53 protein-coding genes, 1 tRNA gene and 2 pseudogenes are annotated in these 56,358 nt (G+C 61.2%); 24 read left to right on the top strand and 32 right to left on the bottom strand.

Annotated elements, in window-relative coordinates:
* The first annotated feature begins 69 nt into the window (after positions 1 to 69).
* The 6 genes from M2281_RS26955 to M2281_RS26930 all read left to right on the top strand — a co-directional run bounded on the left by M2281_RS26955 (position 70) and on the right by M2281_RS26930 (position 7,875).
* Complete coding sequence (locus tag M2281_RS26955) at positions 70 to 771, top strand: hypothetical protein (protein WP_280824288.1); 702 nt, start codon at positions 70 to 72, stop codon at positions 769 to 771.
* A 561-nt stretch (positions 772 to 1,332) separates the two neighbouring features.
* Positions 1,333 to 2,667, top strand: a complete 1,335-nt coding sequence (locus M2281_RS26950) for an epoxide hydrolase family protein (RefSeq protein WP_280824287.1) — start codon at positions 1,333 to 1,335, stop codon at positions 2,665 to 2,667.
* A 71-nt stretch (positions 2,668 to 2,738) separates the two neighbouring features.
* A complete protein-coding gene (locus M2281_RS26945) occupies positions 2,739 to 3,857 on the top strand; it encodes a redoxin domain-containing protein (protein ID WP_280824286.1) in 1,119 nt (372 codons plus the stop codon).
* A gap of 727 nt (positions 3,858 to 4,584) precedes the next feature.
* Positions 4,585 to 5,925, top strand: coding sequence for an efflux RND transporter periplasmic adaptor subunit (locus M2281_RS26940; protein WP_280824285.1), 1,341 nt, complete (start codon positions 4,585 to 4,587; stop codon positions 5,923 to 5,925).
* A 1-nt stretch (position 5,926) separates the two neighbouring features.
* Entirely contained in the window at positions 5,927 to 6,643 is a 717-nt protein-coding gene (locus M2281_RS26935; RefSeq protein ID WP_280824284.1) for an ABC transporter ATP-binding protein, read from the top strand.
* Positions 6,640 to 7,875 carry an ABC transporter permease gene (locus M2281_RS26930; RefSeq protein ID WP_280824283.1) on the top strand — a complete coding sequence of 412 codons (1,236 nt, stop codon included), beginning with the start codon at positions 6,640 to 6,642 and terminating at the stop codon, positions 7,873 to 7,875. The genes M2281_RS26935 and M2281_RS26930 overlap by 4 nt, the downstream gene beginning before the upstream one ends.
* 741 nt (positions 7,876 to 8,616) lie before the next feature.
* Here M2281_RS26930 and M2281_RS26925 read toward each other — a convergent pair.
* The 9 genes from M2281_RS26925 to M2281_RS26885 form a co-directional block, all read right to left on the bottom strand.
* A complete protein-coding gene (locus tag M2281_RS26925) occupies positions 8,617 to 10,152 on the bottom strand; it encodes a DHA2 family efflux MFS transporter permease subunit (protein WP_280824359.1) in 1,536 nt (511 codons plus the stop codon).
* 57 nt (positions 10,153 to 10,209) lie between these two features.
* Positions 10,210 to 11,319, bottom strand: coding sequence for an NAD(P)/FAD-dependent oxidoreductase (locus tag M2281_RS26920; RefSeq protein WP_280824282.1), 1,110 nt, complete (start codon positions 11,317 to 11,319; stop codon positions 10,210 to 10,212).
* Entirely contained in the window at positions 11,316 to 12,053 is a 738-nt protein-coding gene (locus M2281_RS26915) for a methyltransferase domain-containing protein (RefSeq protein WP_280824281.1), read from the bottom strand. The genes M2281_RS26920 and M2281_RS26915 overlap by 4 nt, the downstream gene beginning before the upstream one ends.
* Positions 12,054 to 12,057: 4 nt before the next feature.
* Positions 12,058 to 13,131, bottom strand: a complete 1,074-nt coding sequence (locus tag M2281_RS26910; protein ID WP_280824280.1) for a type III polyketide synthase — start codon at positions 13,129 to 13,131, stop codon at positions 12,058 to 12,060.
* A 192-nt stretch (positions 13,132 to 13,323) separates the two neighbouring features.
* Positions 13,324 to 14,340, bottom strand: a complete 1,017-nt coding sequence (locus M2281_RS26905) for a hypothetical protein (protein WP_280824279.1) — start codon at positions 14,338 to 14,340, stop codon at positions 13,324 to 13,326.
* Positions 14,306 to 15,082, bottom strand: coding sequence for a hypothetical protein (locus tag M2281_RS26900; RefSeq protein WP_280824278.1), 777 nt, complete (start codon positions 15,080 to 15,082; stop codon positions 14,306 to 14,308). The genes M2281_RS26905 and M2281_RS26900 overlap by 35 nt, the downstream gene beginning before the upstream one ends.
* Positions 15,083 to 15,299: 217 nt before the next feature.
* Positions 15,300 to 15,506, bottom strand: a complete 207-nt coding sequence (locus tag M2281_RS26895) for a hypothetical protein (protein ID WP_280824277.1) — start codon at positions 15,504 to 15,506, stop codon at positions 15,300 to 15,302.
* Between the two features lie 242 nt (positions 15,507 to 15,748).
* Positions 15,749 to 15,889, bottom strand: a complete 141-nt coding sequence (locus M2281_RS26890) for a hypothetical protein (protein WP_280824276.1) — start codon at positions 15,887 to 15,889, stop codon at positions 15,749 to 15,751.
* 181 nt (positions 15,890 to 16,070) lie between these two features.
* Entirely contained in the window at positions 16,071 to 16,328 is a 258-nt protein-coding gene (locus M2281_RS26885; protein ID WP_280824362.1) for a hypothetical protein, read from the bottom strand.
* A 96-nt stretch (positions 16,329 to 16,424) separates the two neighbouring features.
* On the opposite strand from M2281_RS26885, the pseudogene M2281_RS26880 reads away from it, so the two are divergent.
* Positions 16,425 to 16,628, top strand: a pseudogene (locus M2281_RS26880) (response regulator transcription factor); the annotation flags it as partial.
* A 131-nt stretch (positions 16,629 to 16,759) separates the two neighbouring features.
* On the opposite strand, the gene M2281_RS26875 reads toward M2281_RS26880, so the two are convergent.
* Both M2281_RS26875 and M2281_RS26870 read right to left on the bottom strand, forming a co-directional pair.
* On the bottom strand, positions 16,760 to 20,221 hold the full coding sequence (locus M2281_RS26875) for an indolepyruvate ferredoxin oxidoreductase family protein (RefSeq protein ID WP_280824275.1): 3,462 nt from the start codon (positions 20,219 to 20,221) through the stop codon (positions 16,760 to 16,762).
* A gap of 48 nt (positions 20,222 to 20,269) precedes the next feature.
* Complete coding sequence (locus M2281_RS26870; protein WP_280824274.1) at positions 20,270 to 20,797, bottom strand: flavin reductase family protein; 528 nt, start codon at positions 20,795 to 20,797, stop codon at positions 20,270 to 20,272.
* Between the two features lie 97 nt (positions 20,798 to 20,894).
* Between M2281_RS26870 and M2281_RS26865 the strand changes: the two genes are divergently transcribed.
* From M2281_RS26865 to M2281_RS26855, 3 genes are read left to right on the top strand one after another with little or no spacing between them, the layout of a single operon-like run.
* Positions 20,895 to 21,941 carry a peptidase M29 gene (locus M2281_RS26865; RefSeq protein ID WP_342394308.1) on the top strand — a complete coding sequence of 349 codons (1,047 nt, stop codon included), beginning with the start codon at positions 20,895 to 20,897 and terminating at the stop codon, positions 21,939 to 21,941.
* Complete coding sequence (locus tag M2281_RS26860; protein WP_280824272.1) at positions 21,938 to 22,774, top strand: alpha/beta fold hydrolase; 837 nt, start codon at positions 21,938 to 21,940, stop codon at positions 22,772 to 22,774. Before M2281_RS26865 ends, M2281_RS26860 begins: the two co-directional genes overlap by 4 nt.
* Entirely contained in the window at positions 22,771 to 24,006 is a 1,236-nt protein-coding gene (locus tag M2281_RS26855) for an acyl-CoA dehydrogenase family protein (RefSeq protein WP_280824271.1), read from the top strand. The genes M2281_RS26860 and M2281_RS26855 overlap by 4 nt, the downstream gene beginning before the upstream one ends.
* A gap of 27 nt (positions 24,007 to 24,033) precedes the next feature.
* On the opposite strand, the gene M2281_RS26850 is transcribed toward M2281_RS26855, so the two are convergent.
* From M2281_RS26850 to M2281_RS26835, 4 genes are all read right to left on the bottom strand, one after another.
* Positions 24,034 to 24,696 carry a TetR/AcrR family transcriptional regulator gene (locus tag M2281_RS26850; protein ID WP_280824270.1) on the bottom strand — a complete coding sequence of 221 codons (663 nt, stop codon included), beginning with the start codon at positions 24,694 to 24,696 and terminating at the stop codon, positions 24,034 to 24,036.
* A gap of 173 nt (positions 24,697 to 24,869) precedes the next feature.
* Entirely contained in the window at positions 24,870 to 25,664 is a 795-nt protein-coding gene (locus M2281_RS26845; RefSeq protein ID WP_280824269.1) for an ABC transporter ATP-binding protein, read from the bottom strand.
* Positions 25,661 to 26,593, bottom strand: a complete 933-nt coding sequence (locus M2281_RS26840) for an ABC transporter permease (protein WP_280824268.1) — start codon at positions 26,591 to 26,593, stop codon at positions 25,661 to 25,663. Before M2281_RS26840 ends, M2281_RS26845 begins: the two co-directional genes overlap by 4 nt.
* Positions 26,594 to 26,602: 9 nt before the next feature.
* Positions 26,603 to 27,478, bottom strand: coding sequence for an ABC transporter substrate-binding protein (locus M2281_RS26835; RefSeq protein ID WP_280824267.1), 876 nt, complete (start codon positions 27,476 to 27,478; stop codon positions 26,603 to 26,605).
* Positions 27,479 to 27,751: 273 nt separating this feature from the next.
* On the opposite strand from M2281_RS26835, the gene M2281_RS26830 reads away from it, so the two are divergent.
* Complete coding sequence (locus M2281_RS26830) at positions 27,752 to 29,005, top strand: alpha-hydroxy acid oxidase (RefSeq protein ID WP_280824266.1); 1,254 nt, start codon at positions 27,752 to 27,754, stop codon at positions 29,003 to 29,005.
* An 87-nt stretch (positions 29,006 to 29,092) separates the two neighbouring features.
* On the opposite strand, the gene M2281_RS26825 is transcribed toward M2281_RS26830, so the two are convergent.
* The 4 genes from M2281_RS26825 to M2281_RS26810 form a co-directional block, all read right to left on the bottom strand.
* A complete protein-coding gene (locus M2281_RS26825) occupies positions 29,093 to 29,464 on the bottom strand; it encodes a YciI family protein (RefSeq protein ID WP_280824265.1) in 372 nt (123 codons plus the stop codon).
* Between the two features lie 141 nt (positions 29,465 to 29,605).
* Entirely contained in the window at positions 29,606 to 30,124 is a 519-nt protein-coding gene (locus M2281_RS26820) for an RES family NAD+ phosphorylase (RefSeq protein WP_280824264.1), read from the bottom strand.
* Complete coding sequence (locus M2281_RS26815; protein WP_280824263.1) at positions 30,121 to 30,510, bottom strand: antitoxin Xre/MbcA/ParS toxin-binding domain-containing protein; 390 nt, start codon at positions 30,508 to 30,510, stop codon at positions 30,121 to 30,123. The genes M2281_RS26820 and M2281_RS26815 overlap by 4 nt, the downstream gene beginning before the upstream one ends.
* Before the next feature lie 205 nt (positions 30,511 to 30,715).
* The gene (locus M2281_RS26810) at positions 30,716 to 31,357 is read right to left on the bottom strand and encodes an HD domain-containing protein (RefSeq protein WP_280824262.1); all 642 of its coding nucleotides are present in this window, start codon (positions 31,355 to 31,357) and stop codon (positions 30,716 to 30,718) included.
* Positions 31,358 to 31,466: 109 nt separating this feature from the next.
* Here M2281_RS26810 and M2281_RS26805 point away from each other — a divergent pair, with 109 nt between their 5' ends.
* On the top strand, positions 31,467 to 32,444 hold the full coding sequence (locus M2281_RS26805; RefSeq protein WP_280824261.1) for a GlxA family transcriptional regulator: 978 nt from the start codon (positions 31,467 to 31,469) through the stop codon (positions 32,442 to 32,444).
* An 85-nt stretch (positions 32,445 to 32,529) separates the two neighbouring features.
* On the opposite strand, the gene M2281_RS26800 is transcribed toward M2281_RS26805, so the two are convergent.
* A complete protein-coding gene (locus M2281_RS26800) occupies positions 32,530 to 33,171 on the bottom strand; it encodes a hypothetical protein (RefSeq protein ID WP_280824260.1) in 642 nt (213 codons plus the stop codon).
* A 539-nt stretch (positions 33,172 to 33,710) separates the two neighbouring features.
* On the opposite strand from M2281_RS26800, the gene M2281_RS26795 reads away from it, so the two are divergent.
* Positions 33,711 to 34,106 (top strand): hypothetical protein, encoded by a 396-nt coding sequence (locus M2281_RS26795; RefSeq protein ID WP_280824259.1) that lies wholly within the window; start codon positions 33,711 to 33,713, stop codon positions 34,104 to 34,106.
* 55 nt (positions 34,107 to 34,161) lie between these two features.
* Here M2281_RS26795 and M2281_RS26790 read toward each other — a convergent pair whose 3' ends face one another.
* Positions 34,162 to 35,865, bottom strand: a complete 1,704-nt coding sequence (locus M2281_RS26790; protein WP_280824258.1) for a Na/Pi cotransporter family protein — start codon at positions 35,863 to 35,865, stop codon at positions 34,162 to 34,164.
* Positions 35,866 to 36,550: 685 nt separating this feature from the next.
* On the opposite strand from M2281_RS26790, the gene M2281_RS26785 reads away from it, so the two are divergent.
* Entirely contained in the window at positions 36,551 to 36,931 is a 381-nt protein-coding gene (locus M2281_RS26785; protein WP_280824257.1) for a nuclear transport factor 2 family protein, read from the top strand.
* A gap of 62 nt (positions 36,932 to 36,993) precedes the next feature.
* Here the strand turns inward: M2281_RS26785 and M2281_RS26780 are convergent, their stop codons facing one another.
* The 5 genes from M2281_RS26780 to M2281_RS26760 all read right to left on the bottom strand — a co-directional run bounded on the left by M2281_RS26780 (position 36,994) and on the right by M2281_RS26760 (position 42,386).
* Positions 36,994 to 39,087: an ATP-dependent helicase gene (locus M2281_RS26780; protein ID WP_280824256.1), complete on the bottom strand. Its 2,094-nt coding sequence runs from the start codon at positions 39,085 to 39,087 to the stop codon at positions 36,994 to 36,996.
* Positions 39,088 to 39,157: 70 nt separating this feature from the next.
* On the bottom strand, positions 39,158 to 40,516 hold the full coding sequence (locus tag M2281_RS26775; protein ID WP_280824255.1) for a sensor histidine kinase: 1,359 nt from the start codon (positions 40,514 to 40,516) through the stop codon (positions 39,158 to 39,160).
* On the bottom strand, positions 40,503 to 41,180 hold the full coding sequence (locus tag M2281_RS26770) for a winged helix-turn-helix domain-containing protein (protein WP_280824254.1): 678 nt from the start codon (positions 41,178 to 41,180) through the stop codon (positions 40,503 to 40,505). The genes M2281_RS26775 and M2281_RS26770 overlap by 14 nt, the downstream gene beginning before the upstream one ends.
* 96 nt (positions 41,181 to 41,276) lie before the next feature.
* Positions 41,277 to 42,071 carry a COG4705 family protein gene (locus M2281_RS26765; protein WP_280824253.1) on the bottom strand — a complete coding sequence of 265 codons (795 nt, stop codon included), beginning with the start codon at positions 42,069 to 42,071 and terminating at the stop codon, positions 41,277 to 41,279.
* A gap of 51 nt (positions 42,072 to 42,122) precedes the next feature.
* Positions 42,123 to 42,386 carry a hypothetical protein gene (locus M2281_RS26760; RefSeq protein ID WP_280824252.1) on the bottom strand — a complete coding sequence of 88 codons (264 nt, stop codon included), beginning with the start codon at positions 42,384 to 42,386 and terminating at the stop codon, positions 42,123 to 42,125.
* Between the two features lie 255 nt (positions 42,387 to 42,641).
* On the opposite strand from M2281_RS26760, the gene M2281_RS26755 reads away from it, so the two are divergent.
* The 4 genes from M2281_RS26755 (at position 42,642) to M2281_RS26740 (ending at position 47,215) form a co-directional block, all read left to right on the top strand.
* Entirely contained in the window at positions 42,642 to 43,229 is a 588-nt protein-coding gene (locus M2281_RS26755; RefSeq protein WP_280824251.1) for a hypothetical protein, read from the top strand.
* Positions 43,193 to 43,894 carry an ABC transporter ATP-binding protein gene (locus M2281_RS26750; protein ID WP_280824250.1) on the top strand — a complete coding sequence of 234 codons (702 nt, stop codon included), beginning with the start codon at positions 43,193 to 43,195 and terminating at the stop codon, positions 43,892 to 43,894. The genes M2281_RS26755 and M2281_RS26750 overlap by 37 nt, the downstream gene beginning before the upstream one ends.
* Before the next feature lie 67 nt (positions 43,895 to 43,961).
* Positions 43,962 to 44,570 (top strand): ABC transporter ATP-binding protein, encoded by a 609-nt coding sequence (locus M2281_RS26745; RefSeq protein ID WP_280824249.1) that lies wholly within the window; start codon positions 43,962 to 43,964, stop codon positions 44,568 to 44,570.
* Positions 44,567 to 47,215, top strand: a complete 2,649-nt coding sequence (locus tag M2281_RS26740; RefSeq protein ID WP_280824248.1) for an ABC transporter permease — start codon at positions 44,567 to 44,569, stop codon at positions 47,213 to 47,215. The genes M2281_RS26745 and M2281_RS26740 overlap by 4 nt, the downstream gene beginning before the upstream one ends.
* Positions 47,216 to 47,340: 125 nt before the next feature.
* Here the strand turns inward: M2281_RS26740 and M2281_RS26735 are convergent, their stop codons facing one another.
* The 4 genes from M2281_RS26735 to M2281_RS26720 form a co-directional block, all read right to left on the bottom strand.
* Positions 47,341 to 47,544, bottom strand: a complete 204-nt coding sequence (locus M2281_RS26735) for a DUF680 domain-containing protein (RefSeq protein ID WP_280824247.1) — start codon at positions 47,542 to 47,544, stop codon at positions 47,341 to 47,343.
* A 1,198-nt stretch (positions 47,545 to 48,742) separates the two neighbouring features.
* Complete coding sequence (locus tag M2281_RS26730; protein WP_280824246.1) at positions 48,743 to 49,591, bottom strand: pirin family protein; 849 nt, start codon at positions 49,589 to 49,591, stop codon at positions 48,743 to 48,745.
* A 47-nt stretch (positions 49,592 to 49,638) separates the two neighbouring features.
* On the bottom strand, positions 49,639 to 50,016 hold the full coding sequence (locus M2281_RS26725) for a DoxX family protein (RefSeq protein ID WP_280824245.1): 378 nt from the start codon (positions 50,014 to 50,016) through the stop codon (positions 49,639 to 49,641).
* Positions 50,017 to 50,046: 30 nt separating this feature from the next.
* Positions 50,047 to 50,673, bottom strand: coding sequence for an FMN-dependent NADH-azoreductase (locus M2281_RS26720; RefSeq protein WP_280824244.1), 627 nt, complete (start codon positions 50,671 to 50,673; stop codon positions 50,047 to 50,049).
* A gap of 317 nt (positions 50,674 to 50,990) precedes the next feature.
* Between M2281_RS26720 and M2281_RS26715 the strand changes: the two genes are divergently transcribed.
* The gene (locus tag M2281_RS26715) at positions 50,991 to 51,932 is read left to right on the top strand and encodes a LysR family transcriptional regulator (protein WP_280824243.1); all 942 of its coding nucleotides are present in this window, start codon (positions 50,991 to 50,993) and stop codon (positions 51,930 to 51,932) included.
* Positions 51,933 to 52,093: 161 nt separating this feature from the next.
* Here M2281_RS26715 and M2281_RS26710 read toward each other — a convergent pair whose 3' ends face one another.
* Positions 52,094 to 53,407 carry a hypothetical protein gene (locus M2281_RS26710; RefSeq protein ID WP_280824242.1) on the bottom strand — a complete coding sequence of 438 codons (1,314 nt, stop codon included), beginning with the start codon at positions 53,405 to 53,407 and terminating at the stop codon, positions 52,094 to 52,096.
* A gap of 755 nt (positions 53,408 to 54,162) precedes the next feature.
* Here M2281_RS26710 and M2281_RS26705 point away from each other — a divergent pair.
* From M2281_RS26705 to M2281_RS26685, 5 genes and pseudogenes are all read left to right on the top strand, one after another.
* Entirely contained in the window at positions 54,163 to 54,753 is a 591-nt protein-coding gene (locus tag M2281_RS26705) for a class I SAM-dependent methyltransferase (RefSeq protein WP_280824241.1), read from the top strand.
* 7 nt (positions 54,754 to 54,760) lie between these two features.
* Positions 54,761 to 55,024 carry a DedA family protein gene (locus M2281_RS26700; RefSeq protein WP_280824240.1) on the top strand — a complete coding sequence of 88 codons (264 nt, stop codon included), beginning with the start codon at positions 54,761 to 54,763 and terminating at the stop codon, positions 55,022 to 55,024.
* A complete protein-coding gene (locus M2281_RS26695) occupies positions 55,024 to 55,260 on the top strand; it encodes a hypothetical protein (protein WP_280824239.1) in 237 nt (78 codons plus the stop codon). The genes M2281_RS26700 and M2281_RS26695 overlap by 1 nt, the downstream gene beginning before the upstream one ends.
* Before the next feature lie 20 nt (positions 55,261 to 55,280).
* Positions 55,281 to 55,490 (top strand): annotated as a pseudogene (locus M2281_RS26690) (recombinase family protein); the annotation flags it as partial.
* Positions 55,491 to 55,545: 55 nt separating this feature from the next.
* A complete protein-coding gene (locus M2281_RS26685; protein ID WP_280824361.1) occupies positions 55,546 to 55,920 on the top strand; it encodes a hypothetical protein in 375 nt (124 codons plus the stop codon).
* A gap of 161 nt (positions 55,921 to 56,081) precedes the next feature.
* Here M2281_RS26685 and M2281_RS26680 read toward each other — a convergent pair.
* Positions 56,082 to 56,158: transfer RNA gene (locus tag M2281_RS26680), tRNA-Met, on the bottom strand.
* Positions 56,159 to 56,358: the final 200 nt, after the last annotated feature.

Genomic DNA, 56,358 nt, shown 5'->3' with positions numbered 1-56,358 from the left:
AGAGGCCCATCCTCCCTGCGATCGTCGCAAGGCATTGAGAACCACGGACAATTTCCCTTGGAGAAGACAATGAGACACTACCTCTCAACACTCGCTTGTTCGGGATTGCTGAGCATTGGAGCACTCGTCGGCACACCTGCTTTTGCAGGGAGCATCTCCAACACGGTTTCGGCAAAGCCCGCAGCAGACGACCATACATGGAACCCGTCCTGCGCCTCGGCAGCCTGCCAGGGCAGGTTTGAGTCAGCCGTCTTGATGCGCAAGTCCTCCGATGGCTTCAGCAGCGGCCTGCAGTTGATCCGCGGCGGCGGAGGCGGCGGTGGGGGCGGCTACGGCGGTGGCGGTGGCGGCGGCCACGGTGGCGGCGGTGGCGGCTTCGGCGGCGGCGGAGGCGGACACGGAGGCTTTGGCGGCGGTGGCGGCTTTGGCGGAGGCGGCTTCGGTGGAGGTGGGCACGGCTTCGGCGGTGGCAGCTTTGGCGGCGGAGGCTTCGGCGGCCACGGCTTTGGCGGTGGCGGCTTCCATGGCGATGGCGGATTCCATGGCATGGGCGGTGGCTTTCACGGCTTCCGCGGTGAAGGCTTCCGTGGCGAACGCCACGATGGCCGCTTCTCCCGTAATCGGCACTTCTTCCGCAACGGGTTCAATGAGGGCGGAGGCGACGGCTTCGATAATAGCGGCTTCGGCTGGGGCTGGTACGGTCTAGGCGTGCCGCTGTACTGCGACCCCTACACCTACAACTACTATGGCACCTGCGATCCGGGATATTGATTGCGTCGCGGGGTAATTGCTAAGCCCGATCCGGTTCGTCGGGTCGGGCTCTTCCAATCTAAGGCCTGGCCGGCGGCTCCGCTGGAGCTAAACTCCCCTTGCGAATGAGCCTTTCGCCTCCCAGAAACCGCCCGCCTCGGTCTCCGGGGCGGGTATTTTTGCATCCGCGCGGGGCTCCATTTTGCGTTTCAGGCTGGCCTGTCCCTGACACTTGATCTCACCAAACCCATCAACGCGCTCTGTCCCGAAGTCATTTTCTGTAGTATTGTTTTGGCAGGCTGCGCTGTCGCCATGTCTGGAACAATGGACGGCGCTTTTTCGAGCAAGATAGGAAACTGTCGGGCTTCAGGTTGCGGGCGACGAGGTTCGCCTGAACGGTTTATCACCCAAGTTTGGCATAACCATCACCGCTAGGATCTGCACTCGTGGGCATTCTTTCGCTTGGCTGATTGATCCTCGAAGCTCAATGCTCGACCAGACGCCTGATCCGATTGCAGCTAGGCCGCCACGAAAGGTCGGCCTGAGCATGGCGAATGATTGCTCGAACAAGAGGATTACGCCATGACTTCCTCATCCATAACGCCCACGCGGCGCGAAGTGCTCGCTGCAGCGGCTGCCGCCGGCGCCTACGGCCTTGCCGGCTCGATACTCCCCTCCGCAGCCAGCCCCACACAGTCAGGCGAGGGGGCAGCAGACGACAGCATCCGCAACTTCAAGATCAGCTTTCGGGAAGCCGACCTTGATGACCTCCGCCGTCGTTTGGCTGGGACCCGCTGGCCCGAAAAGGAGACCGTCGCCGACGATTCTCAAGGCGTGCCGCTGGCAATGGTTCAGGAGCTCGCACAGTACTGGCAAGCCGAGTACGATTGGCGCAAGTGCGAGGCGAGATTGAACTCCCTTCCGCAATTCATGACCGAGATCGATGGTCTTCCCATCCATTTTATTCATGTTCGTTCAGTCCACCAAGATGCGCTGCCGCTCATTGTCACCCATGGATGGCCAGGCTCTGTCATCGAGCAGCTGAAGATCATCGATCCACTGACCAATCCCACGGCGCACGGCAGCAGCCCATCGGACGCGTTCCACTTGGTGGTACCATCGATGCCTGGCTACGGATTCTCAGGCAAGCCGGCCACGACCGGCTGGAACCCCACCCGCATCGCAAGCGCGTGGATCGTGCTCATGCGGCGACTTGGATACCAGCGTTATGTGGCGCAAGGTGGCGATTGGGGTTCGCCGGTCTGCAATGAGATGGGCAAACAGGCTCCCCCCGAGTTGCTTGGCATTCACGTCAACTTGCCCGGAACCGTTCCCCTCGACGTGTCAAAGGCGATCCAGGCCGGTGATCCGCCGCCGGACAGTCTCTCAGCCGACGAAAGACGCGCATACCAACAGATCAGTGCCGTATTGGCAAAGCGTCGCGCCTACGCGCAAATCATGGGTACACGCCCACAAACGCTGTATGGATTGGCGGATTCCCCCGTAGACCTGGCAGCCTGGCTTCTTGACCACGGTGACGGATACGGCCAGCCGGCGGCGGCGATGACCTCGGCCGTGAGCGGGCGCACGATCAATGGTCACTCCGCTGGCGATATCACAAGGGACGACGTGCTCGACAACATCACCCTCTACTGGTTGACGAACACAGGGGTCTCGTCCAGCCGCCTCTATTGGGAAAACAAGATCAACCTTTATAACGCCGCCAATGTCGGCATCCCGGCGGCGGTGACCGTGTTTCCGGGTGAGAACTATCAGGCCCCGCGGAGCTGGACAGAGCGGGCGTATCCCAAACTCATCTACTTCAACGAAGCCGACAAGGGCGGCCACTTCGCGGCCTGGGAGCAGCCGGCGCTGTTCTCCTCCGAGCTTCGCAACGCCTTCCGGCCGCTGCGCTGACGCAGTCGAGCCTTCGGCGCGCCGATTTCAACAAGAGGCGCACCGGTATCGATAGCAGAAGGAGTTCCTCAATGGAGACAAACAACCTCTTGCTGGCCGCGATGCTTGTCATGGTGACCGGGGCACCGCTGGCGGCCTTTGCAGCCGACACCAAAGCGCCTCAAGAGCCGCCCGCCGCAGGGTTACGGATCCCGTTCCTGCACGGATTGTTCTCCGGTCAGGCCGCCGGCCAGTCCGAACTGGTTTCATTGGAACGCGCGAACGCGTGGATCAATTCTCCGGCCCTCACCGCGTCGGATCTGCGCGGCAAGGTCGTGCTGATCGATTTCTGGACCTTCACCTGCGTCAACTGGCGCCGCACCCTACCCTATGTCCGCGCATGGGCCGACAAATACAAGGACAAGGGACTGGTGGTCATCGGCGTCCATGCACCGGAATTCGCTTTCGAGAAAAACGTCGACGATGTGCGCTCGGCCGTTAAGGAAATGCAGATCGACTATCCAGTCGCGGTTGACAGCGAACATGTCATATGGCGCGCCTTCAACAACGAGTACTGGCCCGCACTTTACTTCATCGATGCCCAGGGCCGCCTCAGACACCACTATTTCGGCGAGGGTTCATACGAGCAGTCCGAGATGGTCATTCAGCAGCTCTTGGCCGAGGCGGGAGCCACCGGGATCGACCGCGATCCGGTGTCGGTAGATCCGAAGGGCCTGGAGGTGGCTGCCGATTGGCGCAACCTGATGTCTCCGGAAAACTATGTGGGCTACGAGAAGGCCGAGAATTTCGTTTCCGCCGGTGAGATGATCAGGGACAAGCCGGGCGTCTACGACCTGCCCGCGAAACTGCCGCTGAACGGTTGGGGCCTATCCGGCGATTGGACAGTGAGGGAAGATGCCGGTCTGTTGAACAAGCCCAACGGAAAGATCGCATACCGCTTCCACGCCCGCGATCTTAACCTCGTGATGGGCCCGGTGGTGCCAGGAGCCTCCGCAAGATTCCGCGTGCTGATCGACGGAAACCCGCCAGGAGCGGCGCACGGAACAGATGTCGACCAACAAGGCGCCGGCATCGCAAGCGAGAAACGCCTGTACCAGCTGATCCGACAGCCGAACCCGATCGCCGACCGCGAGTTCGAGATCGAGTTTCTCGATCCGGGCGTGGAGGTGTTCGCCTTCACCTTCGGCTGATCAGCATTGCCAGCATGCTTTGGCGCCAGCACCTCGATCTCTGGCGTGCACGGCCTCTCCAATAAAATGGCTAAAAAAAATTCCTGTTCCAGGGAATATTTCGGCTCGCGCTACGTTTATGCAAGAGGTCCGCTAGAGGCCCAACCCCACGATCATCGCATCGAGGTCCATCCCCTGCGATCATCGCAGGCCTTGAGCTCCACGGACAACTTTCCTTGGAGAAAACAAAGAGACGTTATCTCTCAGCACTCGCGTGTCCGGCTCGACGCGCGACATAGCTTCGGAAGGAGCGAAAAGATGAAGCACCTATTCGCCTCTCTCGCCATCGGCACCTGCCTAGTGCTGCTACTAACTGAGGCCGCATCTGCTACGGGCCAACCCGGCGCGTCCGCGGGTGTGGCGTGCACGGTAAGTCCCGATGCCCTTTTAACCCCTGGAAAAGCAGGTACCGCGAGCAACCCGGCAGGCACCAATGGTGCGGCGTTCAACGAGTCGCTAGTGAAGGGATATGCCGGAAATCCGGGCAACCCAACGACGACGAACGGGGCAAGTGCCAATGCGGTTTCCCAATACGACATTGCCTGCAAGAACGTCTCACAGATGCCATAGTAGGCTCGTCTACGCGCTCGATCGAAGCGATCGGCTTGTGTCAATCGACACGCTCGGGTGGCAACGTCATTGATGGCATAGGCAAAACGCCGGATGGCTGAAACGGGATGTTGGCTGCATGCGTTCCGTTGTTGTGGCTGGTTTCCTCGGCACGTTGGCAATCGGCTTAGGTTATACCTACAGCCAGGAACGCATGGCTTCGACCTTCATCACGGCACCGATCGAGCGCGGCCGTATTTCTACCTTGGTGAAGGCCAACGGCAGCGTCGAGAGCGCGGCGAGCGTTGAGGTCAGTTCACAACTCTCTGGGCGGATTGCGGAGGTGTTCGTCAACTTCAACGATGCCGTTACCGCCGGCCAGCCGATTGCCCAGATCGATCAGGAGATCTTTGCCGCCCGTGTCAATGAGGCGAAGGCAGCCTTGAGCGTCGGGCGGGCTGCCGCCCAAACAGCAAAGGCCGCGTTAGAGAGAGCGAAGGTCGCGGTGATGAACGCGCAGACCGCCAAGGAATTGGCGGGGGCTCAATCGGCGGGAATTAAGTCGAGACAAGACGAATTGGAGCGAGACCTCCTGCGAAAGGTTCAACTGGCACGCACCGGAAGCGGGACCGAGCGCGACCTAAGTCAGGCAAGAGCTTTACGTGATGCGGGGGCCGCCGACCTGCGTGCGTCTGTCGATCAGATCCAGATGAAAGCCCAGGCCATTGCGATGGCCGAAGCAGAAAAGCTGATGGCTGAGGCCGATATCGAAAATTCTCAGGCTGTCGTTGAGCAGCGGCAGGCGGCTCTCGACCAGGCGCGACTTGATCTCGATCATACCATAGTCCGCGCTCCGATTGACGGGATCATTATCAGCCGGGATGTCAACCCAGGACAAACCGTCGCCGTCAGCTTGGAAGCCAAGACACTGTTCAAGATCGCGAACGATCTGCGACAGATGGAGGTCCACGGCAAGATCGACGAGGCCGATATTGGACAATTGCACGTAGGCCAGGCGGCCGTCTTCAGAGTGGACGCCTATCCCGATCGAACCTTCAGCGGGCGGATTCAACAAATTCGCAAGGCACCCGAGGTGGTGCAGAACGTCGTTACCTACACGATTATTGTCTCCGCCCCCAATCCGGATCTTTTGTTGATGCCGGGCATGACCGCCGAGCTTCAAATTGTAGTCAGCGATACCGGTGAGATCCTCAAAATTCCCAGCCAAGCGCTGCGCTTTCGACCAATTGGCGCGGACCCCGCTCCCGCTCACCCGAGCAGCTCCCCCGGAGCCTCCGCGACGGTATGGGTGATCGACGGTGACGGACAGCCGAACCCGGTAGCTGTGAGACTTGGAGCGAGCGACGACTACGGCTCACAGCTGCTGGAGGGCTCGCTTACGGAGGGCCAGCAAGTGATCATCGGGGTTTCCAATTCACAGAACCAGAACGGCTACTTCGGCATTCGGCTGGGTTTCTGAGATGTCACCCCTGCTCCAGACCATTGGAATCTCGAAAGCCTATCCCTCTGGCGCGACTATCATTCAGGCGGTATCCAATGTGTCGCTGCTGATCAATCGCGGCGAGTTTGTTGCGATCCGCGGCCGCTCAGGTTCTGGCAAGTCAACCTTGCTAAACCTCCTGGGTCTTTTGGAGCGCCCGGAGTCCGGCGAATATGTGCTTGAGGGGCAGGCGGTTGCCGAACTGAGCGAGGACAAACGCGCCGCCATCAGGCGTCAGGCTATCGGCTTCATATTCCAATTGCCTGTCCTTCTGCCGCGAGCGACTGCGCTGGAAAATGTCGAACTGCCCCTGATCTACGCGGGTATTCCTCGCCCACAGCGACATCGCATCGCCAAGGATGCGCTCGATCGTGTAGGCCTTGCCGACCGCGGCCACCATTGGCCGAGCCAGCTCTCGGGAGGAGAGCAGCAGCGCGTCGTCATTGCCCGCGCGATCGTGAATGATCCTGCTCTGATCCTGGCCGACGAGCCGACGGGAGCGCTCGACAGTCGAACCAGCGACGAGATTTTATCGTTGTTCGAGGGCCTTCACCTCGATGGTCGCACGATCATCATGGTTACGCATGCCACCAATGTCGCCGATCGCGCACAACGGCAGATCACCCTACACGATGGGCGCATCCTTAGGGACGAAGGGACATCAACTCAGAGTTCACTCACGGAGTCCCCGCAATGAGCCCCCTGGAAAGCATGAGAATCGCCACTCGAGCGCTTGGCGCAAACAAACTGCGGAGCGCTTTGACAGTACTGGGGATCATCGTTGGCGTAGCAGCCGTGGTTTGCATGGTTTCGGTCGGAGCGGGGGCGCAGGCGGAGGTGTCGGAAAAGATCCGCACGCTTGGCGCCAATCTCCTACTGGTGTTACCCGGAGCCCAGAATTCCAACGGGGCGAGGCTCGCATCTGGAACACAGCCCACACTGACCGAAGCGGACGCAGCGGCGATTCACCGCGAATTGGCCGACGCGCAAGTTGCCGCCCCGTTGCTTTCGCGCTCAATGCCGCTCGTGGCCGCAAACAAGAATTGGGTGACGCTGGTCGCTGGAATCAACACCGACTACCTGGTGGCTCGAGAGTGGCAGGTTACCAACGGCCGATCCTTCACAAACGAGGAGATCGCATCCGGCGCCAAAGTAGCCATCGTAGGGTTGGTTATTGTCGAGGAACTCTTCGACGGGCGTGACGGCGTCGGCCGTACGCTCCGGATTGGCAACGTACCTTTCACCGTCATCGGTGTGCTTGACAAAAAGGGGTTGGGGGCCGCCGGCCGTAGCCAAGATGACGTCGTGTTCATTCCGCTGTTGACAGCAAAGAGCCGCGTACTCGGTGCCGTTCGTGGCACGACCCGCGAAGCGCTGGATTTCATCTCGATCAAGGTATCGGATGCGACCGCCATGTCTAAGATGCAACAAGAGATCGAAACCCTACTTCGGCAGCGACACCGCATTCGCGGAGATGCTCCCAGTGATTTCCGGATCGAGAATCCTGCGGACGTCCTCACTGCCCGAGGAGCCGCGGTGCGGCTCCTCGGCATTCTGCTGATTTCGGTGGCATCAGTTTCGTTGGTCGTTGGTGGCATCAGTATCATGAACATCATGCTGGTTTCTGTGACCGAGCGCACCCGTGAAATAGGTTTGCGCATGGCTGTCGGGGCAACCCGCCGCGATATCCAATGGCAATTTCTGATCGAAGCCTTGATCTTGGCGTTGATGGGAGGGCTTGTCGGAGCAGTGCTTGGAGGGGCCGCCGCAGTCGCAATCGCATGGGGCGCTGGCTGGCCCATCTTGATCAGCGCATGGGCAGTTGTCTTGGCCTGTGGATTTTCGGGGTTCGTTGGAATTTCGTTTGGCGTCTATCCGGCCCATCGGGCAGCACGGCTCGATCCGATCGAGGCGCTGCGCTTCGCGTAGGCTCTTGGTGTTAGTGGACGTGACGAGATGCCCCCTGCCCTCCCTTCTGTGCCTGGGTGCGCTCAGCAAGACAGTTTCGCCGATGTTAAGGGGGCGTTAAGGCCGCTGACATTTGGCAAATCCTGAGCCCTGATCGATTTCCACGGCCGTCCTATCTCCAATGCGATCCAGGTCCGCCTCGAGCAGGCCTAATAAATCAGGCTGACTAAGAGGAGGCGGCATGAACGGTTACGAGAAGTCGCGCAACTGTGGAGGGGGTCCGCACGACTGGCGGACTTGGACCAATTTGTTTGTTCTCGCTTTCGCGATCTGCCTAGCTGCGTGGGCAATAGCGGGTTGAGACCCGGAACCACTCTAGCATGGGGGCCTGGCTCCGGGTCTCTTGTTGCCGCTGTGCAACTCCCAATGCATGCCTCAAGACAAAATATTGCGCAAGATAGCTGCGCGCAGGTTTGAATTGGCACTTCTAAATTTTGACTAATGTAAATGCGAATTTCAGACGAGTCTTATTGTTGTGACGTATCATATTAAATGCAGATTTGAGATGATTGTGGAATAGTTCGGCGTTATCACTTGCGTCACCAACAACCACACGCTCTGCCATTCTTATGTCGGCAAGGCGCTGGAAGACGGAGTTGGCTACGAGATCGTCAGCGATTTCGGAACGATAAAGCCGGTAACGCCCCTACTGCACCCTTTAGGGAATCGCTACGGGAAGCGCGAGTGCGCACATACCCTGCGTCATCCCCGTTGCTGATGCCGGCTCCAGGCGAATGGTACCAGCAGTACCCCCAACATCGCGAACGCGGCCAACATCGTCCATGCATCATTGACGCTCCAGACAAAGGCAGCCTTCTCGATCAATGGCCGCACGTATGCTTCTGCGCTGGGCGTTATCGGACCCGATAGTCCGCTCGCCAACAAATCCGGGTCTAGTCCGATTGCCTCGGCGGCGGCCGTGTCTCCCGCCAAGAGCCGGGATCGAAGGGCATCCGCGTGTACACCGGTACGTCCGTAGAGAACCGTGTCGATGAGCGCGATGCCAATTGCGCCGCCAAGGTTTCGCATAAGATTGAAGAGGCCGCTGGCATCCGGCACGTCTGTCTCGGACAGCGCTCCCAACGCCAGACGCGTCGGCGGCAACAGACAAAACATGATCGCGATACCGCGAATGATCTGCGGCCAGAACATCTCGCTAAAGTCTGTGTCGCGCGTCTCGAATGTGCTCAGTCCCAATCCAAGCCCGAACAAGCCAAAGCCAAAAGCAGTCAGCAACCGCGGATCAAGCCGTCGCTCCAGCGCGACTGCGACGGGTGCCGTCGCAAGTTGAGCCGCGCCGGTCACCAACATGATCGATCCGATTTCCAAGGCATCGTGTCCCCGGACGAATGCGAGAAAAACCGGAATGAGATACACGGAACCGAACAAGCCGACGCCCAGGCAGAAACTCAACACGCACCCGATTGCGAACGATCGATCCCTGAAAAACGACAGCTTCACAATCGGACCGGCTGCCCGCAACGTTCTCCAGACAAAGAAGCCGCCGCTGAGGACGCAAACGGCAAACAAGCCAATGCAGAGCGAAGAAAGCCATCCTTCGTGCGGCGATTGTTTTAGTCCGATCATGAGGCTTGCGAGCGCAAGCGCCATCAGCATCAATGACCAGCCATCGACTGTTTTGCGATCGTCGAAACTCGCTCTGTGCCGAGGCAATAGAAACGGCGTGGCGCCGCTGGCGATCAGTCCTGGAACGACGTTGATGAGAAACAGCCAGTGCCAGGAATAGGTTTGCGTGATCCAGCCGCCAACCACTGGTCCGACGGTCGGTGCGAGCACAGCCATGACCCCGGCCAAAGTCGTTGCAATCCCTTGCTCGCGCGGCGAGAAAAAGATGAACACCGCGGCGAATACTGTCGGAATCAGCGTTCCGCCGGCGAAGCCCTGCACAACGCGAAACGAAACAAGCGTCGAGAAATTGTTGCTTGCAGCGCACCCGATCGAGGCCAAAGTGAAAAGCGCGATTGCGGCGGTGAATAACCAGCGCATGGACAGCGTGCGCATAAGCCATCCCGTCAGCGGAATAGCGATGATCTCAGCGATCAGATACGACGTCTGGATCCAGCTCATCAATTCTGGATCAATTGCAAGAGCGCTCTGAATTGCCGGCAAAGACGTCGCCACGACCTGAATGTCGAGGATCGCCATGAACATGCCAAGGCACATCAGGCCGAAGCCCATCCATGTCCTGGCAGCTGCGAGGGGCACTTCGGAACGCATGACTGTCATGGCACTCCCTCCGCAGATATCCTCCCGGATGACTCCGTTTCGACCGGATCAAGAATCGTCGAAGGCAAGGATCAGACGTGTTCGACGGACAATCGTCTCGATCAGGCCGGGTGCGCAGGCAGCTGCCCCCAGCATCAGATTCCGGCCTCCGCGGTGCATGGCGAGACGGGAGACAACGCTTGCCAATCGGATGGGGCTGGCCGTGAGTTGCCGTGCCGCTGCCAGATACGCCTCAGGCGAGAGGCCGAGCCGAACATGCTCGACCGCCAGAGCGGCGGTTCCGAGCGCAATCGCAAGGCCATCGCCTGTGAATGGCGGGATATGAGCGAGCCGATCGCCGACGCGAAAGACAGCGGTTTTTTGCTCCCGATGAAGATGGCCACCGGCGGGGCAAACCACTGCCATCGGCTTGTCCCAGAGCGGTTCGGCACCTGCAAGCCGCTCGGCCAGGCTGGGGAGAGCCGAAGCCAGATGGCCGTGCAGGGCATGCCAGCCGGGCCCAATCCGGGCCATCGTTGCACGTGGCACTACCAGGCAAAGATTGGCGATACCGTCTTCGATCAGTTCGAGACCGATATAGCAGCCGTCAAGGAAAAAGAGTTCCACACGGCCCGCGAGCGCCCGGTGGACTTCGAGTGAAGGCCGCAGATGCATCTTGAGGCCGACCATCGAACCGTCGCGCGTATCGTCAATGCCACGCAGCCCCAGCTTGCCGGTAGCAACCACGAGATGGCGGCACTGGATCGTGTTGCCGTTGTCGCAAAACACATTCCATCCGGAAGCATCCTGCATCACCGATTTCACTGTGACGTTACGATTCAATCTGGCGCCGGTGCTTTGCGCGCAACGCAGGAGCGCATCGTCGAGCCGATAGCGCGACAGCGACAGCGCGCGAAAAGGCAACTCCGAGGATACGCTGCGCCGGGAAGAATGGACGGCCACATGGTCAATTGGCACCGCGCCGAGAGCCAACGGATCGACGCCCAACCGTTGCAATTGCATGCGCGTCTCGACGCTGAGGAATTCTCCGCACACTTTATGATGCGGCTTGGCTGTGCGCTCGATCAACATGACATCGCGACCCGACCTGGCCAATCCGCACGCGGCTGCACTGCCGGCTGGCCCGCCACCAATGACGACGGTCTCGGCCCAGGTCATCGCACCCGTCCGATGACGAAGCGGAACAAGAACCACCGCAATTGAACCGCGTCACGCGCGATGTTGGCTTCGTCTATTCGCGCAAGCCATTCGGCTCGCGTCAGCGAACGCGCGACCGAAATTCGGCCATCTTGGATCACTATCGGATGCAGCCGCGTCAGCCTGCCCATGAGACCGATGAAATGCAACGGTACCGGGTGGCGTTGGAGATCATAGATCAGCCAGCCTTTGCGTGCAGTCGCCTCCATCCACCGCAGGAACTTGGCGATTAGGTCGTCCGACATATGGTGGGTAAGCAGGCTGCTGACGACGAAGTCGATGGGCACTGACGGCGTGTAGTCAAAAATGTCCGTCGCGCGATATTCGATCTCGTCAGCATCATCGGTTGCGAGGTCTGCGATGCGGATGGTCTCTCGGCTGAGATCAAGCCCGATTAGTCTGATCTTCAGGCCGCGTTTGCGCGCCCAGCCCCTGATCGCTCGCAGCAGATCGCCGTAGCCGCAGCCGACATCGACGAGAGTGAGTGTCGTTTCCTTCGTCGCGTCTTTGGTGGCGCGACGTAACCAGGCAATCACCGGCCAATGTCCAAGCATCGCCCCATTGAAGCTGGCAACATCGCGTATCACCAGCGCCAGCTCCTCAGGGCTTTCATCGGCGCTGTCGAGCCATTCGGCTTCGGCGCTCCGCTGCGAGAGGTCACGACGAGCTTCTTGTTTAGCAATGGGTTTGCTCATGGCATCACGCCGCCGTGTGGAAAAGCATGGTTTCCGCGATCAGTCCGGGTCCGAACGACATCGCGCAACCGGTACGGCCGCGCGCAACCGAACGCAGCAGCCTGTTGATCACAAACATGACGGTCGCAGACGACATGTTGCCGTAGCGTCTCAGGGTCTCGCGTGATGCCGCCAGCGCCATTGGCCCAAGTTCGAAAGCGCGCTCAACCGCGTCGAGCACAGTGCGGCCTCCAGGGTGCACCGCCCAAAGATCGATCGATGTGGTAGATGCTCCAGCAAGAATCTCGCTCGCGTGTACCCGCAAGCCATCTTGGATCGCGGCAGGAACACGTCCCGACAGGATCATGTCGAAACCAGTTTCGCGGATATTCCAGGTAATCAGTTCGCTTGTGCTGGGCACCAGAACCGCATGGAAGCTATCGAGTGCGACACCCACCGGTTCTGCGCTCACGACACATGCTGCACAGCCATCGCCGAACAAAAGAAACGAGAGCATCTGCTCAAGGTCGGTTGTGTCCTTTAGATGCAGGCTACAAAGCTCAAGATTGACAATTAGAACTCGCGCCGACGCTTCGGAGCGAACGACGTGGCGCGCCAGCTTGAGCGCATTGATGGCCGCGTAGCAGCCCATGAATCCGATCATGGTGCGTTCGACCGTGCTCGGAAGGCCACAGCGCTCGATGAGTTCGAGATCAAGGCCGGGGGCAGAAAAACCGGTACAGCATGTCACCACGAGATGGGTGATGTGCTCACGTTCCGCTCCGGACAGCAGCATATCGACGGCTTCTTGCGCAAGCTGCGGAGCGTACCGCTCGAACTTCCGCATCCGCGCTGCCGTGTCGGGAAAGTCGCCGCGAAGATAGAACCCCTCGGCATCGATGCGGTCGCCTTCCGGCAGATTGCCCGGCGCCAGGCACGAGTAACGGTGCTCGATCCCGGACTTGTCGGCCATACGCTGGAACAGCAGCGCGTTGCGCCGGTCATCATGAAGCATCGACTGTGCGAAGCGGCGAAAGGCTTCGTGAACGTCGTAGGGTGGCACAGCCGTAGCGACACGATTGATATACGCAACCTGCATGTCAAACCTCTCCAGCCAGGCTCGCGGCGTCGCAAGCGGGGTTCCTGAGAGAGACAACGCCAACCGAATATCTTTATTTCCGGCCACACAGCGGAATCGGATCAAAACAGCGTGAAGTACACATCGCCTCGGACAAAGCCGACACAACGGGTTGAAGCGTGGTCGCCCACAACGGAGATCGTATCCCGGTAGCTACCTGTTCATGTCGGCCAATGCGCCACGCATGGCCGTGCTGGTGATGCCGAACATGCCTCCGTAGGGAATTTCGAGGTCAACGATTGCGAACATCACGCTGGAGATCGCAATGACCCCAATTGCCAGAACGACGGCTCCAAGCAGGCGTCGCGGGATCTGGAGCCCAAAGCTAAGGAAGACGAGCGCCAGCCAAAAGCTCAGTATTCCGCTGAACCAACCTGGCGAGGTTCCGATTGCATCTTCGATGACCGCCCAGCGGCTTTCCTGCACCAGGCCAAAATCCGTTCGGCATCTTGCGGCTATGTTCGCATGCGATGCATCGCTCGGCGCTGCGGTGTCGATCATCAAGCCGATTTCATTCATGAGAGCGCTCAATGTGGCATCTTCGCCGATGGGTGCCATTCCCTTCGTATCTGGCGTACCCGGCACAAGCGGCGCAGGTTCGTTCCGCCACGTGCTGGCGATGACGGCGGCCGTATATCGCCGCAGACGGATGCGAGCAGGCTCCATCGCGGGGCCAAGACCTCGCAGGCACTGGTCGAGGCGCGCCAGCTTGGCAGCATAGACCGAGCGGTCCTTGTCGGCGGCGTCGAATGCGGTTCTTGCCGTCGACAGTTGCAAACCGAGAACCAAAGCGGCAAAGGTGACGAGAAGTCCCGTCACGAGCCTCAGCGCATCCATGTTCTCCTTCGACAGATGCTCCTCGTGGAGACGAGTGCGCAGGATCATTCCGCAGATCGCGCTCAGGCTAAAGAGCAGCAAGAAAGCCAGCCCGTACAGGAATTCCATGATGCAAAATGGCCGAAGAACCGCGAAGTCAAAGACTGTCATCGACTTAGCGCGGCGGCGGTCATCGGCAAGCGTAGCCGATGGAGACTGCCGGCTACAGCACACCCAGCAGCCTGGTTCCAGGGAAGGATCAGACCCCAGTCTTGGGACGAAGTTCAAGGCACGATCCAGACAAAAACGGAAATCCCACCTATTCGGGAATTGCAGCAATGCTCGCGGCTGCATCGATCATCGGTTGCTGGCTCGCTTCGATGAACCCAGATCCTGGTCTGTCGAGGTCGAGTATCAGGATTATGACGCAAGAGACTAACAGGCCCATGACATAAACCGGTATCCGCGAGCGCCGGACTTTAACACCGGTTGCGTAACCCGCGAACCCGCTCGCGACGGTGGCGATCCCGAAAAGCGCCAGTAGAACTATATTTGGTACCCGACTGCGTTGTGCGGTCAGCCGCTTTGCCTGATCGTCGATCGTCTCATTCAGCGCCAAGATGAATAGGCCTGTAGGCACCATCCCAGTATCGGACGCGGCCATCGCCATTGCCTGTTGCCAGAGTTTTTCTTGAATCGCATTCGACTTATCGACCGCCGCTGCGAATTCGACTTGCGTCGCCGGAAGCTGCGTGATGTCGAGCCGGATTTTCACGTACTCCTGCAGAAGTCCCAGCACCTCCTTGCGATGCGGTTCAGGCAACAAGCGCGCACGTAGCGCTGTTGTGCCGATTGCATTGGCTTCGGCCAAGACAGCAGCGCGTCGGGCATCGAAGCGCCCTAGCGCAATGGCAAATGTAAAGCCGACGATCAATGCCAGCAGACCGATCATCGCCCCTTCCAGCGTTGGAACGTTGTCATCGCCCCGATCTCCAACGCGTGCACCGAGCCAATGCCCAAATTCGATTGCCGCCAAAATCGCGGCGAAACCAACCAGAAAAATTGCAGGAAGCGAATAGTTCGACAGATCGAGCATGAGACAACTCCTGTTAGAATTCCTCATCTCGCTCTGTTGAAAGGTCAGCTAGGGCCAGAGCATGACGACTAGAGCTACTTTACCACTTTGCTTGGCCCAGTGAACGTCGCCAAAAGCCTAACTCGCGCGTGCCCGATCGCCGAGCAAGAGCAGGCCTTTAGGCCCAGATGGCCGACTAAAATTCGGCAGCGGGTGGGCCCGCTGCCGAATTCAGTGCTTAAAGTTGGGCGTTGGCCAGCCTCGTCATGAGCTCTTGCCGGTCCTCGGCCGACTTGAGCCGGATGGTCAAGGCCTCGCTCTTAACCGGGACCTGGGGAGGAAGGCTGACCTCGATATCCGGAGCATGCTCCAAAGCCCAGCCCTTGAAGCGAGGCAGCTTGTTGGGACCGGCGATAGGAAAGGTAAAGCTGTATCTGAAGGTCATTTTGGATAATCCAAATGGTGACGTCCGGACCAGCGGCGCGCGCAATGATTGCGGCGCCCCGATCCGGTGACGTGCATTGATTTCTGATGGGGAATTTCTTCTCTATCCTGGCGCCGCTCTTGCTTTCGCAGGTAGCAGCGCCAGGCAATCAGCCTATGAGGAGGCTGCCTTTGCATATTATCAGGATGGCAAGGGAAACTGAGTGCATTGCTCGCAAGTCGGCGAAAGCCAGATGAAACGGCCTATTCCGATATCAGGAAGAAATCCACTGCAGCGAAGGTCAGTGCCAGTCCACCGACGAAAACCGCCCAAGTGATAATAGAGGCACGGATTTCGGCCCTCTTTTGCGCCTCGGTGCGGATGTCTCTTTCGGGCTCAGTCACTTGGCATCTCCTGTCAGTGGCTGGGTCAGTCAGCTCATCTTACTGATCGCCCCCTAGTTGGCGATGGCGCGGAAAGCCGCAGGGCATCTGGACCAAGGTCCGGACTTGCCGGATGGTGCCGAGATCGTTCGCAACGGACCTTTGGCCTATGAGGGCCGATGTTTTTCAATCCGCCGCCCGGTCAGCGGTCTCCTGTGCGATGAAACGCTTTGCTCGGCAGGATGATCTCGATGCTCACACCGCCCATTGTCTGGTGGCGAGTATAGCTCCCTTGCAGTTCCGATTTGATCGTGAGGTCCAGGAGCTTCAAGCCAAAACCGCTGTCCCCGACAGCTGGTTGTCCGCTTGCCATAGAAACCGTCTCGATCCACCGGATACTGGCCCGGCGCTGATCGCGGCGGCCACACGGCTTGCCGCTGCGGGCTACCGTATCGCTCATGCGTCAACTGAAATGAATGGGCGCGACGGTGGGCTCGGCCAGGCCGACGACCATCTAAGCAGTGGTTTGTCGGCCGATGGCGAGGCAGAGCACGAGGCTGCGATCCGATTGTCGCCGCGCGAGACGGAGGTGCTGGCCCTGCTTGCCGAGGGCGCGCCGAACAAGGTGATCGCGCGGCATCTCGACATTTCCGTACATACCGTCAAGTTCCATGTCGCGGCGATCCTGGTGAAGCTCGGCGCGGCCAACCGTACCGATGCCATCGCCACCGCGATGCGCCGGGGACTGATCATGGTCTGAAAGATGCTCCGGCTGCGGTGAATTAGGAAGGTGCTCAATTTCAGAAATACCGGCCGCCATCGCCGATCTGATCCCCAATCTTGCGTGGGGTCAGCATCGGCGGCGGGCGGCCGGCGGGCTGAATGCTTGCGCTACTCCGCCGCCAGTTGAACCGGCTGAGCCTTGCAAAGCCAGTCATTCAGGAGTTCGGCTAGCTTCGACTTGGCCTCCTTCAGATTTCGCTCCTTAACATGGCCAAATCCGCGGATCGTCATCGGCCACTCGGCGATCGCCGTGGCATCAGCAGCGTTTTCAGGGCGAAGCTGCCTGGCAATTTTCTCAATTGTGGAGCAGTAGTCCTCGATGAGGCTCCGCTCTGTGCGGCGCTCATGGGTGTAGCCGAAAGGGTCGAAACGTGTCCCGCGCAAGACCTTTAGACGCGCCAGGATGCGGAACATAGGAATGACCCAGGCGCCAAAGGATCGCTTACGCAGGTGGCCGGTCTGCGGATCGCGGCGACTGAAAATCGGCGGTGCGAGATGGAACCGAATCCGATGGCGCCCCTCGAAAAGGGTTGAAGTCCTGCTCAGGAATTCTCCGTCCACGAAGAGCCTCGCGACCTCATATTCGTCCTTGTAAGCCATCAGCTTAAAGAGCGACTTCGCTACGGCGAGCGAAAACGACTCGACGCCAATGTGTGCGCGTTCTTGCCGCCGCACGCTTTCGACGAAGTTTCTGTAGCGGGCGGAATAGGCTGCGTCCTGATAGCGTTCGAGAAATTGCGCGCGGTGAGCGATCAGCTCGTCGAGCGACTGGGGCTTCGGTTCCGGTCGCACCACCTGACCGGCCGCACTGCGGACGATCGCGAGATCCAGAGTCGCCCGCCGGCCCCATCTGAAGGTTTCCAAATTGGTTTCGACGCTGCCGCCATTCAGCCGGATGGCCTGCTCCAGCGCGGCCAGGGACAAAGGTATGCGGCCACGCTGGTAGGCAAAGCCCAGCATGAAAAGATTGGTGGCGATGGAGTCGCCAATCAGGCCAGTTGCCAGCCTGCTTGCCTCGACCGGCTCGACACAATCCCGTCCGAGAAGATCTTGCAGTGATGCAAGTATCTGGTCCACCGGCACTTTGGCGTCTGGATTGCGCAGCGCATCGCCGGTGATGGTCTCATGGGTATTGATGATGGCGTGCGTCTTTCCGGCGCTTAGCCGGCGCATGTTCGCGGTCTGGCCGGCCACCAGTATGTCGCAGGCCAGCAGCAGGTCTGCGCCACCTTGCGGCACGCGCACCGAGAACAAATCGGCAGGCGTTGGGGCAAGGCGCACATGCGACACCACAGGACCGCCCTTCTGCGCCATGCCCAGGACGTCCATGATCGAGGCACCCTTGCCCTCAATATGCGCCGCCATGCCGAGAAGCGCCCCGACGGTCACTACGCCGGTGCCACCCACGCCGGTGATGAAGATGTCGTAGGTGCCATCAAGCGGCGCATGTGCCGGTTCCGGGAGATCCAGCTTAGGTGGTTGAGGCGAGGGTCTCTTGAGCTGGCCGCCTTCCACCGTGACGAAGCTCGGACAGAAACCTTCGAGGCAAGAAAAATCCTTGTTGCACGACGACTGGTCGATCTGACGCTTCCGGCCGAATTCGGTGTCGACCGGCACGACCGACAGGCAATTGGACTTGGCCTGGCAATCGCCACACCCCTCGCAAACAAGGCTGTTGATAAAGACGCGGCGGGCCGGATCGGCAAACTGCTTCTTCTTGCGTCGGCGGCGTTTCTCGGCCGCACAGGTCTGATCGTAAATCAGTGCCGAGACGCCCTTGATCTCGCGCAGGTCGCGCTGGACGGTGTCGAGATCGCCCCGGTGTCGAACCTCGATGTCCGTGGGCAGTCCCGTCACCCCAAGGTATTTCTCCGGCTCCTCGGTGACAACGACAATGTGCTCCACGCCTTCGGCCCTGAGCTGCTGGGCCATGCGCGGTACTGTGATCTGACCATCCACCGGCTGGCCACCGGTCATGGCGACGGCATCGTTGAACAATAGCTTGAAGGTGATGTTGACCTTTGCCGCCAAGCAAGCGCGAATTGCAAGACTGCCTGAGTGGAAGTAGGTCCCGTCACCGAGATTGACGAACATGTGCTCGGTGGCAGCAAAAGGCGCCTGGCCGATCCAGGTCACGCCTTCGCCGCCCATCTGCGTGAAGGTGGCGGTGCTGCGATCCATCGACACCACCATGCCATGGCAACCTACGCCGCCGAACGCCCTACTGCCCTCGGGCACACGGGTGGAGGTGTTGTGGGGGCAGCCCGAGCAGAAATAGGGGCTGCGCTGCACAGACACCGGCGGCGCCATCAGCTGTTTCTGCTTGTCAATGAGCGCAAGACGCTGCCGTCCTTGCTCCGGCAGCCGTTCCTGGCCGATCCTCTCGGCCAGAACGCGTGCGATCGTCTCCGGTTCGAGCTCGCCGACCCATGACAGTTGCGGCGCGCCATCAGGCGCGTGCTTGCCGCTCACACGGGGGCGTGCCTCCGCCGCCATGCCGTAAAGGATCGCCTTGATCTGATCCTCGATCAGGCCGCGCTTCTCCTCAATCACGAGGATCTCGGGCACCGACCTTGCGAAGGCTTCAATCCCCGCCGCTTCCAGCGGCCAAGGCATGCCCACCTTATAAATGGACAGGCCAAGATCGCGCGCGTGCTCGTCCGACAGTCCCAGCTCCAGCATGGCCTGCCGCAGATCGGTATAACTCTTACCGGCGGCGACGATTCCGAGTCGCGGATTGCGCCCTTCCAGGACGACACGGTCAATGCCGTTGGCCCGCGCGAAAGCCCGCGCTGCCGGGAGCTTGTAGCGCACCAACCGCTCTTCGGCGGCCGGCCACGGATCCGGCCAGCGGCCATGCACGCTCCCCGCCGGCGGCTGATCGCCGGCCGGCGGCTGCCGGATCTGCAACGGCCCGGTCCGGACCTCAACGGACCCGGTCGCATCCAGATATTCCGCGAGCGTCTTGAAGCCAACCCAGCATCCGGAAAAGCGGGACATGGCGAAGCCCAGCAGTCCGAACTCGATCATCTCCGAGATCGATGACGGGTAGAGGACCGGCATGAGCAGATCAGAGAAGGTGGGCTCACAATGATAGGGGTTCGTCGAGGATTTTAGTGCATGGTCGTCGCCCGAGACGACGAGGACGCCGCCGTGTTTGCTCGTTCCATAGGCATGGGCATGCCGGATCGGGTCGGTCGAGCGGTCGAGACCTGCACCCTTGCCATACCACATCCCGAAAACGCCCTGGTGAAGCGAGCGATGCAGCACGTCAATCTGCTGCGTCCCCCAGACTGCGGTTGCGGCAAGGTCCTCATTGGTACCGGGCCAGAAGCGGACGTTCTCACTATCGAGCGCGCCGCGGGCGCGCCAGAGCTCGCGGTCGAACCCTCCCAATGGGGAGCCCCGGTAACCGGAGACAAAGCCCGCCGTATCCAAGCCGGCCGCCCGATCCTGCACTCTCTGGGCAAGCAGCAAGCGCACAAGCGCCTGCGTGCCTGTCATGAAGACCCGTTCATTCTCAAACTTGTATTTATCGTCCAGCGTGATGCTGCGCTGCGCGGGTTCCATGAATGTCTGACCTTGTTCCCGATAAATAGATTGACCGGACTAATTATTTTAACGTTGTGCAGGGGTAGCCGCCACTGCTTTGGTGACCGAGAGCCGTTGATATCCACCGAGGGCAAAGACGAGCGGCATTGGCTCGTCAACCCGCATCAGCGCTACCACGCGACCCAGAAGGATCAGGTGATCGCCTCCTTCATAGGTCGCCGCTAGATCGCATTCGAAATGTGCTGCAGCGCCTTCAAGCAGCGGCAGGCCCGTGCGGCCGTGGCGCACCTCCACTCCCTCAAACTTGTCCTCCGAAGGGGCCGCAAAGCGCTTGGACAGATGCTCCTGGTCGTCGGCCAGCACGTTCACCGCAAAGCGCCCGGATTCCAAAAACAAGGGAAGGCTTGGGGCCAGCTTGCTGGCGCTCCACAAGATCATCGGCGGATCGAGCGACACCGAATTGAAGGAGTTGATCGTCATTCCGCACCGCTGATCCGCTACCGCAGTGGTCACCACGGCCACCCCAGTCGGAAAAGCCCGCAGGGCCGACCTGAAGGCCTGATTGTCGACCGGCTCTGCCGAAATGCCACCCATTCGCTTGCAGTCCATGATCCTCTCCTGGCGCTCTTGCCAACCCATTTGCGCTCATACTATAACTAGAACGGCCGTTCGATCAATAAAAGGTTTTGAGATGCTTGTGGAGCGGGTTGAAGGGAAATGGATTGCCGCCTTCGTGGAGGTGTTCGGGCTTTGCAAGGTGCGCGCAGGCGACGTGGTCGCGATCTTGTCTGAGACGCAGTCGCGTCCGGTTAATGTCCAGCTGGCCGAGCTGGCGCTGTCGCAGATCGGTGCACGAGCTTTCCACGTCGTATTGCCTAGCCGTCGTTTGACCGCGCCCGTGCCGGTGCGATCGACGGGCGCCTCCGATGCTGTCGGCGGGCTGGAGCCGGTGATCGCTGCTCTGGCGGGGACGAGCCTTGTTGTCGATTGCACCGTCGAGGGCATGCTGCACGCGCCGGAACTGCCCAGGATCCTTGGGAACGGCGCCCGACTGTTCATGATCAGCAACGAGCATCCCGAAACGCTCGAGCGCATGCTCCCTGATCCGGCCCTCGAGCCGAAGGTGAAGCTGGCGACTCGGATGCTGAAGGAGTCACGGCAGATGCGCGTCACCTCCCCGCATGGCACGGACCTTGTGGTCGACATGACCGGCGCGTCCGTCGGCGGCGTCTGGGGATGGGTCGATCGGCCGGGCAAGGTCGGGCATTGGCCAGGCGGGCTTTGCCTGGCCTATCCGCGCGCTGGGGCTGCTACGGGGCGGGTCGTCCTTGCACCCGGAGATTTGAACCTCACCTTCAAACGCTATTTGGAAAGCCCGGTCGAGCTCCTCATAGATCAGGACTACATCGTCGACATTCGCGGGGCCGGCGTCGATGCCGACCTCACACGCGCCTATCTGGAAGCCTGGAACGATCGCAACGCCTATGCCATCAGCCACGTCGGCTGGGGTATGAATCCGCGTGCCCGCTGGGAAGGGCTCATCGGCTACGACAAGCGCGACACCAACGCCGTCGAGCAGCGCGCCTTCGCCGGCAATTTCCTGTTCTCGACCGGCGCCAACGAAGCGGCCAACCGCTACACGCTCGGTCATTTCGACTTGCCGATGCGAAACTGCACGGTTGAGCTCGACGGCTTCAGCGCCGTCAAACACGGCCAGCTCCAGGGAGAACTGGCATGATAGCCGGCTCAGACATTTCGCCGGCGCCCCGGAACGGCGCCGGATGCCCGGCCTTTCTAGAGCAGGGCAGCGGCACAACTCCGGTGCTGTTTCTTCACGGCATTGGCGGCGGGGCCGATTCCTGGCTGCGTCAGCTGGAGTTCTTCGGTCGCTCACGACGCGCCATCGCCTGGTGGATGCCCGGATACGGGCCATCGGCGTCGTTGTCGGACATGACCTTCGACGCGCTGGCGGATGCAGTCGTCGCCTTGCTCGATCGCCTCGAATTGCCGCGCGTTCACCTCGTCGGACACTCGATCGGCGGGATGGTAGCCCAGACGCTGGCCGGACGCGCCCAGGACCGACTAGCAAGCCTGACATTGTCGGCCACTAGCCCGGCCTTTGGCAGCAAGGACGGGGATTTCCAGAAAGCCTTCGTCGAAAAGAGGCTCAAACCGCTGGACGACGGTTTCAGCCTGGCCGATCTCGCACCGAAAATCGTCGCAGAACTTGTCGGCGACAACGTCGATATGGGTGCGATCGAGGCCGCTATCGCATCGATGTCCCAGGTTCCACCCGCAAGCTATCGCGCGGCGATGTCATGCGTCGTCCATTTCGATGCGCGGCCGGTTCTTCCGACCATCAGGGTGCCGACCCAGCTTGTCGCCGGTAGCCAGGACACGAACGCTCCGGCGTCAATGATGGAACGCATGGCCCAAAAGATAGCCGGCGCATGTTTCCGCGTGATCGAAGGTGCCGGACACCTCGCGAACATGGAGCAGCCGGCAGCCTTCAATCAAATTCTCTCAAATTTCATCACTGATATTGAAGACAAAGGACCGCAGACGTCATGAACCACACCGCTAAAGTGGATGCATCTCTAACACCCCCCGCAAGCGTGAAGGAGTTGATCGAACAGGCACGGCATCTGGGTGAAACCGTCTTTGCCGCGAGAGCAGCCAAATACGATAGCGAGGCCACCTTCCCGTTCGAAAACTACGACGACCTACGCCAGCATGGCTTTCTCGGATTGTGCATTCCGCGCGAGCATGGCGGGCTTGGGGCCGACTTCCGGGCCTACTGCCTGGTTTCCTCTGAACTCGGCAAATATTGCGGAGCGACCGCGCTGACGTTCAACATGCATGCCTGCACCACCTTGTGGACGGGCATCCTCGCCGACGACCTCGACATGACGCCGGAACAGCGCGAGGAGCATGAGCGCCGGCGGGTCGGTCATTTTCGCAGGGTCATCGAGGAAGGCGCGATCTTTGCCCAGCCCTTTTCGGAAGGTACCGCCGCCGCTGCCGGCAAGGCGCCATTCGGAACCACCGCGACCAAGGTCGACGGAGGCTGGATCATCAACGGCAAGAAGATCTTCGCCTCCCTGTCAGGCGCCGCGAACTACTACGGCATCCTCTGCACCGAGGACAAGGAAGTCCGCTCAATGCGGGACACCATCTATATCGCAGTACCGGCCGATGCCGAGGGCGTGTCCGTCGTGGGCGAGTGGAACCCACTGGGCATGCGCGGGACGGTGTCGCGCACGCTTCTGCTCAAGGACGTCTTTGTCTCCGAGGACGCGCAGCTCATGCCGCGCGGCATTTACCACCAGGCAGCCTCGCGCTGGCCGCACATGTTCATGACTCTCGTGCCTACCTATATGGGCCTGGCGGAAGCCGCGTATGACTTCACGGTCCGGTATCTGCGCGGTGACATCCCCAACACCGGTCCGGAGAAGCGTCGCAAGTTCCCCACCAAGCAGATCACCACGGCGGAGATGTTCATCAAGCTCCAGCAGACACGCGCACTTTTTGAACGCACCATCGCGCAGGCCCGTGTCGACCCGTCGAAACGCGAACGCCTCTCGGCATATGCGACCCAGTACACGATCATGGAGAATGCCCAGGACATCTGCCGCCTGGCGATCCGCACCTGCGGCGGACAGTCGATGCTCAAGAGCCTGCCGCTCGAGCGAATGTATCGGGACAGTCGGTGCGGTTCGCTGATGCTGCCCTGGACGGCAGAGCTGTGCCTCGACCGGATCGGCCGAGAGGCACTCTACGAAGCCGGTGAAAGCGACGAGTAAGAACGGTCACCGCTTGCCACACCGACCTCAGGGCTGTTCCACTTCAATAGTCGAAGCCGGAGCAGCCTCGGGCCGGTTGCCCTCGACCAGGGCAGGGTCGGTCGACCTGATGCCGCCCAGACAGATCTGGGAGATCAGGGCGGCGAGGTCGGCCGGCTTTATGGGGCCGTCACTGCGGTACCAGGTGTAGGTCCAGTTCACCATGCCGAAGAACAGCATGGTTACGACATTGCGGACTTCGGCCGCATTCTTCAGCCGGGGATTGACCTGAGAGATCACCTCAGCGGTCATATCGATCAGCTTCTTTTCCGCTGTGTGGACCTTGCGCTTCGACTGGCGCGACAGGAAATTGCGGTCATTGTTCAGGACCGTCTGCTGCTCGCGAAAACGCGTATAGATGTCGATCAGCGTCGACACCAGGATTTCGAAGCGTTCCTGCGGCGTTGTGCCTTTGGCAAGCGCCTTCTCCGTGCCGACTCTCACATCTTCGATGTGCCCGAGCACGATCGCCATCAGCATGGCTTCTTTCGACTTGTGGTAGTGGTAAACTGCCGACTTCACCATATCGCATTCCTCGGCGATGTCGCCTAGCGATGTGTTGGCGTAGCCTTTGGCGGCAAACAGATGGGCGCAGCGATCGCGAATGAAGGCGCGCTTTTCTTCAAAGTCCGGTGACCGTGTTCGAGCCATCTGAACGCCCCCTTATTTGGGGTCGGCAATCTGCCGACACTTTACCTGCAAGTGCCCTTATAGCGCCGCCAGGCTTCAAGGGGAACGGTAAATTGACCGACTGACCGTTCTATCAGAGATACTCCAGGCGCGTCCGATCCGGTGCCTGCCACCTTGTCGGCCCGCGGGGATCACTACCCGAGCAGAAGCGCGTCATCGGCCAACTCCTCGCCGCGAATGCGCTCGAACATCTGCAGCAGGTCCGGGACTCCCAGGCCACGCCGGGCCTCGCCGCCGATGTCGAGCACGATCCGGCCGTCATGCATCATCAGCGTGCGATTGCCGTGGTCCAGCGCCTGGCGCATGCTATGTGTGACCATCAGTACAGTTAACTTGCCTTCCGCAACGATCTTGTCGGTCAACGTCAACACAAGCGAAGCAGTTCGCGGATCGAGCGCAGCCGTATGCTCGTCGAGCAGCAGCAACCGGGTCGGCGCAAGCGATGCCATCACCAGGCAGATGACCTGCCGCTGTCCTCCCGAGAGCAGCGACACGCGTTCCTGAAGGCGGTTTTCGAGCCCGAGCCCAACGCTTGCCAGCCGCTCCCGAAACAGTTCGCGCGTTGTGCTGGACAGGCCTCTCCCAAGCCCAGAGCGCCGGCCCCGGCGGAGTGCGAGGGCCAGGTTCTCCTCGATAGTCAGCGCATCGCACGTGCCGGCAATCGGGTCCTGGAACACCCGCGAAACCAGGGCCGACCTTTGATGGGTGAGTTGGTTGGTTACGACAACGTCTTCGAACCGGATCTCTCCGCTTTCGACCCGCACATCGCCGGCAAAGGCGTTGAGCAAAGTGGATTTGCCTGCGCCATTTGTTCCAATGACGGTGATGAACTCGCCCGGTGGAATTCGAAGGCTGACGTCTCGCAGCGCCTGCATCGCCCGCGGCGTTCCCTTGTTGAAGATGACAGAGAGATTTTCAGCAACGATCATCGCGTGGCCCTGCCATAACGCTGTACTTGTTGAGCAACCACCTTCTGCGACCTGGTCCAGAGGCGCTGGCGCACCCGAGGCAGCGAGAGCGCCAAGACGATCAGCAAGGCCGTCACCAGGTTGAGGTCTTGAGCCTTGAGCCCGATCCATTCCAGATTGAGCGCCAGCGCAATTGCAAATCGGTAGGCGATGGCGCCGAGCACGCAGCCGAAAATCGACAATAAGAGGCCGCGGGATGGCAGCAACGCTTCGCCGCCGATCACCGCAGCAAGGCCGATGATGACGACGCCGATGCCCATCGAGACATCCGCTCCGCCGGAGCTCTGGACGAAAAGGGCGCCGGCGAGGCCCGCAAGTCCGTTGCTGATCGATAGACCCAGCAGGGTCATCGCAGAGGTCGAAATGCCCTGTGCGGAGGCCATGCGCGGGTTGGAGCCAACCGCGCGAAGCGCCTGACCAAGCTCGGTGCCAAGAAAATACCTCAGCAGCAGAACAAGCAAAGCCACAAGCACGGCCATGACGACGGGCACTGCGACGTAGGCCGGGAAGCTGTCGGATTGAAAAGGCGTGAACACGGTAACCTCATCAAGGAGCGGCACGTTCGGCCGCCCCATGATCCTCAGATTTATCGAGAACATGGCGGTCATCACCAGGATGCCCGCCAAGAGGTGAAGGATCTTCAGCCGCACATTGAGCCAGCCCGTGGCAAAGCCCGCGAGCGCCCCGCTGAGGGTGCCCGCGAGGGTCGCGAGAAAGGCATCGGTTCCAGCCGAAATCAGCGTAGCGCAAACTGCACCGCCCAACGGAAAACTTCCGTCGACCGTGAGGTCTGGGAAGTTCAGAACGCGGAAAGAAGTGAACACGGCGAGCGCAACGAGGGCGAAGATCAGGCCAGTCTCGAGGGCGCCAAGCGCGGCAATCAGGGACATGGCGCTAAATCACTCCACGACGTGCAGGGCTCGAGCAACGACAGCGTCAGGAATGGTCACGCCCATGCGCTTTGCCGACTTCAGATTGATTGCCAGCGAGGTCTTGTCGCCGAGCGCCACGGGAATGTCCTGCGGCTTCTTCCCCTCCAAAATATCGGCCGCGATCTGTCCGGCCAGTTCGCCGATCACCTGCTCGTCCATACCGACGGAAGCCAGGGCGCCGCGTTCTACCGATCCCGAGTCGCTAGCGAAAAAGGGAATCTTCGCCGAATAGGCCACCTGAATGATCGCCTCGAGCGCCGACACTGCGGTGTTGTCCTGCGGAACGAAAAGCGCATCCACCTTGCCGACCAGGCTTTGGGCCGAAGCCGACACGTCGCTCGAGCGGTTGGCAGTCGCCTCGACGATCTCGATGGCGCGGTTCTGGGCTTCCTGTTTGATGCGTGCGAGAACGGCGACGGAATTCGCTTCGCCGGGGTTGTAGATCACGCCAATCTTCGAAACGGCAGGGACCAGTTCTTTGACGAGATCGAGTTGGTGGCCGACCGGGGCGTATTGCGCCGAGCCGGTGACGTTGTGGCCCGGGTGCTCGATCGATTCGACGAGCTTTGCCCCGATCGGGTCACTAAGTCCGGCAAATACAATCGGGATGGTCTTGGTGGCGGCCGCGAGTGCCTGCGCGGACGGCGTTCCGATCGCAACAATGACGTCAGGGCCGTCCCCGACGAACTTGCGCGCAATCTGGGCTGCGGTGGCGGGGCTGCCTTGCGCGCTTTGCACCTCCCATTTGATAGACTTGCCGGGCACGAAGCCTCGGGTGGCAAGGCCGTCTTCGAAGCCCTTACGAATGGCGTCGATTGACGGATGGTCGACGATCTGGGTCAAGGCTACAAACTTCTCGGCAGCTGCCGCAGTGTTGAGAGTAGCCGAACTAATGGCAAAGACGCCGATGGATATCCCAACGGCGGTCAGCACCTTCCGGCGCCATTTTGTTCTCGATGATTGCATTTTTCTCCTCCGCTCGCGAGGGTACGGCAATCAAAGCGCCGCTTGCCTCAAGGTGACTATGAAGTCGATCAAGGCTCTTGACAATATCTAGAACGGCTGTTCGAACTAATTATTATTTTCCGAAAGTGGCCGCTGGGCCGGAGGAGCGGTATGGGTTCAACAGGTATTGGCATCTCTGCCGCTATCTCGGTCGAGGATCTGCGGCAGCGTGCGCAGGCGCGTCTACCGCGCGCAGTCTTCGACTTCATCGACGGTGCCGCCGAAGACGAAGTCTCCTTGCGGCGCAACCGGGCCCAATTCGAGGATCTGGCCTTCGTCCAGCGCGTACTAACCGGGTCGACCCAGCGCGACCAATCGGTGGAGTTGTTCGGAACGCGCTACGCCTCACCTTTCGGCATCGGCCCGACCGGACTTGCGGGACTGGCCTGGCCTAGAGCCGAACTTGCGCTCGCCAAGGCCGCTGCTGCCGCTAAGATCCCTTTTGCGCTCAGCACCGTTGCCAGTGTGTCGATCGAAGACGCCGGCGCGGCTAGCAACGCCCCAAAATGGTTCCAGCTCTACCTCTTGCGCGATCGGGGCATCTCCCGCGCACTAGCCGAGCGCGCCAAGGCGGCGGGCTTCCAGGCACTGATCCTGACCGTCGACTGTCCCGTCGGCGGAAAGCGGGAGCGTGACCCGAGAAACAACTTCACGCTTCCCCTGCGGCCCACCCTCCGCAATGTCGTGGACTTTGCAAGCCGGCCCGGCTGGCTATGGCAGGTTGCGCGAAACGGTGCTCCACGCGCGGAAAACCTTGTCGCGGCGGCGGGCAACGCAAAAGGCGCGCAGGCGCTTGCCGCCTTCATGGAAGCCCAGGTCGATCCAGCCATCAGCTGGCAGGACGTTGCGGAGGTGCGCAAGATGTGGAGCGGCCCGCTGATCCTGAAAGGCATTCTTTCATCCGAAGATGCTGCAATGGCGGCTGACCATGGTGCCGACGGCATCATCCTCTCCAACCATGGCGGTCGCCAGCTGGACGGAGCCGTCAGCCCTCTGGCGGTGCTGCCCTACATTGCAGAGGCCCTCGGAGATCGCTTGACCATTCTGTGCGACAGCGGTTTCCGCCGGGGCGGCGACATCGTCAAGGCCACTGCGCTGGGCGCCGCAGCGGTTCTGCTGGGGCGCGCTACGCTGTACGGCGTGGGCGCTGGCGGCGAGGCTGGCGCTGCCCGGGCCATAACCATCCTCAGGGAAGAGGTCGATCGGGTTCTGGCACTGCTTGGCGCACCATCGCTTGTTCAGGTCGATCCATCCCGGCTCTTTTCCCTCAGGCTGGCAAGACGCCTCTCGGAGCAAAAGCCGGTGATGTCAACAGTTTCCCAAGGCCGAGGGCGCACGAATGGAGGCTTGGGGTTAGCGCCATAGCGCCGTCAACGCGCCTGCGTTCTACCAAGTCGATCGTGCGGCCCACGACCTTTAGTCGCTTGCGACAGGTCATGGTTTTCGGTGACCTCAGGCGTCGTCTGATTGGAAATCAGCCATCTCGTAGAGCGGCCGTATTTCGATCTCGCTCGGTCCAGGCATGGGATTGGGGCAGCGCTTTACCCAGGCGACCGCCTCGTCCATGTCCTTGACTTCCCAGAGCCAGAAGCCGGCCACCAGTTCGCGGGTCTCGGCGAAAGGCCCGTCGATGACCGTTCGACCGGGACCATCGAAGGCAATACGCTTGCCCTGCGAGGAGGGCCTGAGGCCGTCAGCGGCAAGAAAGATACCGGCATTGCGCAGCTCGTCATTAAATCTGCCCATCGCCTCGAACATTTCGGTCGTCGGGAAAATGCCCTTTTCGCTGTCGTCGGTAGCCTTCACGAGCACCATCACACGCATCGTCTGTCTCCTCGTTTGAGCCGGTCTCATCGGCCTGGCATCGGAACGACGAACCAGGGTTATCGGAAACCGACATCGTCCTGCAAATTACCTAAAAGGCCGCTTTCAGGTCAGGGGTCGCAAGCCTGCCAGCATCGGAAGCTACCGCCAAGAAAGCTGGTCTTTCGGCAGCTTGCCGCTCGGATCGAACACGCTCACCTTATGCGGCAGGTCCGGTCCCCAGTCCCAAAGCACAAGGTTTCGGTCTTCGATCTCGGCACCGGGCGCAAAGCTCGGCACAAGGATGCCTGCGACACCGGCCGCTCGCAGCCGATCATGAATTGCCCACGATGCCGGACGGTTTCCGTCGCTCAGTGCCATTGCCCAGGCACAGGCCATGTCTTCGAACGACACTGAATGCTCGTCCCTGCCCTGCTCCGTGGTCAAATCCGCGATCTGTTCGCAGTCGATCTCGTAGGAGCACAGCACACAAGGATCAATGCGATGTGCAAAGCCTTGATTGGCCTCCTTCACCGCCGTCATGATGGTGAGCGCCATGTAAAGCGCCGGCACGCCCTTGGGGTTGAACCGGGCGCCCCGGAGCGCTGCCCCGTCGCCGGAAGTCGGCTTGAATGCCCAACGCGGATCGTGTGCCCTGTAGCAAGTTCCGACAAATCTCACGCAAAGCCACCAAGGGCCATGTGGTCGAGATAGTCGCGGACGGCGGCTGCCTTACCTTCCTTTACCAGCGATTCAGCGGTGCGGCCGCCAAATGCGGGCAGCGGCTGTGCCCGGTACCAGGCCATTGCCTGTTCCTTGCCGCCGGCCCATTCCGTAACACGGCCGATGATCTCAAGCAGTTCGCGCAACCGTCCCTGGGTCTTCACAGTACGGCTACGTTCGGAGCGATAGAGGGTTTCCCGCGCCAGGCCCGCCGTTTCGGCCAACTGACCCTTGGACATGCCAAAACCGTCCGCGACCTGATCAACCGCAATCTTGCCGTTTCGGTCCATATAAGACCATACCAGCGGCTCGCCCTGCGCCGGAGTCTTGAGTGCGTGTCCCATATTGCCAATTCCTGTCATATCTAGAGACAGCTTCTTATGGCAAAATATATGACGCAAATTGCTGCCAATCAAGTTGCTGCAGGCATGTGCCATACCCATTTGGTCTTGGACACGCCAGCAAGCCCAACTGCGACGCCCGTGCCCTCAAGGCATGACAGGAGCGGTGTTAGATCTCGGCCCTTTGTTCGACACTGCTTGTGCCGGATCAGCCGTGCCAGTGCGAGCAGCGGATGACGCTGCAGAAATTGCCGCGATGAAAATGCGGCTCCTTGTCGGCGATGACGTCGGCCTTAACGTTGCCAAAAGTGGTGTCCGGCCTGTGCTTGATGCCGTCGTAGAAGGCCTGGATCATGTCTTCCTTGAACTTCGGCGTGCGCGGGAAGGCGCTGACGACGGCCTCACGCTCGGCGTCGGAATATTGGTCATAGGTCAGACCGAGCACGTCCATCTCGACACCGGCGGTCACCAGGGCGACGACGGGGTGCATGTGAACGGGCACGCCCGGCGTGGTGTGGAGCGCGATCGCGGTCCAGACGGTGTAGGCGTCTTCCTCGGAAACGCCGTGGCTCCTCAAGAAGTCGCGGGCGGCATGGGCGCCATCGACCTCGAAACGCTCGTTCTTACTGCTGTGGCTCGGCATGAGGCCGATGTCGTGGAACATCGCGCCGGCATAGAGCAGTTCGCGATCGAACTTGAGGTCGCGTTGGATGCCCGCCAAAGCGCCGAAATGATAGACGCGGCTCGAATGATTGAAGAGCAGTTCCGTTTCGGTGTCGCGAATGAACCCGGTGATGGCCCGCGCCAGTTTGGTGTCGGGAACTGCGGCGTCTTTGACGATGAGTGACATGGCTTTCTGCTGCGTTTTCTACTCGTCAGCAGGATAGAAAACGGATACTTTGTCCTCAATCGACGTAACACTTGAAAAACGGACAAAACCGGACCGAGGCGGACTCAAAATGCGTGCGAAGGCCAAAACAATTGTGGTGCTGGCGCTGCCGGGCGTGCAGCTTCTCGACGTTTCCGGGCCCCTGGACGTCTTCGCCGAGGCCAATGCCCAGGTCGGGCATGAGGTGTACCGGCTCGTCGTAGCGGCGGGCGAGCCGGGTCCGATCCGCAGTTCATCGGGTGTGCGGCTGATGCCGGACCGGATCATCGATCGCGACTTCGAGGAGGCCATCGATACGCTTCTCGTTGCCGGATGCCCGAACGCAGCCGAGATGCCGGCGGATCGCGTCATCATCGACTGGTTACGGGTGCGGGCGCCAATGGCGCGGCGCTACGGTTCGGTGTGCAGCGGCGCCTTCTTCCTCGCAGCCGCGGGCCTGCTCGACGGCCGACGCGTGACCACGCATTGGGCGGTGGCCGAAGAGCTCGCCAGGCAGTTTCCGGACGTGACGGTGGACGAGGACGCGATCCATGTCAGCGACGGGCCGCTGCGCACGGCCGCGGGCGTGACGGCCGGGCTCGATCTTGCGCTCGCGCTGGTCGAGGAGGATCTCGGTCATGACATCGCCATGCGCGTGGCGAGCCAGCTCGTGATGTTCTTCAAGCGGCCCGGCGGGCAGATGCAGTTCAGCCGCAAGGGCGAAGCCGTGCCCGCCGGTCGGGCCGCGCTTCAGGAGCTTCAGCGCTGGGTCGCGGCCAACCCCGCGCTCGATCATAGCGTGGCCAACCTCGCCAGGCGAATGGATCTGAGCCCACGGCACTTCTCGCGTCTGTTTCGCGGCGAGGTCGGCATCACGCCGGCGACCTGGGTCGAAGAGGCGCGTGTCGGCGCCGCACGGCGGCTGCTCGAGCGGGAGAATGAGGCGCCCAAGCAGGTTGCAGCCCGTTGCGGCTTTGCCGATGCCGACACGCTGCGCCGCGCCTTCGCCCGGCATGTCGGCGTGACGCCCGCAGAATATCGCAAGCGTTTTGCCGGCATCGCGGCCTAGTCGATCGGTCAAGCGGTAGCGCACGGGCTCGTTGTGGCCCGACAATTCATTGGCTCCGATAGTTCGAAGAAGTTGTGGCGGTTTGTCAGCCCTTCACGATCATGCTCCCGGCAAGACGCCCCGCCACCGGCTTGACCCACCCATCCGGGGACAGCAACAGCCAATCGGCTACGGCCCATATCAGGCAACAGCACATGAAGCTCAGAGAGAGCAGCAGGCTCTGCATGCTTTCCAGCAGCGCAAGCTCCCGCCAGAGTGCAGCCACACCTGCGAGGACTGCGGGCGCCCGGCTTATCAGGACCAGATCCTTGCAGAGGTCGGCAAGGCGGGCTTGGACGAAGGATCCTTGCCACATTGCCGTACCGCCCAAGGCACTGCCGAATTTCCCCGCTGCGTGCAGAACGCCAGCCGAAGCCGCAAGCCAAGGATTGCCCATCATGATCAATCCGGTCCCAAGAAGGATTGCGCCGATGCCGGATAGCAGATCGCCTTGTCGATTGAGACTGGGATTGGGCGGAGCGCCGTTCGACCAGGCCTTCGTGTAGACGAGGCCGCCCCAGAAAAACACGACGGTGGCAGCGGTCAGTGCCGCCGCCGCTGGGCTTCCCGCAACATGAGCAATGCCGCGGTCCCACAGCGTGGCCTCGTCGTCGTGGCTAACATTCGCCGCGAGCGCGACGCCAAGTCCGACGATGAAGCCGAGTGAATTGCCCAAATTGTAGAGCATGCCGGGATCTCGCATGCGGCTCCCGATCCGCTGGTCAGCGCCACTATCGGCCATCTCGGCACCGAATGGCCACTAGGAGCACAACATCAGCGGTAAGCTGCAAGAGCGGTCGGGCGTCGTTCGGTGATAGCGCAGGTTTCCTTGTAATCGACACGTCTAGACGCAATTTTTCCTCCTTGGAATTTGCCCGTCAGGCGATGGATGACACGCAACTGTTGCGCCAATATTTGATTTCACTAGGAGTAATTCGCTAGCATCTACCATCCGATACCGGGCGAACATTGTTGCCCGGAGAATCGCTTACTTATTCTTATTTAGCGCCCGGACTTGGCACCGAGTTGCGTTTAACCCGGCTTGAACGGGCCTTGCTGCTCAACCATCAGGCGCCTGATAGCGTGGAACATCTGTGTTCGCCATGCGTTCCCCCAGGAACGTCCGAAATGGGGCCAACCCTCGCGATCATCGCCTAGAGGCCCATCCCTCCATCCACGATCATCGCAGGCATTGAGCTCTACGGACAATTTCCTTTGGAGAAGACGATGAGACGCTATCTCTCGATACTCGCATGCTCAGGATTGCTGAGCCTTGGAGCACTCTACGGCGCCCCCGCTCTTGCCGGGAGCGTTCACACTTCTGGCATTGCTCCGCCGGCCGCCACCGCGACTAGCGGCCTGCAGCTCGCCCGCGGCGGTGGACATGGCGGCGGCTTTGGCGGCGGCGGTTTCGAGCATGGCGGAGGCGGAGGTGGGTTCCACGGCGATGGCGGCTTCCACGGCATGAACGGGCCCCACGACATGGGCCACTTCCATGGCGAACGCCATTTCCACAACCGAAACTTTGACAACGGTGGTGGCGGCGGCTTCTATGGGTTCGGGTATCCTTACTGCGACCCGAATTACGGCCCGTGCTATCCTGGATATTATCCGGGATATTAAATGTGACCGATCAGGTCGGCCGCTCGTTGTGGTTTCGCCGAGGCGCGGCACTGCGTCATCGGCTCGTAGCGCTGGCTCCGTGAGCTGATACCTCGGGGCCAGGATCGTTGTGCTCGCCGCGGCCAAGGAGATGCGCGGCCGAACGCCAGGCATGATGCGCGATCCGGTCGAGCCGTCGGGCAGTGTCGATCCGTGCGAAGGCATCCGTAGCGGTCAGCTTTCCTGGCGCGACCGCAGCAAGGGTTACGGCGCGATGGTCCAGTTGCAGGGCGTCGAGTTCCCTTGCCGCACACCCTGCCTCAGCGAGCGCTGCGGCGACCTCGGGAGAAATGCTCCAACCGATGGGTTCGGCCCGCGCACTCAACGCGGACTCCGACGTGATCGAGCGACCAATCGCCTGTGCCGCGCACATGGCCTGCGCACACAGTTCGGCGATGCGAAGGTCATCGGGGGCTCTGGCCATCGGTCGGGGGATCTGGCCATCAGCCACGACTTCCACGAAGCGCGACGCGCGATCGAGCGCATGCAGCGTGCTCGTCAAGTGGTGTCGTTCGGCCTCGGTCTCGGGCGGCTCCTCCAGTTCGGATAGAAAATCCCGCACCTGCTCCAGCGCGGCGGCGGCCGCCTTGGTGTCGTGCGCAACGTGGCCGGGCCTGCCGGAAAGTCCCGCGGACACCGAGGCGGCAGTGGTCGCAAGGACATCAGCCACGACACGTCGGGCGGTCTCGACTGCGATCACCGGACTGGCGAGCACGCTTGGATCAAGCGCGCGCTGAAGCGCCGTCTGCCTGGAAGGCACAAGCCGCTCCACTGTGCGGGTGAACCACTGCGTCGCCGGAAGGAGCACTGCTACCCCCACGACGTTGTAGGCCGTGTGATAGGCGGCCAGGAGCGTCATCCCGTCGACCGACGCGGCCAACGCCTTCATCAGCGCCGCGGTGAACGGAAAGGCTACTATCGCAATGAGCGCCGCAATCACCTTGAACAGCACATAGGCGAGGGCGAGCCGCTTCGCCGTCGCGCTGGCACCGATCGCTGCCAATGCCGAGCTCGTCGCCGTCCCGACATTCTGGCCGATGATCAGCGCCGCGCCCTGCTCCAGGCTCACTGCCCCGGCGTAGAAAGCCGAGAGGGTGACGGCGATGGCAGCCGTCGAGGACTGCATGACCGCTGTCATCGCCAAGCCGACGACAATCAGGGTCATGAGGCCGACTGTCCCTGCGCCCCAGCCAACCTCCGGCGCGCCCAGCACCGCGGGGAGATCAGACGGATGCAGGCTCTCGGCAAGGCCCCCCATGCCCTGCTGGAGCGTCGTCAGCCCGTAGAGGACCAGCGCGAAACCGGCGAGCGCGCCGCCCGCCGCCGCGATCCGCCTGCTCCCCAGCAACTTGGCCAGTGCGCCGATGAAGATCATCGGCAACGCATAGTTCGAAAGCGAAACGCGCACCCCCACCAGCGCCACGAGCCAGCCCGTGCCCGTCGTGCCGACATTGGCGCCGAACACTAGGCCGAGCCCCTGCGGGAAGCTCAAAAGCCCTGCGTTGACGAGGCCAATCGTCGTCATCGTCACCGCGCTCGACGACTGCACGAGCAACGTTACGACCGCGCCCCAGAAGGCGCCCGAGAGCGGCGTGGCCGCCGCCTTGGCGAGGACGGTGCGCAGGGCGGATCCCGCCAGCGCCTTCAGGCCGTCGGTCATGACGGCCATGCCGAGCAGGAACAACCCGACGCCGCCGAGAATGGCGATTGCCGTCGACATGCACGTCTCCTCCCTGGGCCCCGAGCTCGTTGGAGTCATAGCGCTGGCCGACCCTATGTCGATAGCCCCCGCTGCCCTCGCGGTTCCGAACCGAAGTCGACATCAAGGCAAGTTGCTCGTTGCCTCCACTTCCTCGCTGCCGAACGCCAGCCGGCGAGCCATCGGCCAGGAGAGGCTCACTCACGACGGGAAGTGGTGTATAGTTGGTCTGTTTTCGCGCCACGGCAAATTGTTGGGCAGGAGTTGAAACGATGGCTGATGCCAAGTCCAAGCTTCAACCGGACACGCCGCTGCTGTCTGCCGATCCACTTTTGAGCTCGGAACCATCCAATTCTTCGGCTGTAGTGGGCTACCCTTGTTGCATTTGCCATGACGCTATCGTCCTTGGCGACGGGGACTGTCGTTCGCGCCGGAATCTACCCGGCTTTGTCCTCGCGCTTCGACTTTTGGCCCGTGGCAACGACGGTGGGCCAGCGTGCCGTCATTGGGCTCGCATTCGATCCCGACGAACGTCCTGCGGCGCCAGACACGGCAGTCGATACCGTTAAGAGCGTTATGGCGCTGGCACCTGATCGTCAGCATTCCCCGGTTAGCCGCAATGCTCGGTCCGAAAGTTGAACCGACAGTGCGAAACTCTGCAGGATGAAGGCCGGCTGCGTGCGCCGAAGATGGGCGGAGGATTGAGATGGAAGACAGCGAAATTCGAGCTGCTCTCGATCGCCATTGGGCGGCCTCCGACGCGAACGAGTTCGAGGCGGAGCATCGGATTTACCGAGAGGACGCGGTGCTCGAGTATCCGCAATCGGGGGAGCGCATCCGCGGTCGGCACAACATTCAGGCATCCCGTTTCGCACAGCCGAACAAGAAACGCTTCATGGTGCGGCGGATACTCGGCTCTGGCGACCTCTGGATCACTGAACTCGTCCTAACCTATGACGGGCAGCCGTCTTACACGGTTAGCATCATGGAGTTTCGGGACGGCCAGGTGGCTCGCGAAACCCAATATTTCGGGGACCCGTTCGAACCAGGCCCGTCGCGGGTTCAATGGGTCGAGCGGACGCCTTGAAACGCAATCATTGCCGCACGGCCAAGCGAATTTGCCGCGGCGACGAGGGTCGGCAATCGACCCTAGCGCCACATGCCGCGCATCTTGGCCTTGAGGTCGACGCGAATGTCGGGCTGCGGTGCGCGACTGCTCGCGGCCTGAGAGGGCGGCGGCCAGGATGTCCGCGTAAATCGGTCGAGGATGTGCTCGGGAATGAAGCGCGTACGCGAGGCGTAGACGTGCTTGTCGCCGCGTGACGCCTGACCGTGGACGAAGAAGCGCTGGGGCGTAATCAGGTGCAGGCTGTCCTTCGCCCGCGTCATGGCGACGTAAAGCAGCCTGCGTTCTTCCTCCAGATCCTCGCGCTCGCCAACGGCAAGATCGCTCGGGATGCAGCCGTCGACGCCATTGAGCACGAAAACCTTGGTCCATTCCTGCCCCTTGGCGGAGTGGATGGTCGAAAGGATCAGGTAGTCCTCGTCGAGATGCGGCGGCCCGGCTTCGTCGCTGGTGGCAGAGGGCGGATCGAGGGTGAGATCGGTGAGGAAACGCTCGCGCGAGGGGTAGCCGGCGGCGATCTGTTCCAGTTGCAGCAAATCGGCCCGCCTCGTCGTGGCTTCCTCGTGGATCCGTTCCAGATGCGGTTCATACCAAAGCCGCACCCGTTCCAGGTCAGCAGGCCATTCCGAGCGGGATCGCAGACCTGAAAAGAGATCGACGAAGCCCGGCCAGTCGGCGTTCGCGCGGGCCGGCGCGCGGAAAAGCTGCAGGCCGAGAACCGGATCGAGCGCCCGCTCCATCGCCTCCATGGCCCCCGCGGCGGCCGACGGGCCGATGCCGGGGAGGAGTTGCATCACCCGGAAGGCCGCGACCCGATCCTTCGGGTTTTCGGCAAAACGCAGCAAGGCGAGCACGTCTTTCACATGAGCAGCGTCGAGGAACTTCAGCCCGCCGAACTTCACAAAGGGGATATTGCGGCGGGTCAGCTCGATCTCCAGGGGACCGGAATGATGCGACGCACGAAACAGCACGCTCTGTTGCTTGAGGGCGATGCCCTCCTCGCGCGTTTCCAGCACCTTGTCAGCGACATAGTTCGCTTGCTCTGCTTCGTCGCGTACGGTCACGAGCAGCGGTTTCTCCGCCGAGCGTCGCTCGGTCCACAGGTTCTTGGTGAAGCGCTCTGGCGCTTCGCTGATCACGGCATTCGCCGCGCCGAGGATCGAATCGGTGGAACGGTAGTTGCGGTCGAGCGTGACGACGCGGGCAGGCTCCGAAAAATGCCCCGGGAAGTCGAGGATGTTGCGCACCTCAGCGGCGCGGAACGAGTAGATCGATTGGGCATCGTCGCCCACAACCGTGAGCCCGCGCCCGTCGGGCTTCAGCGCCAGGAGGATCGAAGCCTGCAGGCGATTGGTGTCCTGATATTCGTCGACAAGGATGTGATCGAAGCGGCTGCCGAGATGCTCGGCGATCGCAGGCTCGGCGCACATCTGCGCCCACCAGAGCAACAGGTCGTCATAGTCGAGGACGTTCTGCGCCTGCTTGGCGTCGACATAGGCCGCAAACAGCTGCTTCAACTCCTCGGCCCAGCCGATGCACCATGGGAAGCTCTTGCCAAGGATCGGCTCCAGCTCGGCCCGTGCATTGACCACGCGCGAGTAGATCGCCAGGCAGGTTCCCTTGGCTGGAAAGCGGCTTTCGGTCTTCGACAGGCCGAGCTCGTGCCGCACCAGGTTCATCAGGTCGGCGGAATCCTCGCGGTCGTGAATGGTGAACGCCGGATCGAGCCCGATCTCCAGCGCATAGTCACGCAACAGCCGCGCCCCGACGGCGTGAAAGGTGCCGGCCCAACTTAGGCCTTCCGTCAACATCGCGGCCTTGTCGCCCATCACCCGCGCCGCGATACGCTCTACGCGGCTTCTCATCTCCGACGCGGCTCGCCGCGAGAAAGTCATCAGCAGAATGCGCCGCGGGTCAGCGCCCTTGACGATCAGATGCGCGACGCGGTGCGCCAGCGTGTTGGTCTTGCCGGACCCAGCGCCCGCGATGACCAGCAGCGGCCCGGCGACCTTGCCTTCCCCATGCTCGACCGCGGCACGCTGCTCGGCATTCAATGCGGCAAGATAATCCTCACCGGGGGCGGTCAGTTCTGGCGAATCGCGAAGGGCAACGTTCATGCTCCGGAATGAACTCTGTTTCCGGTTCGTTCGCAACCGCTGTGAGCTCCTTCAGCTGAGCCTTCCATGGCTACCTCGCTGGGAAAGCAATTCTGACCCTGAGGCCTGGCCGGTTGTCCTCGAGCGAAAGCTCTGCCCCATGCAAGTCGCTGATGGCGCGCACCAGGCTGAGGCCGAGGCCGCTGCCTGGTGTCGTCCGGCTCTTCTCGATCCTGTAGAGCCGTTGAAAAACCCGCTCCCGTTCGGCCGGCGGAATGCCAGGACCATTGTCGGAAACCTCGATGACGACCCTGTCGCCACGATTTTCGACCTTGATTACGATCCTCGTTCCTCGGCCACAGTGCCGAATGGCATTCTCGACCAGATTGGCAAACATCTGCACTAGAAGTTCACGGTCCCCGGAAACGGGGCTTGCCGGCTGCTGTTCGCCAGCGGCGGCCAGGGATTTGCCGTCGTCCTCCGCCACGTCGGCGTAAATCTCAATGATCGAGGCCACCACCTCCTTGAGATCAACCGGCGCGAAGCGGGCCTTGCGCGAACCGACCTCGATCTGTGCGATGCGTAGCAGTGCATCGAAGGTCTCGTTGATGCGGTCGACTTCTGCGCGTGCTTCGTTCAGCTCATCGGCAACCGGTGCACCTCTTTCATCGCTGTCGACGGCGCTCTCGATGGTCAGTTTGAGCCGGTTGAGTGGCGTCTTCAGATCGTGTGCGATATCTGCGCTGACCTGCTTCATGCCTTCGACCAGAGCGGCCAGTCGTTCCAGCGCAGCATTGATCTGGCTGGACACCGCATCGATGTCATCACCGCTGCCAAGCAAGGGGATGCGCGCGTCCAGCCTGCCGTTGGAGACGGCGACCATCGTGTCGGCGATGCGATCGAGACGCCGTTGAACGCGGGAGGCGAGCAAGGCACTGCCGGCGAAGGCAATGGCAACGATGATGCCGAGCGCCCAACCGAAGCTGGTCAGTGCGATCCTCTCGAGGTGATCGGTTTCGGCAAGGCTGACGCCAACGGCCAGCCAGTTGTCGCCCACCTTTCCCGAGACGATACGGTAGCTGCCGTCGCCCGGTATGCCGAGATCGGCGGCCGGCAATGTCGTGATGCCTGCCGGCATGGATGTCATGGCGAAGTTGCCGGCCAGCGTCTTGCCGGACCGATCCAGCAATACAAAGATCCTGTCCTCCGGCTGGGTCAGCCGCGCATAGGTCTCGACCGCGCCGACGAGGTCTTCCAGGTCGCCTTGGCCATAGGTTGCGGCCACCACCGACCATGTCTCGCGCGCCGTGCTGTCCAGTCCGGCGGCAAGGTCGGCCTTCATGATCTGATAGGCGATGACGCCGGTGGACAGGAATGCGAGGATAAACAGGCTGCCGAACGCCGCTGCAAGGCGGAACGGCGTGCTGCGGAACAGGCTAACGCGGCGCATGCAGGCTGTAGCCGGTGTTCCGGAGGGTGTGGAGAAGCTGCGCTTCAAAAGGCTTGTCGATCTTTGCCCGAAGCCGGCTTATGTGGGTCTCGACCACGCTGGTCTTCGGATCGAAATGCAAATCCCACACCCGTTCCAAAAGCATGGTGCGCGTTAGCACGCGTCCTTCGTTGCGCATCAGGACTTCCAGAAGCCTGAATTCGCGCGGCTGCAGATCGATCGCCTGTCCCTGCCGCGTCACCAGTCGCTTCACCAGGTCCAGCTCAAGATCGGCCACCTGCAAGACGGTCTTCTGGTCTTGCACTGGAGGCCGGCGAGCCAGCGCATGAACGCGTGCTAGCAGTTCGGAGAACGCAAAGGGCTTGACCAGATAGTCGTCGCCGCCGGCCTCCAGCCCCTCGACCCGATCGTCGACGCCACCGATCGAGGTCAGGAACAGAACCGGGACCTTCACATTCGCAGCCCGAAGCGCCTTGACCATAGACAAACCATCGAGGCCCGGAATCATCCGGTCCACCACCAGCACGTCGTAGGGCGAGCGCGTTGCCTGGAAAAGCGCATCGCGGCCGTCGACGATGACGTCGCAGGTGTGCCCGGCTTCCGAAAAACCTTTGACCGCGTAATCAGCCGTTTTCTTATCGTCTTCCACGACGAGGATGCGCATGCGCTTCGTCTCTCAGTCCGACCAGGCAAGTCGTTGGCGATAGATATCACTTCATTCGCGCAACGGCGACATTTTCGATTCCGGGCGGTAAGGACTTCAATCGGGCGCGGCCTCGTTGATACTGAGGGCGAGTTGGCCGCGCGGCTTCATCAGCGTCATGTAGCCGATCAACAGGGCGATCCCGGCAAGGAAGATTAAGCTTGTCATCGTTGTGCCGAGACCGAGGCCGCCGTGTTGGCCCGGTTGTGAGAAGAAGTCGCCCAGCGAAGCCCCCACCGGGCGTGTCAGGATGTAGGCGAGCCAGAAACTCAGGATGCTGTTGAGACCAATCAGATAATAGCCGAGAGCAATGATGGCGATGATGCCGCCAAACAAGAGGCCCGTTGCCAGATAGCCGAGCTTGAAGCCCTCGGCGACGAGGTCGCCGGCAGCGGTGCCGAGTGCAAAGGTGAACAGCACGGCAAGCCAGTAGAAGAGCTCCCGCCGTGTCGTGAAGATCGTATGGATGGAAAGCGTCCTCTCGACGAGATACCAAAGCGCGAATGTGGCAGCCAGCGCGAGGCTGAAGACGATGGTCGTCGTCTCAAGGCTAACGCCGAAATTGTCGACCAGATTGTCGGTGACCAACGTGCCCACGACGCTGATCAGGACCACGGCGACCCAGTAGACCCAGGGGACGTATTTCCTCTGCGCAAATTGCAGGACAAGCGCGGCGATCAGCACACCGCTCAAAATCCATGACGTCGTGGAAAGACCCAGCTCCAGGTCCAGGTTCATGTAGTCGGCGGCGGTTTCCCCCACCGTCACGGCAAGCAGCTTTATGAGCCAGAAGTCGAATGTGACCTCAGGTACCTTGTTCTGCATAGGCGCACGATCTGCCGGCGTCGTCATGGATAGTCTCCTCGAAGACGGGGATATCTCGGATGAAATGTTGGGGGACGACTACTTGCCGAGAGCTTTCAATGCCTGGGCAAAGAGTTCGTCGGCGCCGGCATCGTCGTCGGCCTTGCAGCGCTCGAGACCCTGAGATCTTAGATCGTTAGCCTTGGCCTTGTCGGCATCGCCAACCTTGGTGGCCTTGAGAGCAGCGTTGACGTCCTTCAGCATCTTTTCGCACGGAACCGGATTTTCCGCGGCATTGGCCATTGCAGGAAGAACATTGACTGCAGCGATAAGTGAAAGGGCAGCGAGGGAAAGTGCTTTCATGACAGGTTATCCCGTTGGTGTCGGAAAAATGGGTCTTGTAACGGCGAGAGAGTGCCGTCGCGCAAAGCTCTAAAGCTCGAAGGTCAACTCCGCCTGTCCGGCGGCTTACGGTTTGGTAAGGTACGACAATCGCCGATGTCTGAGCGCCTGGCTCCTGAAACCTTACGAAAGCGTATGACGGCGGCGAAGCAAGGGTAAGATCGTGATGTCAAGTTGCACCAAGCGGGGGCGGACCGCCGTGCAAGGAGACATCTCATGTCCTTACCACTGCCAATTGGAACTTCGGTCCTTGCTGGTCTTCTCGTCGCGCTGCCGCCCGCCGTGCCGGTGATCGATGTGGCATTTGCTGCCGAGAAGCCCATTGCGGCCGAGAAGAACCCGCCTGGCGACATTCCCGACAGCCAGGTCTTTATCGACTACGTTTCACCGAAGGACGGGTTTTCGCTGAAAGTCCCGGAGGGTTGGGCGCGCACCGACCGTGCCGACGGGGTGAGCTTCATAGACAAGCTGGACGGCGTGGTCCTGACGCGATCGGACATGTCCCAAGCGCCGACCGTGGACAGCGTAAAGAAGGACTATGTCGGCTCGCTCGAACAGCAAGAGCGGGCAGTAAAGATCGATAGCGTGAAAGCCGTCAAATTGCCGGGCGGCAACGCAATCCGCATAGTCTACAGCTCCAATTCGAGCCCCAATGAAGTGACCAACAAGCAGGTCCGGCTGGAGAATCAGCGCTTCCTCTATTTCAAGGACGGCAAACTGGTCGCACTGGAGCTCTACGCCCCCCTCGGCGCAGACAATGTCGACCAATGGAAGCTGATGTCAGAGTCGTTCCGGTGGCGCTGACCATGGTCGTCCTGGAGGCCCACGAACTCTATCGCTTCTACCACGTTGGCGACGATGAGACTGCAGCCCTGCGGGGGGTGAGCCTTGCCCTGACCCCTGGCGAGATGGTTGCGATCGTCGGACCTTCGGGAAGCGGCAAGTCCACGCTTCTCTCCTGCCTGACGGGGCTCGATGAGCCCGACGGCGGCTATGTGAAGGTCGGGAATATACGAATGACGCGTCGGCCGGAGGCGGAGCGCGCCGCCATCAGAGCCACAAGCTTCGGCATCCTGCTCCAGTCGGCAAACCTCTTTCAGCACCTCACGGTCGCTGAGAACATAACGCTGCCCATGCTGATGGCGGGCGCATTCGACAGTCCGCGCTTGGGTGGGCTTCTTAGTGCTGTCGGGCTCGACGTCCGCGCAAAGGCCTATCCGCGGGAACTTTCCGGCGGCGAGACCGCTCGTGCGGGCCTAGCCGTTGCGCTTGCCACCGATCCTCTCGTGCTGGTTGCCGACGAACCTACCGCCGAGGTCGATCGCCAGACCGAAGCGCGCCTGATGTTCCATCTGGAGGCGCGTCGCGCGGCCGGCAAGACGACACTGCTCGCCACCCACAGCGAAGCTCTGGCAAGTCGCGCCGACCGCATCCTTCATCTCAGGGACGGGAAGATCATCAATGAATGAGCCACTCGTGCTTGCAAACGGCATTTGCCGGAGTTTTCCAAATGGAAGAAATGCCTCGCTGCCGGCCTTGATCGACATCGACTGTCACGTCGACGCCGGCGATCGGGCGGCGCTTGTTGGGGTCTCGGGCAGCGGCAAAACCACACTTCTCCACATTCTCGGCGGGCTCGATGCGCCTACCAGCGGGAGCATTTCCTGGCCTGCATTGGGTGCGCGCGATGAGCTGCTGCTCGGCAAGGTAGCTTTCGTGTTCCAGGCCCCCAGCCTGTTTCCGGCGCTGACCGTCGTGCAGAATGTCGCCTTGCCCCTGCTGCTGATGGACAAGCAGGTCGATGCAACCGCCAGAGCGCGGGAAATCCTCGCCAAATTTGAACTTTTGGACCTGTCCGAAAAGCTGCCGGAGGAGCTGTCCGGCGGTCAGGCCCAGCGCGTGGCCATGGCGCGGGCCCTCGTGACGGGAGCTCGGCTGATCCTGGCGGACGAACCGACCGGTCAATTGGACAGCAGCACGGCGACCAACCTTTTGGATCTTGTGCTGGACATTATCGACGACACCGATACCGCGCTCGTCATCGCCACACACGATGAGACGGTGGCAGCACGCCTCAACAGGCGCTGGTCGATCGATGCGGGACAACTTCGCAACGATGCCAAGCCGGCAAGGAAAAGCGCATGATCAGGCTCTGGCTGCTCGGCCTGCTTCGTTGCCGGCTTGGCCGCCTCGCCGGGGTAGCCGCAGGCGTCGCCGTCACGGTCGCGTTGCTCGGTACGCTCTCGATGTTCCTCGCCGACAGCAGCAGTTCCATGACGCGCCGGGCCATTGCCGGCGTGCCGATCGACTGGCAGGTGGAAGCGGTTCCCGGCGCGGATCTTGGTGCAATCCGCGAGGCAATCGCCAAGGCAGTTCCAGTTTCCGCGATTCAACAGGTGCTTTACGCCAGTACTGCTGGCCTGGAGGCAAGCGCCGGCGGCACCGTGCAAACGACGGGTCCCGGTAAGGTGATCGCCTTCGATAACGGTTACCTGAAAGAGTTTCCCAAAGAAGTCAGGCTTCTTGCCGGCAGTGCCGATGGCGTTCTGCTCGCACAGCAGACGGCCGCGAACCTGCACGTCGCACCCGGCGATACCGTTTCGATCAAGCGGCTCGGCTTGCCTCCGGAAACCGTCAAAGTCGATGGTGTCGTCGATCTTCCGGACGCCGATGCACTATTCCAGGCAGTGGGCCTGCCACCGCAGGCAGCGCCCCAGGCGCCGCCTGACAATGTGGTGATCCTGCCGGTGGCGGAATGGCAACGCATTTTTGCCCCTCAGCAGGCAGCGCGCCCGGATACCACGCGTGTGCAATTTCATGTCCGGCTCGACCATGATGGATTGCCCTCACGCCCCACCGAGGCATGGAACCAAGTGGCGGGCGCGGCCAAGAATCTTGAAGCTCGCGTAGCCGGGCTGGCCATGGTGGCCAACAATCTGGGGGCGCGGCTGGATGCCGTGCGTGGCGACGCACTTTACGCGACGGTGCTGTTTCTGTTCCTCGGCGTGCCAGGCGTCACGCTGGCTGCCATCTTGACCTTCGCCGTGACGGCCACTGGCGCTGGCCGTCGCCAGTCGGAACAGGCTCTTCTGAGGGTACGGGGCGCAAGCGCTGGTCGCATCCTCGGCTTGCAAGCGGCGGAGGCGATGCTGGTTGGCGGCGTCGGGGCGACTCTCGGCGTCGGAACCGCGATGCTGTTTTCCTATTTCCTGTTCGATTCAAACGCGTTCAATTTGGCTCTACCGCTTGCGCTGTCGGCACTTGCCGGATTGCTGCTGGCGCTGGCGGCATATCTTTATCCGGCTTGGCGCGACTTGCGCGGGCGAAGCGTGAGTTCTGCGCGGCGTCTCGTAGGTCGCGGCCGTACCTCCTTGTGGAAGCGGCTCTGGCTCGACGTTCTGTTGCTGGCCGGCTCGCTTCTGCTCTTCTGGCAGTTGGCCAGCACGGGCTATCAAGTCGTACTTGCCCCCGAAGGCGTGGCCGCCACTGCCGTCGACTACAGCGCCTTCATCGCGCCTGCGCTTTTCTGGATCGGCGCCGTCCTGCTGACGATACGCCTGTGCGGCATGGTCATCGCCGGAAACGGCCGAACCCTGCAGGCGCTGCTCAGACCCGTTGCCGGACGGCTCACGCCAGTCGTTTCGGCCGCACTGTCGCATCAGAGTGGCCGGATCACGATCGGCATCGCCATGACGGCGCTTGCCGTGTCCTTCGCCTTGTCCACCGCCGTCTTCAACACGACCTACAACGCCCAGGCGCGTGTAGACGCCGAACTGACCAACGGCGCGGACGTCACCGTCTTCGGCACGGCAGCCAATCCGGCCGGAGCCAAGCTCGACCTGCTGGCTGCCGTTCCGGGCGTGGCGGGAATCCAGCCCATGCAGCACCGCTTCGCTTATGTCGGCACGGACCTGCAGGATCTCTATGGCATCGAGCCGAAATCGATTGGCAAGGCAACGGCACTCTCGGATGCCTATTTCTCGGGCGGCAGCGCTTCAGAACTGCTCGCCAATCTGGCCGAGACACCCAATGGTGTGCTCGTATCGGAAGAGACCGTGCAGGATTTTCAGCTTACGGTCGGCGATACGATCAATCTGAGGCTGATGAACGCGGCCGACAATCAATACCATCCCGTGCCGTTCACCTTCATCGGCGTGGTGCGCGAATTTCCGACGGCACCGAAGGATTCATTTCTGGTCGCCAATGCTTCCTACATCGCTCAGGCGACTGGTTCGGCGGCGAACGAATACGTCTTGATGAAGTCCGAGACCGATCCGGCGTTTCTGGCCCGCGCGGCCGCCAAGGCCCTCGCTGCCGATCCGGGACTTCAGGTCAAGGATGTGGGTTCGGCCGCACACCTCATCGGCTCCAGCCTGACGGCGGTCGACCTGTCGGGGCTGACAAAAATCGAACTTACCTTCGCCCTTGGCATGGCCGTCGCCGCGGCCGGACTGATGCTGGGCCTGGGATTTGTCGATCGCCAGCGCAGCTTTGCGATCCTGTCGGCGATCGGCGCGAAACCCGGGCAGATCGCCACTTTCCTGTGGAGCGAAGGACTGCTCGTGATCGCCGGCGGGCTTGTCTTTGGGGGCCTCACAGGCCTTACCATGGCCTGGATGCTCGTCAAACTGCTGACCGGCGTGTTCGACCCACCGCCAGAAATGCTCTTTTTCCCGGCGGCCTACCTCGTAGCGTTGCTTACGCTGCTCCTGGTCTCCATCGCAGCGGCGATCATTCTCGTGAACCGAACAGGCAAGGCCAGGGAAACAGAACTGCTGCGGGAACTATAGGATCTCTCGTAATCGGGCTGGCTGAGAGTGCCAACTATGCCGACCTCGGCCTTGCTCGACGTTCCACCGTCAAATGCAGAGCGGCGGGACAAGCCCGCCGCTTTGAAGGTTAGGCACTGGACCGATCAGCGACCGAACAGGTTGCGGTCGCTGCCGCGGGCCTCAAGCTTCTGGACAGCTACGTCCGACTTCTTGATCGAGGCAGTGTGTGTGCTGTCGACCTTGGCGGCAGCCGGCCGGCTTGTGTTGGCCGGGGCGGCGTCGTGATCGGCGAAAGCAGTACCCATGCTGACGAGGACGGCGGCGGCGGTGAGAGCGATCTTGGTCATTTTAAATACTCCTGTTTTCGAGCGTTGGTTGTTTCGGAGGTCGGCTTTCGTGGCTGTCTCCGTGTTTGCAACCCAGATATGACGCCTATTGATGCATCGGAGTAGACTATATTATTAGATGAGATATATCTGGATAAACGATAGATTTGGAGCTATCAACCTCGGTTCGAGCTGCGATGGACGCAGATTGCGTCGCCATAGTGTGGGTCAGGTGCATTTGAGGCGACCGTGTCCCGACCGCGCCGGGCGCGGCACTTGCAAAATGAGGAGCAGACGCTGTTGGGTGCCGCTGGTCTGGGCATGCGCTTCCTGACCAAGTAGACCTGTAGAGACACGTATGGCCACTCTCGCCGCTACGGCACGGCCTGACGTTTTGCTGCGTGGACGGCACGGAGAGACGCGCCGGCTTAACAAAGTCAGCCAAGCAATGATGATGAAGGGAAGCGATTGGCTCATACACGCAGATCGCGTCACCGATGCACCGCCTCAGGCGACAGCGCGTGAACCCAACCTTGCGCGAACCTCCCTGCGCACGCCCCACTGATGACGGAGCGCACAAAGTCCGCTGAAGCTTGAGAGTATGCGAAGATCCCGCTGCGCTCTCGGCTGCAAGTTCGCAGCGGCTGGTCGTCGACTCACGATCGACAAGCTCGAAAGATCCTGCGAACAGCTCGGATGTCGGGAGGATGCTGTCATCCCTCGGGTCAGGGTGACAGCAATGCCACTGGCATTGATCGTCGTGAGCGCTCTGGCAGGTCGGGACGAGGAAATGCAAAGGAGCGATTAACTCGGCAGTATTAACGCCAGACACCGCCGAGAATTGAAAGCGTGTTCGTGTGTCGGAAAGACCGACGAGAACACCGGCATCGAAAGCCCCATCAGTGCCTCCACCCGAAAGTGCGATCTCGCCGTCGATAGCGACCGGAGGGCGGAGCAATGTCAGACTGGAATCGTCGGCGAAGTACCGCAAGTCAGGCCAGCCCAGGACAGTGGGCCTGGCAGCTTGCATGGCGGTTAAGGGTATCCGCAAAAGCGGACCGCAGCCGTAAACAAAAAAGGCTGGAAACCAGCCATTTCGTTCCCGAAAATTTGTCGTGCCACCATCAGCCGTTCGACGCCTTCCGACTCGCCTCCCCCTCAGGCGAAGACGTGCTTCGACATCTCCGGCCCACAGGACCGGAGATGTCGTACGCTTGGCTCATGCATAAAGGTCCCGAACTTCAGCGATACGTGCTTCGCCGGCCTTCAGAGCCTTCTCGGATGTGTGCACCGAGTAGTAGCCGAGGACCAAGTCGTGCGGATGCGGCACTGCTGAACCCAGCACGAAGGTTGCGCCATCGGCACCAGCGCGCAACATGATTGCCGCATCGCTCCTGTCGAACACGATCATGTCGCCAGCGGTATAGATGCCCTCACCGGACATGCTGCCGTGCGACACGGCAAGCCAGCCAACTTTGTGGCCGAAGGGCGTCTCGTAGACCCACTCCTCACCTGGAGCGAGGGTGACAAGCAGGTAGTTGATCCCGTCAAAGGAGCGCACGGGGCTGACCTCGCCCTGATAGGCACCGACGATCAGACGCGCCGGGCCAACCTCGGGTATCTGCTTCGATTCCACGAACTGCCACTCGGGCGAACTCGCTTCGAGTGCCGCGGGCAAGGCCACCCAGAGTTGAAAACCCTTGAACCGCGGCGAGCTGCCCGACTGATATTCGTCGCCGTGCCAGATCCCGCTGCCCGCACGCATCCATTCCACGCCGCCGTAGTCGAGCGTCCCGGTGCCCCATTTGCCCTTGTCGAAGCGAAGATTGCCCTCGGTGAGCACGGTAACGGTGGCAATTCCAGAATGTGGATGAAGGTTCATGCCTCGGGCGACGGAAGAGTCGGAATCCACCAGATCAAGAAAAACGAAGGGCTTCAGAAGCTGGCCGAGATCCGAGGGGCTCATCAGGCGGACGATGGGACCGCGTCCCGATCCACGGGTTCGCTCGACTACTTTGCGTTCGGCACGAGCGGATACCGATTGTACGACTGCAAGATTGCTTGTCATCGCATTGATACTCCAATTTAGATTGGTCCGATTGGATCTCGCGCTCACTAGGCGGAAACCCGCTGCCTTGAACGAACAGCCAGCGAGCCGGCACCGGTTGCGGCGAGAAGTGTGAACCCACCGGCAAGCCCAAGATTCTTCATGAGATCCATGGGCATCTGCAGGTGCACGATCAGTGCGGTGGCGACACACCAGGCTGCGAGCAGCAGCCCGACGGTCCTGACCTGGTAACCGGCAATAACGGCCAGCGCTCCGCCGACTTCACAGCTGCCGACTAGATAGGCGAGTAGTGTCGGCGCCGGCAGGTGTAGGCTGCCGAGCATCCCGACGACCCCGGAGGGGTCAGCGAGCTTACCCAGCCCGGTAACGAGGAACAGGATAGCAAGCAGGATGCGTGCGGTGAGCAGGAGGACATCGTTGTTCATCTTGAGTTTCCCTCTTTTGTAAGTCAGCTGTCAGGCAGCGAGTTTCTGAGTTTGCGTGAGCTTGCTTATGTCGGCGCGGGCCGCGGCGAGCGACTGTTCGCGCTGTTCGTCGCCGAGCGCGACACCTTCGGCACGGATGAAGGTGATGTCGTTGACGCCGAAGAAGTTGAAGATGCTGCGCAGATAGGTTTCCTGGTGGTCCAGCGCGGCCATCGCAGTCTCGGCGCCATAGAAACCGCCGCGCGAGGAAGCGATGATCACGTGCTTATCCCCGGCGAGGCCCTGCGGTCCATATTCGGTATAGCGGAACGTCCTGCCGGCAACTGCGAGACGGTCGATCCAGGCCTTCAGCTGGCTTGGTATGCTAAAATTGTACATGGGGGCGCCGACCACGACGATGTCTGCGGCAAGGAACGCCTCAAGTGCGTCGTTGCCGGCCGCGACGTCGTCCGCCAGAGCCGGCGTCTCGGGTGCCGCGCCCTGAGCGGCAGCCAGATGGCGGCCTGTCAGGTGACCGATCGCGTGGGTCGCCAGGTCAAGTCGCTCGACTTCAAGCCCTGGATGAGCCTTCAGCTCGGCTGCTACGATCGCCTCCGAGAGCTGGCGGCTGACTGAGGCCGGGCCGAGGATGCTGGAGTCCACATGGAGAAGTTTCATGATCCGTATTCCTTCCGCGAGTTGAGTTACCAATGACCGCGAAAGTAGATGGCTCGGATAAATCTGCGTAGACGATATTGCTCGATACAATCTATCTTTCCTGCAGATATATCGATGGCTTACCCCCTCCTCAATCTTTGCAGCGCGCCGAAAGCAGACGGCGAAACGGCGGGTTCTCCAGCTGAGAGTGCGAGTTCATCGCAGGTGGACGCAACGCCCCAATCTACCGTTGGCGAGTTTGGTTCCCAAAACCGGACGTGACAGCTGCATCGATGTGACCTAAGGTACAAAGCCCCTTCTATCGTTAGGACAGATGCATGATTGAATCGATTACCCTCGATCAGATGCGAACGCTTGTTGCGGCAGTCGACGAAGGCAGTTTCTCGGCGGCAGGCCGAAAGATCGGACGGGCGCAGTCCGTCGTGAGCCAGACGATTTCCGGATTGGAAACGCAGCTCAAGGTAGTGCTGTTCGAACGCATCGGCCGCTACCCCACTCCGACCGAAGCCGGCGCGGCACTGGCCAATGAAGCGCGGGCAGTGTTGCGTCAGGCTGGCCAGTTCCGGGCCCGAGCCAGGGATCTGGCTAGCGGCATCGAGCCTGAGGTTTCAATTGTGATCGACGCGATGTTCCCAATCGAGATCCTCACGTCCACAGTGACCGATTTCGAGGCCAGCTTTCCTGATACGCAACTCAGGGTCCACGTCGAGAGCCTTGGCGCGGTTATCCAGCCTGTTCTCGACAAGCGCTGCTCATTTGCCGTTTCGGGCGTCGTGCCGCTCTTCCCGCCGGAAGTGGAGCTCGAGCATCTGTTCGCATTCAGGTTGATACTCGTCGCTGCACCAGGCCATCCTCTCGCGCAGCCTCCCGGACCGCTCTCCAGCAAACAGCTTGCCGAGTATGTCCAACTAGTGCTCACCGACAGGTCTTCTTTCTCGGACGGGCAGCAATTCGGCGTGATTGCCCAGAAGACCTGGCGGCTTGCAGACCTCGGCGCAAAGCATGCCTTCCTCAAAGGTGGACTGGGTTGGGGAAGTATGCCGATGTGGATGATTCAGGGCGACCTTTCGGCAGGCCGGCTGGTCGAACTCAACGTGCAGAGTAGTGTCTGGCCTGAGGGCAACCAAATGACGATGTATGCGCTTCATCGACATGATACCCCTCCAGGGCCAGCCGGCCGATGGCTGATCAAGCGTCTGCGGGATAACGTGCTGCAATGTACAACCTTTGATGAGGCGCACGCAGTGCCGTCAGCTTAGGCGAAACAGTTGTTCGGGTGACGCGTGTCGCGGCCGGAGCAATAGGAGCAATCGAATATTCCAACTCGATTCTGTTAGGATCCTATTTTCGCTTCCGACGCCGAATACAAAGGCATCGCAGCATCAAGAGCAAAAGCGGCGCTGTAGGCGTTGCCCTTGTGCTAGAATTGGGGCAGCATTTCGCGCGAAAAATCGGCAAAAGAGGCTGCAGGAAGCGGTCCGGCCGTCATGAGTGTGAAATCGAAGGGTGCACGCACATCCGCGCCCAGAACGTATTGCCTATGCACCCTCAGCGGGTCGTATCTAATTTTCCGATAGTGGTCAGGGGACAGCATGTGCCTTACACGGATAGTAACAACCCGCGGCTGAACCGCATCGTGATGCCCCGCCAAGGCAACTACGCGGGTCTTGTAGAGATGGATCGGGTCTGTCCGACAGTGGATCTCGAACCAGAATATCTCCGGTGCACGGGCAATTGCGCCTATGCGCCTACGCAATACTGTCGCAGAATTAATTAACGAGACCTGCGGGATGGCTCCCCCAAGGGTCGCGAACACGATGCGCTTGCCCTTAAGCACGCCCGGCTTCTCCTCCAGCACCATCGCCAATACATGAGCAGCCACGCTGGAGCCCATGCTATGCGAGCTGACCAAATACTCGTCAGCTTCCTCGTTTAGCGCTGCCCGCACAGATTCCACACGGGCTTGCAGCCACCGATTAATATGGCGGTCATTCAGTCTCGCGAGAGCGACCGCCAGCTCCCAGTCAGAAAACAGATGCAGCGTGTGAAATTTCTCCGACCACGGAAGAAATATGCAGATAAAGAAAATGCAGGCACCGCCGGCACTCAAAACATAGTGAACGGGCTGAAGATTCATCCAATACGGATAAGCAGCGATAGCGACGCTTACTGCGATGGCGAGGATCACCAGCATAAAGGGAAAGATGAAAAACAGCCCGAAACGCCACGCATGCGCGAAGTAGCCCTTGGCGCCGCCTTCCATGACGACACGGGCTCCGCTGAGAAACCCCGAGCCTAGGCGCTTGTAGAGTGACCTTTTGTTCAATCGGGAAACGAGGTCGCTATGGTCCAAGATATAGATGCGGTTAGATGTCCGCCATCCGGAACCTTCGCTGTCGACGTCGAAATAGCGGTCGCGACCATTCGCGTACATCGGGCCGACTTCGATTGCGACGTTCCATAGTCTTGCAGTTTGCTCTGCCGACCGCTTATAGCGCGCGTGATGATCAACCGCACTGAGAGGTTCAAAACCAGGGAAATGGAGCACGACGCGCCTACGGACACGGTACGGCTGATTTGATGCCCGCACCCCAACGATGCTTGCCTCTTGGGTACAGGCCCTCATACGTAGCGCCCTCTGGCGATAGCCAAAGGAGCAATTCTCGTGATTGACGAGCACGATTCCGTCGTATCTGTCGTGGCGCCGTCCACCCGCGACGACATGCTGCGGCAAAGTCCTCTCAATGAAGTCTTCGAAGTACGCTTGAATCGGCCCCGCTCCATCTCACACGCTTCGCCGAAACGACGGTACGACCTGTGATCCGGCAAATTCCAGTCCTCTGTTGAACCTTGTCGTCGGCCATCTCCACGATGGGCAAGACAATCGCGACGACGCCAGCCAGCGGTCTGAACGAGCAGTATTGACGAGTGTTCGGACGGCGCGATCCAGGTCAAGGGCACGAGCCCCCCGCAACGACAGGGGCAGTGGCCTTTGCCGCGGCTCCTGCCGCGCGCCCCAGGGTCAAAGCGGCAATATTCACCACAGGTCGCATGTCGGCTCCGCGATAATCGAGACATGGGCGACGATCATGTTGTGGCAAACCAGGGCCGAGACCATCTCCGGCTTGTCCTCTATCAGCTGTACGCGCATCGCCCCGCTCCGCCTTTCCGTTCCGCCCACATTGCTTCGAACTTCGACCTGCATTGCATCAACCTTACAGAGGCCTCGCCCGCGTCTCCCGGCGAACGACAAGCCGGAAGCGCTGCGTGACAGGCTCCCGCAATCCGTGCGTGGGACACAGTTTCACGATCGATCTGGCCGCCCCGCGAACCATAGGCAGCTGCGGGGTCGTTCGATCGCCCGTTCATGGCGAATGTGTGACAGCCCTCATACTGTGGATGACCCGAGAATGTTATCGCAATTCATCGACCAGCCCACCACGCAGGGTATCGTTCCGGCCGAGCAATCCTCAATCAAGGGAGGCCGCGATGCCGGTCTCTGATGCTCTGGCATTCCTCCGCGCTTGGATCAGCAACCCGCTTCGCGTGGCGGCCGTCGCCCCCTCAGGCAGTGCGGTGGCCTCCCTGATGACCCAGGACATCACGCCCGGAATTGGGCCAATTCTTGAACTCGGCCCCGGAACGGGCCCCTTCACCCAGGCTCTGCTCGAGCGGGGCGTGCCGGAGCAAAACATCACATTGGTGGAATATGATGCGACCTTCGCCCGCCTGCTGGCTCGCCGCTTTCCGCTCGCCCGGGTGCTCCACATGGACGCGGCGGAACTGACGGCGACCGGCCTCTATGCCGGTGCGACGGTCGGCGCGGTGATCAGCGGGCTGGGCATCCTCGCCATGCCTACGGATAAGGCTTCTGCCATTCTCCGCGGTGCTTTCGCCTGCATGGTTCCGGGCGGGGCCTTCTATCAGATCACCTACGGCCCGCGTTGCCCGGTCCCGCAGGCAATTCTCGATCGCCTGGGCCTGAAGGCGGAGCGTACCGGCTGGACCATGCGCAACCTGCCGCCGGCATCGGTCTATCGGATCATGCGGCACCGATCCATCTTGCCGTCAGCGTTGTGAGCTGACCATGGAGATGTCTTCCGCGATCATCGCGATGCTCGGCTTCGGCGTCGCCGGTGTCAGCTGCCTGGCCGTCGCGGAAAAGTTCGTCCCCATCATACCCTCCTATATACTGCTGATGCTGCTGGGCACGGCCGTGACCCGCCGTTCCGACCTCGCGGCCATGGTGGTCGCCACGACGGTCGGCTCGACGATCGGTTCCGTGTGCTGGTATGGGCTCGGGCGAGTGCTCGGTTCGCGGCGGGTCGACCAACGGAAGCGAGGATCGTGATGGCTAAAGACCACATGACGGCCGCCACCCGGCGGCGCTCCGACGCCGATTGCCTGGCGAAAAAGGCGGCAAGACCCCACCCAGCAATTCTGGCGCTCGCCCGGCTGATCGGCCGGCAAATGGCGCGGGAACATCATGCGGCGCGACAGGCCGCCAACGACAACCGCCCCGCTGACCAGGCCAACGCAGCATCGCCGGGCGACAGCGCCGGGCCCGGCATCCCCGACACCAGCTAGACCGCAAGGGAGACCACCGCATGACGACGCGCGTTGCGCTTTACGCCCGCTATTCCTCCGACCAGCAGCGGGAGGCCTCGATCGCGGACCAGTTGCGGCTCTGCCGTGACCATGCCGGGCGTGAAGCCTGGGTGATTGCCGGCAGCTATCAGGATGCCGGCATCTCCGGCGCCAGCCTGGTGCTCAGGCCTGGCATCCAGCAGTCGGTGCGCGACGCGCAAGCCGGGCGGTTCGAGCTGGTGCTGGCCGAGGCGCTCGACCGCATCTCGCGCGACCAGGCCGATATTGCGCGAGCTGGAGCAGCGGGTGCTGGCCGGCCTCGAAGACCGGCTGATGGCGCCGGAGGCAGCAGCGGCGGCGCTGCGCGCCTATGCCGAGGCAACGAACCGGCTCAACCGCGAACGCCGCGCCAACGCCAACGCCTGGAAGCTCATGAAGGTGGAGAAGCAGATCCGCGGCGTCATCGAGGCGATCAAGGCCGGCATGGTCCACGCCAGTATGAAGGCGGAGATGGATAGGCTCGAGGCGCGCAAGGCCGAGCTGGTCGACCTGCTTGCCACTACCCAGCAAGACTCGCCGGACCTGTTGTCAAGTATTTCGGCAGTCTACGCCAAGAAGGTGGCGCAGCTGACCGAGGCGCTCCGGCGCTGCGGACCCTGATCAAGAAGATCGTGTTGACGCCCGGGGCGAAGCGCGGCGCCATCGCGGCGACGCTGTCTGGCGAGTTGGGGCACCCTCATCAATTGGCTCAAGCGCCAAACTTGGGGCAAGCCGCCAAACAAAAACACTCCCGGCGGGGTCCGCGCGGGAGTGTTGATATTTGGTTGCGGGGGTTGGATTTGAACCAACGACCTTCAGGTTATGAGCCTGACGAGCTACCGGGCTGCTCCACCCCGCGTCAAGTATTGTGCAGGCTTGCCTGCGAGTTCCAAAGCAAAGGGCCGCGGTCGATTTCTCGTCGATGCGGCCTGCGGGTCCCGTTGGTGCGGGCCGTGTTCGTTTGGAGAAGATTTAGACATGCATTTGGCAGACCTGGCAGCGACTTACTCTCCCGCGTCTTGAGACGAAGTACCATCAGCGCTGGAGCGTTTCACGGCC

This window comes from Pseudaminobacter soli (ex Li et al. 2025) (assembly GCF_029892515.1).
In the GTDB taxonomy this organism is placed as follows: Bacteria; Pseudomonadota; Alphaproteobacteria; order Rhizobiales; family Rhizobiaceae; genus Pseudaminobacter; species Pseudaminobacter soli_A.
This window is presented reverse-complemented; position numbering and strand designations above follow the sequence as displayed.

Bases quoted from the DNA above. Each gene is read 5' to 3' on its own strand.
- M2281_RS26955 (WP_280824288.1), top strand. From the start codon at position 70: ATGAGACACTACCTCTCAACACTCGCTTGTTCGGGATTGCTGAGCATT.
- M2281_RS26950 (WP_280824287.1), top strand. From the start codon at position 1,333: ATGACTTCCTCATCCATAACGCCCACGCGGCGCGAAGTGCTCGCTGCA.
- M2281_RS26945 (WP_280824286.1), top strand. From the start codon at position 2,739: ATGGAGACAAACAACCTCTTGCTGGCCGCGATGCTTGTCATGGTGACC.
- M2281_RS26940 (WP_280824285.1), top strand. From the start codon at position 4,585: ATGCGTTCCGTTGTTGTGGCTGGTTTCCTCGGCACGTTGGCAATCGGC.
- M2281_RS26935 (WP_280824284.1), top strand. From the start codon at position 5,927: ATGTCACCCCTGCTCCAGACCATTGGAATCTCGAAAGCCTATCCCTCT.
- M2281_RS26930 (WP_280824283.1), top strand. From the start codon at position 6,640: ATGAGCCCCCTGGAAAGCATGAGAATCGCCACTCGAGCGCTTGGCGCA.
- M2281_RS26925 (WP_280824359.1), bottom strand. From the start codon at position 10,152: ATGCGTTCCGAAGTGCCCCTCGCAGCTGCCAGGACATGGATGGGCTTC.
- M2281_RS26920 (WP_280824282.1), bottom strand. From the start codon at position 11,319: ATGACCTGGGCCGAGACCGTCGTCATTGGTGGCGGGCCAGCCGGCAGT.
- M2281_RS26915 (WP_280824281.1), bottom strand. From the start codon at position 12,053: ATGAGCAAACCCATTGCTAAACAAGAAGCTCGTCGTGACCTCTCGCAG.
- M2281_RS26910 (WP_280824280.1), bottom strand. From the start codon at position 13,131: ATGCAGGTTGCGTATATCAATCGTGTCGCTACGGCTGTGCCACCCTAC.
- M2281_RS26905 (WP_280824279.1), bottom strand. From the start codon at position 14,340: ATGCAGCCGCGAGCATTGCTGCAATTCCCGAATAGGTGGGATTTCCGT.
- M2281_RS26900 (WP_280824278.1), bottom strand. From the start codon at position 15,082: ATGCTCGATCTGTCGAACTATTCGCTTCCTGCAATTTTTCTGGTTGGT.
- M2281_RS26895 (WP_280824277.1), bottom strand. From the start codon at position 15,506: ATGACCTTCAGATACAGCTTTACCTTTCCTATCGCCGGTCCCAACAAG.
- M2281_RS26885 (WP_280824362.1), bottom strand. From the start codon at position 16,328: ATGAGCGATACGGTAGCCCGCAGCGGCAAGCCGTGTGGCCGCCGCGAT.
- M2281_RS26875 (WP_280824275.1), bottom strand. From the start codon at position 20,221: ATGGAACCCGCGCAGCGCAGCATCACGCTGGACGATAAATACAAGTTT.
- M2281_RS26870 (WP_280824274.1), bottom strand. From the start codon at position 20,797: ATGGGTGGCATTTCGGCAGAGCCGGTCGACAATCAGGCCTTCAGGTCG.
- M2281_RS26865 (WP_342394308.1), top strand. From the start codon at position 20,895: ATGCTTGTGGAGCGGGTTGAAGGGAAATGGATTGCCGCCTTCGTGGAG.
- M2281_RS26860 (WP_280824272.1), top strand. From the start codon at position 21,938: ATGATAGCCGGCTCAGACATTTCGCCGGCGCCCCGGAACGGCGCCGGA.
- M2281_RS26855 (WP_280824271.1), top strand. From the start codon at position 22,771: ATGAACCACACCGCTAAAGTGGATGCATCTCTAACACCCCCCGCAAGC.
- M2281_RS26850 (WP_280824270.1), bottom strand. From the start codon at position 24,696: ATGGCTCGAACACGGTCACCGGACTTTGAAGAAAAGCGCGCCTTCATT.
- M2281_RS26845 (WP_280824269.1), bottom strand. From the start codon at position 25,664: ATGATCGTTGCTGAAAATCTCTCTGTCATCTTCAACAAGGGAACGCCG.
- M2281_RS26840 (WP_280824268.1), bottom strand. From the start codon at position 26,593: ATGTCCCTGATTGCCGCGCTTGGCGCCCTCGAGACTGGCCTGATCTTC.
- M2281_RS26830 (WP_280824266.1), top strand. From the start codon at position 27,752: ATGGGTTCAACAGGTATTGGCATCTCTGCCGCTATCTCGGTCGAGGAT.
- M2281_RS26825 (WP_280824265.1), bottom strand. From the start codon at position 29,464: ATGCGTGTGATGGTGCTCGTGAAGGCTACCGACGACAGCGAAAAGGGC.
- M2281_RS26815 (WP_280824263.1), bottom strand. From the start codon at position 30,510: ATGGGACACGCACTCAAGACTCCGGCGCAGGGCGAGCCGCTGGTATGG.
- M2281_RS26810 (WP_280824262.1), bottom strand. From the start codon at position 31,357: ATGTCACTCATCGTCAAAGACGCCGCAGTTCCCGACACCAAACTGGCG.
- M2281_RS26805 (WP_280824261.1), top strand. From the start codon at position 31,467: ATGCGTGCGAAGGCCAAAACAATTGTGGTGCTGGCGCTGCCGGGCGTG.
- M2281_RS26800 (WP_280824260.1), bottom strand. From the start codon at position 33,171: ATGCTCTACAATTTGGGCAATTCACTCGGCTTCATCGTCGGACTTGGC.
- M2281_RS26795 (WP_280824259.1), top strand. From the start codon at position 33,711: ATGAGACGCTATCTCTCGATACTCGCATGCTCAGGATTGCTGAGCCTT.
- M2281_RS26790 (WP_280824258.1), bottom strand. From the start codon at position 35,865: ATGTCGACGGCAATCGCCATTCTCGGCGGCGTCGGGTTGTTCCTGCTC.
- M2281_RS26785 (WP_280824257.1), top strand. From the start codon at position 36,551: ATGGAAGACAGCGAAATTCGAGCTGCTCTCGATCGCCATTGGGCGGCC.
- M2281_RS26780 (WP_280824256.1), bottom strand. From the start codon at position 39,087: ATGAACGTTGCCCTTCGCGATTCGCCAGAACTGACCGCCCCCGGTGAG.
- M2281_RS26775 (WP_280824255.1), bottom strand. From the start codon at position 40,516: ATGCGCCGCGTTAGCCTGTTCCGCAGCACGCCGTTCCGCCTTGCAGCG.
- M2281_RS26770 (WP_280824254.1), bottom strand. From the start codon at position 41,180: ATGCGCATCCTCGTCGTGGAAGACGATAAGAAAACGGCTGATTACGCG.
- M2281_RS26765 (WP_280824253.1), bottom strand. From the start codon at position 42,071: ATGACGACGCCGGCAGATCGTGCGCCTATGCAGAACAAGGTACCTGAG.
- M2281_RS26760 (WP_280824252.1), bottom strand. From the start codon at position 42,386: ATGAAAGCACTTTCCCTCGCTGCCCTTTCACTTATCGCTGCAGTCAAT.
- M2281_RS26755 (WP_280824251.1), top strand. From the start codon at position 42,642: ATGTCCTTACCACTGCCAATTGGAACTTCGGTCCTTGCTGGTCTTCTC.
- M2281_RS26750 (WP_280824250.1), top strand. From the start codon at position 43,193: ATGGAAGCTGATGTCAGAGTCGTTCCGGTGGCGCTGACCATGGTCGTC.
- M2281_RS26740 (WP_280824248.1), top strand. From the start codon at position 44,567: ATGATCAGGCTCTGGCTGCTCGGCCTGCTTCGTTGCCGGCTTGGCCGC.
- M2281_RS26735 (WP_280824247.1), bottom strand. From the start codon at position 47,544: ATGACCAAGATCGCTCTCACCGCCGCCGCCGTCCTCGTCAGCATGGGT.
- M2281_RS26730 (WP_280824246.1), bottom strand. From the start codon at position 49,591: ATGACAAGCAATCTTGCAGTCGTACAATCGGTATCCGCTCGTGCCGAA.
- M2281_RS26725 (WP_280824245.1), bottom strand. From the start codon at position 50,016: ATGAACAACGATGTCCTCCTGCTCACCGCACGCATCCTGCTTGCTATC.
- M2281_RS26720 (WP_280824244.1), bottom strand. From the start codon at position 50,673: ATGAAACTTCTCCATGTGGACTCCAGCATCCTCGGCCCGGCCTCAGTC.
- M2281_RS26715 (WP_280824243.1), top strand. From the start codon at position 50,991: ATGATTGAATCGATTACCCTCGATCAGATGCGAACGCTTGTTGCGGCA.
- M2281_RS26705 (WP_280824241.1), top strand. From the start codon at position 54,163: ATGCCGGTCTCTGATGCTCTGGCATTCCTCCGCGCTTGGATCAGCAAC.
- M2281_RS26700 (WP_280824240.1), top strand. From the start codon at position 54,761: ATGGAGATGTCTTCCGCGATCATCGCGATGCTCGGCTTCGGCGTCGCC.
- M2281_RS26695 (WP_280824239.1), top strand. From the start codon at position 55,024: ATGGCTAAAGACCACATGACGGCCGCCACCCGGCGGCGCTCCGACGCC.